Source organism: Mesorhizobium calcicola, from assembly GCF_042682105.1.
GTDB classification, from domain to species: domain Bacteria; phylum Pseudomonadota; class Alphaproteobacteria; order Rhizobiales; family Rhizobiaceae; genus Mesorhizobium; species Mesorhizobium calcicola.
This window is the reverse complement of record NZ_JBHUGY010000042.1, coordinates 1-49,422: the sequence shown is the minus strand read 5'-3', so window position 1 is coordinate 49,422 and position 49,422 is coordinate 1. Positions and strand designations below refer to the sequence as shown.

Annotated in this window: 49 protein-coding genes, 4 pseudogenes and 1 riboswitch; of the genes and pseudogenes, 26 read left to right on the top strand and 27 right to left on the bottom strand. The window is 63.8% G+C overall.

Features of this window, described 5'->3' with window-relative positions; all coding sequences use genetic code 11:
- Window positions 1-111: 111 nt before the first annotated feature.
- The 3 genes and pseudogenes from ACFSQT_RS27075 to ACFSQT_RS27065 form a co-directional block, all read left to right on the top strand.
- Window positions 112-441: pseudogene (locus tag ACFSQT_RS27075) on the top strand (DUF3320 domain-containing protein); the annotation flags it as partial.
- A 384-nt stretch (window positions 442-825) separates the two neighbouring features.
- Window positions 826-1,065, top strand: a pseudogene (locus tag ACFSQT_RS27070) (metallophosphoesterase family protein); the annotation flags it as partial.
- A 421-nt stretch (window positions 1,066-1,486) separates the two neighbouring features.
- Window positions 1,487-1,774 carry a DUF1330 domain-containing protein gene (locus tag ACFSQT_RS27065; RefSeq protein ID WP_379018468.1) on the top strand — a complete coding sequence of 96 codons (288 nt, stop codon included), beginning with the start codon at window positions 1,487-1,489 and terminating at the stop codon, window positions 1,772-1,774.
- 42 nt (window positions 1,775-1,816) lie between these two features.
- Here ACFSQT_RS27065 and metW read toward each other — a convergent pair whose 3' ends face one another.
- Together metW and metX are read right to left on the bottom strand one after the other, a co-directional pair.
- Window positions 1,817-2,431 carry a methionine biosynthesis protein MetW gene (metW, locus tag ACFSQT_RS27060; protein ID WP_379018470.1) on the bottom strand — a complete coding sequence of 205 codons (615 nt, stop codon included), beginning with the start codon at window positions 2,429-2,431 and terminating at the stop codon, window positions 1,817-1,819.
- A gap of 58 nt (window positions 2,432-2,489) precedes the next feature.
- The gene (metX, locus tag ACFSQT_RS27055; protein WP_379018472.1) at window positions 2,490-3,659 is read right to left on the bottom strand and encodes a homoserine O-acetyltransferase MetX; all 1,170 of its coding nucleotides are present in this window, start codon (window positions 3,657-3,659) and stop codon (window positions 2,490-2,492) included.
- A gap of 113 nt (window positions 3,660-3,772) precedes the next feature.
- Window positions 3,773-3,850, bottom strand: a riboswitch (SAM riboswitch).
- A gap of 137 nt (window positions 3,851-3,987) precedes the next feature.
- Here metX and hisC point away from each other — a divergent pair.
- Both hisC and ACFSQT_RS27045 read left to right on the top strand, forming a co-directional pair.
- The gene (gene hisC / locus ACFSQT_RS27050) at window positions 3,988-5,097 is read left to right on the top strand and encodes a histidinol-phosphate transaminase (RefSeq protein ID WP_379018474.1); all 1,110 of its coding nucleotides are present in this window, start codon (window positions 3,988-3,990) and stop codon (window positions 5,095-5,097) included.
- Between the two features lie 6 nt (window positions 5,098-5,103).
- Complete coding sequence (locus ACFSQT_RS27045; RefSeq protein WP_379023902.1) at window positions 5,104-6,039, top strand: prephenate/arogenate dehydrogenase family protein; 936 nt, start codon at window positions 5,104-5,106, stop codon at window positions 6,037-6,039.
- Window positions 6,040-6,134: 95 nt separating this feature from the next.
- Here the strand turns inward: ACFSQT_RS27045 and ACFSQT_RS27040 are convergent, their stop codons facing one another.
- Window positions 6,135-7,133, bottom strand: coding sequence for a DUF2125 domain-containing protein (locus tag ACFSQT_RS27040; RefSeq protein WP_379023900.1), 999 nt, complete (start codon window positions 7,131-7,133; stop codon window positions 6,135-6,137).
- A gap of 133 nt (window positions 7,134-7,266) precedes the next feature.
- On the opposite strand from ACFSQT_RS27040, the gene ACFSQT_RS27035 reads away from it, so the two are divergent.
- From ACFSQT_RS27035 to ACFSQT_RS27020, 4 genes are all read left to right on the top strand, one after another.
- Window positions 7,267-7,788, top strand: coding sequence for a gamma-glutamylcyclotransferase (locus ACFSQT_RS27035; protein ID WP_379023898.1), 522 nt, complete (start codon window positions 7,267-7,269; stop codon window positions 7,786-7,788).
- A gap of 143 nt (window positions 7,789-7,931) precedes the next feature.
- A protein-coding gene (locus tag ACFSQT_RS27030; protein WP_379018015.1) for an IS630 family transposase occupies window positions 7,932-8,875 on the top strand; the annotation gives its coding sequence in 2 pieces (ribosomal slippage) (window positions 7,932-8,268 and window positions 8,268-8,875; 945 coding nt in all).
- Between the two features lie 80 nt (window positions 8,876-8,955).
- Window positions 8,956-9,903: an aldo/keto reductase gene (locus ACFSQT_RS27025; RefSeq protein ID WP_379023896.1), complete on the top strand. Its 948-nt coding sequence runs from the start codon at window positions 8,956-8,958 to the stop codon at window positions 9,901-9,903.
- 91 nt (window positions 9,904-9,994) lie between these two features.
- Window positions 9,995-10,621: a LysE family translocator gene (locus ACFSQT_RS27020; RefSeq protein ID WP_379023894.1), complete on the top strand. Its 627-nt coding sequence runs from the start codon at window positions 9,995-9,997 to the stop codon at window positions 10,619-10,621.
- 19 nt (window positions 10,622-10,640) lie between these two features.
- On the opposite strand, the gene ACFSQT_RS27015 is transcribed toward ACFSQT_RS27020, so the two are convergent.
- Both ACFSQT_RS27015 and ACFSQT_RS27010 read right to left on the bottom strand, forming a co-directional pair.
- Complete coding sequence (locus tag ACFSQT_RS27015) at window positions 10,641-11,429, bottom strand: lysophospholipid acyltransferase family protein (RefSeq protein ID WP_379023892.1); 789 nt, start codon at window positions 11,427-11,429, stop codon at window positions 10,641-10,643.
- Between the two features lie 121 nt (window positions 11,430-11,550).
- Entirely contained in the window at window positions 11,551-12,453 is a 903-nt protein-coding gene (locus tag ACFSQT_RS27010; protein WP_379023890.1) for a LysR family transcriptional regulator, read from the bottom strand.
- 121 nt (window positions 12,454-12,574) lie between these two features.
- Here ACFSQT_RS27010 and ACFSQT_RS27005 point away from each other — a divergent pair, with 121 nt between their 5' ends.
- Window positions 12,575-13,045 carry a nuclear transport factor 2 family protein gene (locus tag ACFSQT_RS27005; RefSeq protein ID WP_379023888.1) on the top strand — a complete coding sequence of 157 codons (471 nt, stop codon included), beginning with the start codon at window positions 12,575-12,577 and terminating at the stop codon, window positions 13,043-13,045.
- 25 nt (window positions 13,046-13,070) lie between these two features.
- A complete protein-coding gene (locus tag ACFSQT_RS27000; protein WP_379023886.1) occupies window positions 13,071-13,694 on the top strand; it encodes a pyridoxamine 5'-phosphate oxidase family protein in 624 nt (207 codons plus the stop codon).
- 4 nt (window positions 13,695-13,698) lie between these two features.
- Here ACFSQT_RS27000 and ACFSQT_RS26995 read toward each other — a convergent pair whose 3' ends face one another.
- The 3 genes from ACFSQT_RS26995 to ftsE all read right to left on the bottom strand — a co-directional run bounded on the left by ACFSQT_RS26995 (window position 13,699) and on the right by ftsE (window position 16,204).
- Window positions 13,699-14,424, bottom strand: coding sequence for a YdcF family protein (locus tag ACFSQT_RS26995; RefSeq protein ID WP_379023884.1), 726 nt, complete (start codon window positions 14,422-14,424; stop codon window positions 13,699-13,701).
- Window positions 14,425-14,556: 132 nt separating this feature from the next.
- Entirely contained in the window at window positions 14,557-15,552 is a 996-nt protein-coding gene (locus ACFSQT_RS26990; protein WP_379023882.1) for a cell division protein FtsX, read from the bottom strand.
- A complete protein-coding gene (ftsE, locus tag ACFSQT_RS26985) occupies window positions 15,545-16,204 on the bottom strand; it encodes a cell division ATP-binding protein FtsE (protein WP_010911739.1) in 660 nt (219 codons plus the stop codon). Before ftsE ends, ACFSQT_RS26990 begins: the two co-directional genes overlap by 8 nt.
- Before the next feature lie 192 nt (window positions 16,205-16,396).
- On the opposite strand from ftsE, the gene ACFSQT_RS26980 reads away from it, so the two are divergent.
- The 3 genes from ACFSQT_RS26980 (at window position 16,397) to ACFSQT_RS26970 (ending at window position 18,055) form a co-directional block, all read left to right on the top strand.
- Window positions 16,397-17,041, top strand: coding sequence for a hypothetical protein (locus ACFSQT_RS26980; RefSeq protein WP_379023880.1), 645 nt, complete (start codon window positions 16,397-16,399; stop codon window positions 17,039-17,041).
- 24 nt (window positions 17,042-17,065) lie between these two features.
- Window positions 17,066-17,608 carry a hypoxanthine phosphoribosyltransferase gene (gene hpt / locus ACFSQT_RS26975; protein ID WP_111544273.1) on the top strand — a complete coding sequence of 181 codons (543 nt, stop codon included), beginning with the start codon at window positions 17,066-17,068 and terminating at the stop codon, window positions 17,606-17,608.
- 75 nt (window positions 17,609-17,683) lie between these two features.
- Window positions 17,684-18,055 carry a response regulator gene (locus ACFSQT_RS26970; RefSeq protein WP_379023878.1) on the top strand — a complete coding sequence of 124 codons (372 nt, stop codon included), beginning with the start codon at window positions 17,684-17,686 and terminating at the stop codon, window positions 18,053-18,055.
- Here the strand turns inward: ACFSQT_RS26970 and ACFSQT_RS26965 are convergent, their stop codons facing one another.
- Window positions 18,056-19,003 (bottom strand): DMT family transporter, encoded by a 948-nt coding sequence (locus ACFSQT_RS26965; protein ID WP_379023876.1) that lies wholly within the window; start codon window positions 19,001-19,003, stop codon window positions 18,056-18,058.
- Window positions 19,004-19,202: 199 nt separating this feature from the next.
- Between ACFSQT_RS26965 and ACFSQT_RS26960 the strand changes: the two genes are divergently transcribed.
- On the top strand, window positions 19,203-20,066 hold the full coding sequence (locus tag ACFSQT_RS26960; protein ID WP_379023874.1) for a LysR family transcriptional regulator: 864 nt from the start codon (window positions 19,203-19,205) through the stop codon (window positions 20,064-20,066).
- 59 nt (window positions 20,067-20,125) lie between these two features.
- Here ACFSQT_RS26960 and ACFSQT_RS26955 read toward each other — a convergent pair whose 3' ends face one another.
- The 3 genes from ACFSQT_RS26955 to ACFSQT_RS26945 all read right to left on the bottom strand — a co-directional run bounded on the left by ACFSQT_RS26955 (window position 20,126) and on the right by ACFSQT_RS26945 (window position 24,197).
- Window positions 20,126-20,497, bottom strand: coding sequence for a glyoxalase superfamily protein (locus tag ACFSQT_RS26955; protein WP_379023872.1), 372 nt, complete (start codon window positions 20,495-20,497; stop codon window positions 20,126-20,128).
- Between the two features lie 56 nt (window positions 20,498-20,553).
- Entirely contained in the window at window positions 20,554-23,139 is a 2,586-nt protein-coding gene (locus ACFSQT_RS26950; RefSeq protein WP_379023870.1) for a TIGR02302 family protein, read from the bottom strand.
- A 116-nt stretch (window positions 23,140-23,255) separates the two neighbouring features.
- Window positions 23,256-24,197: a threonine/serine dehydratase gene (locus ACFSQT_RS26945; protein ID WP_379023868.1), complete on the bottom strand. Its 942-nt coding sequence runs from the start codon at window positions 24,195-24,197 to the stop codon at window positions 23,256-23,258.
- A 51-nt stretch (window positions 24,198-24,248) separates the two neighbouring features.
- Between ACFSQT_RS26945 and ACFSQT_RS26940 the strand changes: the two genes are divergently transcribed.
- Window positions 24,249-24,551, top strand: coding sequence for an ArsR/SmtB family transcription factor (locus ACFSQT_RS26940; RefSeq protein ID WP_379023866.1), 303 nt, complete (start codon window positions 24,249-24,251; stop codon window positions 24,549-24,551).
- A gap of 34 nt (window positions 24,552-24,585) precedes the next feature.
- On the opposite strand, the gene lysA is transcribed toward ACFSQT_RS26940, so the two are convergent.
- The 3 genes from lysA to argH form a co-directional block, all read right to left on the bottom strand.
- Entirely contained in the window at window positions 24,586-25,854 is a 1,269-nt protein-coding gene (gene lysA / locus ACFSQT_RS26935) for a diaminopimelate decarboxylase (protein WP_379023864.1), read from the bottom strand.
- 61 nt (window positions 25,855-25,915) lie between these two features.
- Window positions 25,916-26,122, bottom strand: a complete 207-nt coding sequence (locus ACFSQT_RS26930) for a lipoprotein (protein WP_379023862.1) — start codon at window positions 26,120-26,122, stop codon at window positions 25,916-25,918.
- Between the two features lie 116 nt (window positions 26,123-26,238).
- The gene (argH, locus tag ACFSQT_RS26925) at window positions 26,239-27,639 is read right to left on the bottom strand and encodes an argininosuccinate lyase (protein ID WP_379023860.1); all 1,401 of its coding nucleotides are present in this window, start codon (window positions 27,637-27,639) and stop codon (window positions 26,239-26,241) included.
- A 35-nt stretch (window positions 27,640-27,674) separates the two neighbouring features.
- On the opposite strand from argH, the gene tlpA reads away from it, so the two are divergent.
- The 6 genes from tlpA to ACFSQT_RS26895 all read left to right on the top strand — a co-directional run bounded on the left by tlpA (window position 27,675) and on the right by ACFSQT_RS26895 (window position 33,984).
- Complete coding sequence (gene tlpA, locus ACFSQT_RS26920; RefSeq protein ID WP_379023858.1) at window positions 27,675-28,361, top strand: thiol:disulfide interchange protein TlpA; 687 nt, start codon at window positions 27,675-27,677, stop codon at window positions 28,359-28,361.
- A 310-nt stretch (window positions 28,362-28,671) separates the two neighbouring features.
- Window positions 28,672-30,024, top strand: coding sequence for an extracellular solute-binding protein (locus ACFSQT_RS26915; RefSeq protein WP_379023856.1), 1,353 nt, complete (start codon window positions 28,672-28,674; stop codon window positions 30,022-30,024).
- A gap of 158 nt (window positions 30,025-30,182) precedes the next feature.
- Window positions 30,183-31,067, top strand: a complete 885-nt coding sequence (locus tag ACFSQT_RS26910; protein WP_379023854.1) for a carbohydrate ABC transporter permease — start codon at window positions 30,183-30,185, stop codon at window positions 31,065-31,067.
- Window positions 31,068-31,074: 7 nt separating this feature from the next.
- On the top strand, window positions 31,075-31,989 hold the full coding sequence (locus tag ACFSQT_RS26905; RefSeq protein ID WP_379023852.1) for an ABC transporter permease subunit: 915 nt from the start codon (window positions 31,075-31,077) through the stop codon (window positions 31,987-31,989).
- Window positions 31,990-32,003: 14 nt separating this feature from the next.
- Window positions 32,004-33,104 carry a sn-glycerol-3-phosphate import ATP-binding protein UgpC gene (locus tag ACFSQT_RS26900; RefSeq protein ID WP_379023850.1) on the top strand — a complete coding sequence of 367 codons (1,101 nt, stop codon included), beginning with the start codon at window positions 32,004-32,006 and terminating at the stop codon, window positions 33,102-33,104.
- A gap of 70 nt (window positions 33,105-33,174) precedes the next feature.
- Window positions 33,175-33,984: a phosphodiesterase gene (locus tag ACFSQT_RS26895; protein WP_379023848.1), complete on the top strand. Its 810-nt coding sequence runs from the start codon at window positions 33,175-33,177 to the stop codon at window positions 33,982-33,984.
- 149 nt (window positions 33,985-34,133) lie between these two features.
- On the opposite strand, the gene ACFSQT_RS26890 is transcribed toward ACFSQT_RS26895, so the two are convergent.
- The 3 genes from ACFSQT_RS26890 to ACFSQT_RS26880 form a co-directional block, all read right to left on the bottom strand.
- Window positions 34,134-35,216, bottom strand: coding sequence for an ABC transporter ATP-binding protein (locus ACFSQT_RS26890; RefSeq protein ID WP_379023846.1), 1,083 nt, complete (start codon window positions 35,214-35,216; stop codon window positions 34,134-34,136).
- A complete protein-coding gene (locus tag ACFSQT_RS26885) occupies window positions 35,213-36,793 on the bottom strand; it encodes an ABC transporter permease (RefSeq protein WP_379023844.1) in 1,581 nt (526 codons plus the stop codon). The genes ACFSQT_RS26890 and ACFSQT_RS26885 overlap by 4 nt, the downstream gene beginning before the upstream one ends.
- A gap of 175 nt (window positions 36,794-36,968) precedes the next feature.
- Window positions 36,969-37,976 carry an iron ABC transporter substrate-binding protein gene (locus ACFSQT_RS26880; protein WP_379023842.1) on the bottom strand — a complete coding sequence of 336 codons (1,008 nt, stop codon included), beginning with the start codon at window positions 37,974-37,976 and terminating at the stop codon, window positions 36,969-36,971.
- A 206-nt stretch (window positions 37,977-38,182) separates the two neighbouring features.
- On the opposite strand from ACFSQT_RS26880, the gene ACFSQT_RS26875 reads away from it, so the two are divergent.
- The 3 genes from ACFSQT_RS26875 to ACFSQT_RS26865 all read left to right on the top strand — a co-directional run bounded on the left by ACFSQT_RS26875 (window position 38,183) and on the right by ACFSQT_RS26865 (window position 41,527).
- Window positions 38,183-38,734 carry a sigma-70 family RNA polymerase sigma factor gene (locus ACFSQT_RS26875; protein WP_379023840.1) on the top strand — a complete coding sequence of 184 codons (552 nt, stop codon included), beginning with the start codon at window positions 38,183-38,185 and terminating at the stop codon, window positions 38,732-38,734.
- 1 nt (window position 38,735) lies between these two features.
- A complete protein-coding gene (locus ACFSQT_RS26870) occupies window positions 38,736-39,374 on the top strand; it encodes an NrsF family protein (protein ID WP_379023838.1) in 639 nt (212 codons plus the stop codon).
- Window positions 39,375-39,589: 215 nt separating this feature from the next.
- Entirely contained in the window at window positions 39,590-41,527 is a 1,938-nt protein-coding gene (locus ACFSQT_RS26865; RefSeq protein ID WP_379023836.1) for a PAS domain S-box protein, read from the top strand.
- A 56-nt stretch (window positions 41,528-41,583) separates the two neighbouring features.
- Here the strand turns inward: ACFSQT_RS26865 and ACFSQT_RS26860 are convergent, their stop codons facing one another.
- From ACFSQT_RS26860 to ACFSQT_RS26830, 7 genes are all read right to left on the bottom strand, one after another.
- Window positions 41,584-42,462, bottom strand: coding sequence for a 3-hydroxybutyryl-CoA dehydrogenase (locus ACFSQT_RS26860; RefSeq protein ID WP_379023834.1), 879 nt, complete (start codon window positions 42,460-42,462; stop codon window positions 41,584-41,586).
- A gap of 117 nt (window positions 42,463-42,579) precedes the next feature.
- A complete protein-coding gene (locus ACFSQT_RS26855; RefSeq protein ID WP_379023832.1) occupies window positions 42,580-43,509 on the bottom strand; it encodes an electron transfer flavoprotein subunit alpha/FixB family protein in 930 nt (309 codons plus the stop codon).
- 158 nt (window positions 43,510-43,667) lie between these two features.
- Window positions 43,668-44,417: an electron transfer flavoprotein subunit beta/FixA family protein gene (locus ACFSQT_RS26850; protein WP_379023830.1), complete on the bottom strand. Its 750-nt coding sequence runs from the start codon at window positions 44,415-44,417 to the stop codon at window positions 43,668-43,670.
- A gap of 182 nt (window positions 44,418-44,599) precedes the next feature.
- On the bottom strand, window positions 44,600-45,391 hold the full coding sequence (locus ACFSQT_RS26845) for a rhomboid family intramembrane serine protease (protein ID WP_379023828.1): 792 nt from the start codon (window positions 45,389-45,391) through the stop codon (window positions 44,600-44,602).
- Between the two features lie 32 nt (window positions 45,392-45,423).
- A complete protein-coding gene (locus tag ACFSQT_RS26840; RefSeq protein ID WP_379023826.1) occupies window positions 45,424-46,005 on the bottom strand; it encodes a cob(I)yrinic acid a,c-diamide adenosyltransferase in 582 nt (193 codons plus the stop codon).
- A gap of 25 nt (window positions 46,006-46,030) precedes the next feature.
- Complete coding sequence (locus tag ACFSQT_RS26835) at window positions 46,031-46,222, bottom strand: twin transmembrane helix small protein (protein WP_095084854.1); 192 nt, start codon at window positions 46,220-46,222, stop codon at window positions 46,031-46,033.
- A 23-nt stretch (window positions 46,223-46,245) separates the two neighbouring features.
- The gene (locus ACFSQT_RS26830) at window positions 46,246-47,112 is read right to left on the bottom strand and encodes an SDR family oxidoreductase (RefSeq protein WP_379023824.1); all 867 of its coding nucleotides are present in this window, start codon (window positions 47,110-47,112) and stop codon (window positions 46,246-46,248) included.
- A 58-nt stretch (window positions 47,113-47,170) separates the two neighbouring features.
- On the opposite strand from ACFSQT_RS26830, the gene ACFSQT_RS26825 reads away from it, so the two are divergent.
- Window positions 47,171-48,022, top strand: a complete 852-nt coding sequence (locus ACFSQT_RS26825) for a YihY/virulence factor BrkB family protein (protein WP_379023822.1) — start codon at window positions 47,171-47,173, stop codon at window positions 48,020-48,022.
- Here the strand turns inward: ACFSQT_RS26825 and ACFSQT_RS26820 are convergent.
- A pseudogene (locus tag ACFSQT_RS26820) lies at window positions 47,992-48,903 on the bottom strand (DMT family transporter). The gene ACFSQT_RS26825 and the pseudogene ACFSQT_RS26820 overlap by 31 nt on opposite strands.
- A gap of 148 nt (window positions 48,904-49,051) precedes the next feature.
- Window positions 49,052-49,422, bottom strand: a pseudogene (locus ACFSQT_RS26815) (tRNA glutamyl-Q(34) synthetase GluQRS); the annotation flags it as partial.

Genomic DNA, 49,422 nt, shown 5'->3' with positions numbered 1-49,422 from the left:
GATCTCGAAGGTTGCACCGAGAGGCTTCATGCCAGCCTGGCCGCGCTGCTCGAGGAAAGCCGTCGCAAGCAAGCTGAACAACAGGAAGGTGAAGCGGTGATCCAATGGGACATGGGACATAAGGTCGACCCCATAGACCCATTGCCAGCCGAAGAGTTTGCATCGATCGGCGAACCTGCAAGCTTGTCGATAAAATCAGAGCCAGAGCTTGTCGCCGCTCCCGTCGCGACGGTAGAGCACCCATCAGCATCTGGAGCAATTTTGCCTGCTGCCGCGAATTCGACGCATGATTCCATACCGACGGACGACCGTTATCGCCTCACAGACCTATCAGCATTCGCTACCAGCCCGGATCATTTTTACGACTTCGCCTACCGAGGCACTTTGCGGACCATGGTCGACGCAGTGATCGAACAGGAAGGCCCGCTGCGAGAAGACGTCCTTGCGCAGCGCATCGCACGGGCGCATGGCTGGCTCAGAACGGGCAACAAGATTCGGGAGCGGATCGACCTGCATCTGCGCGATTTTGATAGAACTGAAGAATCCAGCGGCAGCTTCCTATGGAAGAAGGGGACGGTGGTCGATCTGTTTGATTATCGCATGCCGTTTGACGCCTATGCCCGCCGGTCCATTGCCGACATTCCAATGGCCGAGCTAGCCGCTGTCGTCGTCGCGAACAAGACATTCTGGAACAGTCGGATCCCGCTCTCGACCTTGCACGTATGCTCGGCGTCGAGCGACTTGCGGCGATATCACGCTCCCGGCTGGATGAGGCCATCGATCGCGCCCGGCACTACCTGGCACAGACATAGTCTCGGAGACTCCATGTTTCGTTTCATCCACAGCTCCGATCTTCATATCGGCAAGCGGTTCGGCAACATGCCGGAGGATCTGCGCGGGCGGCTCCGTGAAGCGCGCCATAGCGCGATCAGCCGGCTGGCAGAACAGGCACGGGTCCATGGTGCATCCACCATATTGCTGGCCGGCGATACGTTCGACACCGAAACGCCTACACCAGCGATGTTGCGGCAGGCCCTTGCCGAGATGAGCCGGAGCGCGCCCTTGCCTTCCCGGTCATATAGCGTCAGCCATTCCCAGCGCAAAAAACACGCCTTCTGCAAGGTCTTTCGATCTTTCAGGACGGTCAAAATGGATCGGACTCCCCCTTCCATATCCCCCTGTATTGGCCATGACGCTACAGAAAACAGGCGTCCGTGTCACCAATCGGGATGCTGCTCAAAGCGGGTGAAATGACGAATTCCAGAAACTAGCGCTTCAACTGCAACACTATTGCCGCGCGCTATGCTTGCAAATCGCCTTTGCGACGACGCGTCTACAATCCGGATGCATGCCATTACGTCAGACGTAATCGCAACGTGGCCGGTGTTTGGGCAGATTGCCGTTGCGAGGCCGGCTGGTCGGCTTCGGTTCCGGAGGGAGTACAATCACGACCGCTTACGCCGTTGCCCATATGCGCCAAGTCCAGATGGGTCCGCAGATTGTCGAATATCTGCAGAAGATCGATGCCTCGCTGGAACCTTTCGGCGGCCGTTTTCTGGTCCATGGCGGCGATGTCGAGGTGATCGAAAACAAATGGCCGGGCCACCTGATCATCATCGAGTTTCCAGACAGACAGCAAGTGCGCGGATGGTACAACCCGGCCGGCTACCAGGCGATCCTGAGGTTGCGGACCGACAACTCGCAATCCGCTGTGATCTTCGTTGATGGCGTTGAGCATCCACATAGGGCCACAGATGTCCTTGGCCAGACGTGAAGTCGACAACGGCGCAGCGATTAAAGAGATACAGCAGCGAGATTATCGTCTCAGCAAGAATACTGCCTGCTGGCCGAAGAAATTCCAGAACCACCAGGGCATCGACAGGCCGATCTTCTGGCCATTGGCGTCGAGCGCCGTTGCCTTCTCAACGGTCGCACCGAGCTCGTCGCACAGGTTGACGAAGTCGCGGATGGTGCAGAAGTGGATGTTGGGCGTGTCGTACCAGGAATAGGGCAGGTCCTTGGTCACCGGCATGCGGCCGTTGAGGAACAGCGACATGCGCACCCGCCAATGGCCGAAATTGGGGAAGGACACGATAGCGCGGTTGCCGATCCTGAGAAGTTCGTCGAGCACCAGCTTCGGGTTGCGGGTAGCCTGCAAGGTCTGCGACAGGACGACGAAGTCAAAGCCCTTGTCGGGATAGAATTCGAGATCCTTGTCGGCATCGCCCTGGATGACCGAGAGGCCGCGTGCCACGCATTCATTGACGCCACGCTGCGACAGCTCAAGGCCGCGGCCGTCGACTTGTTTGGTGTCCTGCAGCAACTCGAGCAGCGAGCCGTCGCCCGAGCCGACGTCGAGCACGCGGGACTGGGGCGGGATGAGGTTGGCGACGACCTCGAGGTCGACGCGCTGGTCGCGGTTGACGCTCATGGCTTCGCCTCCTGCCTTGCGCATGATCCTGGACGGACAAGTCTGCAACTTTCCGGGCTCATGCGCTGAGCCCTCTCGCCCGTGCCGCGGAGCCGATAAAGCCATTGATGGCGGCAAACAGTTCCGGCTCGTCGAGCAGGAAGGCATCGTGGCCACGGTCGGTCTCGATCTCGACGAAGGATACGGATGCGCCGGCCGCGTTGAGCGCGTGCACGATCGAGCGGCTCTCTTCGGTCGGAAACAGCCAATCCGAGGTGAAGGACACCAGGCAGAAGCGGGTTTTGGTGCCGGCAAAGGCATCCGCCAGCCGCCCGCCATGATCGGCGGCGAGATCGAAATAGTCCATCGACCGCGTCATGTAGAGATAGGAGTTGGCGTCGAAGCGGTCGACGAAGGTCATGCCCTGGTGGCGCAGGTAGCTTTCGATCTGGAAGTCGGCGTCGAAGCCGAAGGTCAGCGCCTCGCGATCCTGCAGATTGCGGCCGAATTTCCGGTGCAGGGCGGCTTCCGACAGATAGGTGATGTGGGCCGCCATGCGCGCTACCGCCAACCCCTTTTCCGGGCGTTTGCCGTTTTCGAAATATTTGCCGCCGTGCCAGTCCGGATCGGCCATCACGGCTTGCCGGCCGACCTCATGGAAGGCGATGTTCTGCGAGGAATGGCGTGCGCCGGTGGCGATCGGCAGCGCCGAGAAGACGCGCTCCGGATAGCTCGACGCCCATTCCAGCACCTGCATGCCGCCCATCGAACCGCCGAGCACGCAGAACAGTTTTTCGATGCCGAAATGGTCGATCAGCATCTGCTGCGCGCGCACCATGTCGCGGATGGTGATGATCGGCAGGTCGAGCCCGTAGGGCTTGCCGGTGGCGGGATTGGTCGAGGCCGGGCCGGTGGAGCCCAGGCAGCCGCCGATCACGTTGGAGCAGATGACGAAGAAACGGTTGGTGTCGATGATCTTGCCGGGGCCGATCAGCACTTCCCACCAGCCCGGTTTGCCGGTCACCGGATTGGTGTTGGCGACGTGCTGGTCGCCGGTCAGCGCATGGCAGACGAGGATGGCGTTGGAGCGGGCGTCGTTCAACGTGCCATAGGTCTGATAAGCGATCTGGAATGGCGACAGCAGCGTGCCGGCATCAAGCTTGAGCGGCTTGTCGGGCCCAAAACGCAACACCGGGCTCGACGGCTTGTCAGCCTCGTTGTTGGTTCGTCCAGCGCGCAGAGCGGCCATTGCATCCATCTCACACTTTGAATCCGCGCACCGTGCCTGTCGAAAATCGATGCCGATGCGGTGTCCGGCCGGCGCGGACAACAAAAAACCGGCATTGCAGTCGCAAAGCCGGTTACAGGATGCAAACGGCCCTTTAGCAAGTTGTTTAACGTGGCTGCAAGCCGACCGGCCAAATCACCACGGAAGTTCGCACCTCTTCTAGGGCTGTGGCACGCTGGCGTCAACGGCCAGCCGCAGTCCAGAGGCTGCCACCTCTCGACATTGCGCGCCGTGGCTTGTATTTCCGCTGCGGCTTCCAGGCGGAAGCGTTCTCGACGGATTTTGCGACATGAGCCAGACACCGGACAAGGCACGTCCAACCCCGCGCGCGGGCATCATGGACATCGACGCCTATGTGCCGGGCAAGAGCACGGCGCCCGCCGGCGTCGCCAAGGTCTACAAGCTGTCGTCGAACGAGAATCCGCTCGGTCCGTCGCCGAAGGCGATCGAGGCCGCGCGGGAGATTGCCGGAAAGCTCGACGTCTATCCCGACGGCACCGCTAGGCGGCTGCGCGAAGCGATCGCCGAGGTGCATGGCCTCAACGCACAGAACATCATCTGCTCCAACGGCTCCGACGAAATTCTCGGCCTTTTGGCGCAGACCTATCTCGCGCCCGGCGACGAGGCGATTTTCACCGAACACGCCTTCATGGTCTACAAGATCTACATCCAGTCCGCCGGAGCCACCCCGGTCGCGGTCAAGGAGACCGACGAGCGTGCCGACGTCGATGCGATGCTGGCCGCCGTCACGCCGCGCACCAAGATCGTGTTCCTTGCCAATCCTAACAACCCGACCGGCACCTATGTACCGTTCCAGGAGGTGCGCCGCCTGCATGCCGGCCTGCCCAAAAATGTGCTTCTGGTGCTCGACGCGGCTTACGCCGAATATGTCCGCCGCAACGATTATGAAGCCGGCATCGAACTGGTTGGCGGTGCCGAGAACGTGGTGATGACCCGCACCTTCTCCAAGATCGGCCTGGGCGGGGCGCGGATCGGCTGGATGTACGCGCCGATGCATATCGTCGATGCCATCAACCGCGTGCGTGGTCCTTTCAACGTCAATGCCACGGCGATCGAGGCCGGCATCGCGGCGATCCGCGACCGCGATCACGTCCAACGCAGCGTGATGCATAACGAGACCTGGCTCACATGGCTGAGCGAGGAATTGAGCAAGCTTGGGCTGCGGGTGACGCCCAGCGTCGGCAATTTCATCCTGATCCATTTTCCCGACGACCAGAAACATTCGGCTGCTGCGGCGGACGATTATCTGACCGCGCGCGGCTATATCCTGCGGCGCGTTTCCGGCTACGGCTTTCCCAACGCGCTGCGCATGACCGTCGGCACCGAAGAGGCCAATCGCGGCGTTGTCGCCGCTCTCACGACATTCCTGAAAAGCTAGAACACCATGACATCACCGATGTTCGAAAAGATCGCGCTGGTCGGCATCGGCCTGATCGGCTCGTCGCTGGCCCGCGTCATCCGCCGCGAGGGCCTCGCCCGTCACGTCGCCATCTCGACCCGCAGTGCGGCGACGCTGGCACGGGCGGAAGAGCTTGGGCTCGGCTCCTCCTACACCACAGATGCGAAGGAAGCGGTCCGCGATGCCGATCTGGTCATCGTCTCGGTGCCGGTCGGCTCGTCCGGCGCGGTGGCCGAGGAAATCGCGCCGGCGCTGAAGCAGGGTGCGATCCTCACCGATGTCGGCTCGACCAAGGCATCTGTCATCGCGCAGATGCAGCCCTATGTGCCGGCCGGTGTCCATTTCATTCCCGGCCACCCACTGGCGGGTACGGAAAAATCGGGTCCCGATGCCGGTTTTGCCGATCTGTTCGACAATCGCTGGTGCATATTCACCCCGCTGCCGGAGACGGACCCCGAGGCGCTGGAGAGGCTTTCGGAATTCTGGCGCCGCTGCGGCGCCAACATCGACACAATGGACCCGCAGCATCACGACATGACGCTGGCCATCGTCTCGCACCTGCCGCACATCATCGCCTACAATATCGTCGGCACCGCCGACGACCTGCAGTCGGTGACCAAGTCCGAAGTGATCAAATATTCGGCCTCGGGTTTTCGCGATTTCACGCGTCTCGCCGCCTCGGATCCGACCATGTGGCGTGACGTCTGCCTGCACAACAAGGACGCCATCCTCGAAATGCTGGCGCGGTTCTCGGAAGATCTGGCGTCGCTGCAGCGGGCGATCCGCTGGGGCGACGGCGAAAAGCTCTTCGACCTGTTCACCCGCACCCGCGCGGTGCGCCGCTCGATCATCGAAGCCGGCCAGGACATCGACGTACCCGATTTCGGCCGTCAGGCGGTCGAGCATCCGGCGAAGAGCTAGCTGCCGCGATCCAGGCTAGGCTGGCTCGCCCTCATCGGCAGCGTCTCGGCGCGGTCCGTCGTCCCAAACCACTGCGCACTTTTGGGCGACATGCACTATTCAACCGGCTTGATCTTGCCCAGCGGGATGAAGCCGAGCGAGGCCTTGCCCTTGACCACCTTCAGCGGCATCGACGGTTCGTTGCCGAGCAGCGCCAAGCCGGCAAAGCCCTGTTCGATCTTGCTCTTTTGCTCGGGGATGGCGGCGCCGAGGATGGCCGCCACGGCTTTCGGGTCCTTCAGCCTGATCATCAGGTCGGCGTCGATCAGGCCTTCGGCATCGACCGACAGCGGCCCGGAAACGGTGATGCGCGCCGTCCCCGACGACAGGTCGAGGTTGTGGATCTCGATCGCCTGGCCGCGCAGGCTCTTCACCTGCGTGCCGATCAGTGCGACGCCGTTCTTCAGCGTCACGTCGCCGCTGGCATCGAGCGCCGGCAGCATGCGCCCGCCGATCGCGTCGGCATCGATCTCGAGATCGCTGAAGTTGCCGAGATAGTCGATATCCCCATCGTTCGGCTGCAATTGGCCATCCGCCTTGCCGGCGCTGAACAGTTCGACCGGATCGGTGTCGTCAGCCGGATCGGTCTGGCCGGACAGGCCCTCTGCCCGCAGTGAAATACGTCGTGGCAGCGGCCATGACAGGTTGACGTCGGCCTGCAGTTTGTCCCAGTCGATCCACAGCGGCACCATGCCCGGAACGGAGGTCCTGAGCGGACCGCGCAGATCGGCAACCGGCGACAGGGGCTGGGTGACCTGGGCGACGGCATTGAAGCTGCCGGCCGAGGCGGCGATGTTCTTGGCGTCGTCCTGGTAGGCGAGGTTGTCGCAGGAGACAGCAAAGCTCAGGGGATAGCCGCTGACCTGGAGATTGGCGCAGCCGGCCTCGACGCCATTCTTGTTGAGCGTGGCAACCGCCTTGTCCGCTTCGCTCTTGACCCGGTCAGCCAGATAGAACCAGCCGCCGCTATAGACGGCGAACAGCACGACGACGAACGCCACAAGCCACAACAGGCCGCGTCGGCGTTTCGGTTGGCGTTCGTCACTTGACGTCATGCTTTGGCTCTCGTTAACGCGTGGGAGTTGTAGGCGGACTGGCGATTCCGACAACAATAGGTAGACAGAGGCGGACGGAAAAACACCGATTCCGGTGCGGTGTTGCCACTCTTTTGCGATCAGGCACGGCGATATGGGCGATTTTTGGGTGTTTGGCTACGGTTCGCTGATCTGGCGGCCGGGTTTCGCGCATGTCGAAACGCAACGTGCCCACCTGCACGGCTACCGGCGCTCGCTGTGCGTCTATTCCTTCGTGCATCGCGGCACGCGTGAACGACCGGGGCTGGTGCTCGGCCTCGATCGTGGCGGCTCCTGCGTCGGTCTGGCGTTCCGCGTCCCCGGCGAATTGCGCGACGAGGTCATTGCCTATCTGCGTGAGCGTGAGCTGGTCACCAACGTCTATCTCGAACGCACGCTCAAGGTACGCCTCGACGGCGGCGGCACGGTCGAAGCGGTGGCCTACATCGTCGACCGCCAGCATGAGCAATATGCCGGCGCGCTCGCCGCCGCGGATGCGGCGGCCGTGGTGCGCGGCGCGGTCGGCCAGTCCGGCAACAATGAGGACTATGTGGTCAGCACGCTGCAGCACCTCGAGGCGCTGGGGATAAGCGATCATTGGCTGGAGGATGTCGCCAGGCGGATCGCGCCTTTGTGAAGCGCTGGCTCTGCGGAAAAGGGCGGCGAGGCCTTTGACCTCGACAGGGCGAGACCTAGAGCACGTCCCGCGATCAATGAATCGATTGTGATGTGACGTCGGGCTTCGCGGGTGATTCAACATCCACTTTGATGAGGTGGATGATGGGAAGAGCACTGAGCGACGATCTTCGATCGCGGGTCTTGAAGGCTTCGGACGCGGGCATGTCTGCCCGGCAGGCGGCGGCGCGGTTCGGCGTCGGCATATCGAGTGCAATCCGGTGGATCGCACGGGCGAAGATCGGCGAGCGGACGCCGCGGCCGCAAGGCCGTCGACGCGCGTCCAGCCTCGATGCGCATAAAGCCTTCATCGTGGGGTTGATCGATGAGCGCAAGGACATCACGCTGAACGAGATGGTAGAGCGGCTGGCGGTCGAGCGATCGGCTCGGATCAGTCGCAGCGCCTTAAGCGCCTGGCTTGGCCGGCACGGCTGGACGTTCAAAAAAAGTCCGCACATGCACTGGAGCAGGATCGTCCCGACATCCTGAAGCGCCGTCGTGCGTGGTTCGACGGCCAACTCGACCTCGATCCGGCAAAGCTGGTGTTCATCGATGAAACTGGACTATCGACCAAGATGGCCCGGCTGCGGGGCCGTGCGCCATGCGGTGAGCGTTGCCGGGCGGGCGTGCCGCACGGCCATTGGAAAACCACCACCTTCACCGGCGCACTGCGGCTGACGGGCATGACCGCCCCGTTCGTCTATGACGGCGCCATGAACGGCAACGTATTCCTGGCCTATGTCGAGCAGGTGCTGGTCCCGACCCTGTCGGAGGGCGACATCGTCGTGATGGACAACCTTCCCGCCCACAAGGCCGCCGGCGTTCGCGATGCAATCGAGACGACCGGCGCGAGGCTCATGTTCCTGCCGCCCTACAGCCCCGACTTCAATCCGATCGAAAACGCCTTCTCAAAACTCAAGGCTCTTATGCGGGCCAAAGCCGAGAGGACAATCACAGCCCTGTGGACCGCCGTCGGATCGCTCGTCGACCTCTTCACCCCAGCCGAATGCCAGAACTACTTCAAGGCCGCAGGTTATGACCCAGATTAAACCGGACGTGCTCTAGGTTAGGCTTCGCAGCTCAGCCAGCGGGTGGTATTCGCCCGTCCCAATGATCCCGGAGATACGCCTTGCAGAAACGCCGTCTCGGTCGTACCGACCTTTCCATCGCGCCGCTGGTTCTGGGCGGCAATGTCTTCGGCTGGACCGCCGACGAAAAAACTTCGTTCGATCTGCTCGACCGCTTCGTCGGGGCCGGCCTCAACGCTGTCGATACAGCGGACGTTTATTCGCGCTGGGTGCCCGGCCACAAGGGCGGCGAATCGGAAACCATCATCGGCAAATGGATGAAGGACCGTGGCAATCGCGATCATGTCGTGGTGGTCACCAAGGTCGGTTCGGATATGGGGCAAGGCCACAAGGACCTGTCGGCCGCGCATATCGAAAAGGCTGTCGACGCGTCGTTGCGGCGGCTGCAAACCGATGTCATCGACCTCTATCTGTCGCACTGGCCGGATCCGACCACGCCCTATGAGGAAACCCTTGGCGCTTACGAGAAGCTGCTCGCCAAGGGCAAGATCCGCTATGCCGGCTGCTCGAACCTCGACGCCGGCCAGTTGCGCGCGGCCCTCGATGTGGCGAGCCTGCGCAGCCTGCCGCGCTACGAGGTGCTGCAGCCGGAATACAATCTCTACGATCGCTCGTCCTTCGACGGGCCGTTGCGCGATCTGTGCGTGGCCGAGGATATCGGCGTCATCACCTATTTCAGCCTGGCCAAGGGCTTCCTTAGCGGCAAGTACCGCAGTGAGGCCGATCTTGGTCAAAGCCCGCGTGGCGGCGGGGTGAAAGACTACCTCAATGCGCGCGGCATGCGCATCCTTGCGGCACTCGACGCGGTGTCGGCCAGGCATTCGGCCAAGCAGGCGGAAGTGGCGCTTGCCTGGGCGATCGCGCGGCCAGGCGTCACCGCACCGATCGCCAGCGCCACCAAGCCGAGCCAGATGGACAGCCTGATCAAGGCGGTGTCGCTGAAACTGACCGCCGACGACATGGCCGAGCTCGACAAAGCGAGCGGCTGAAACCTCCGGCGGCCGCTCTACGCACGAACGTCCAAGACCGCCCCCTTGCCTCGCCCTACCGTTTTTCGCACGGGACAAGGCAGAGGATGAGATGACTGAGCCGCTTCTTTCGCAGCCGGACCTGTGGCGCCAGATGCTCGCGCTGGTGCTTGCCGCCACCGTCGTCATGGGCAGCCCCGGGCCGGCAACGATAAGCGTCACCGCCGTCGGAGCTGCCTTCGGCCTGCGTGGTTCATTGCGGTACGCCTGGGGGATCGTTCTGGGCACGATCGCCGTGCTGCTGGTGGTGGCCACCGGGATCACGGCGGCGCTCACTTCGATGCCGAAGCTGGCGCCGTTGCTGGCCGCCGCCTCCGCCGCCTACATCCTCTATCTCGCGTTCAAGATCGCCACGGCACCGCCATTGGCGGCACGCGCAGCCGAGGCTTCGCGCCCAACATGGCTGGCCGGGTTTCTGCTGGCTGTCGCCAACCCAAAGGCCTATGTGGCGATCGCCGCGGTGTTCGCCGGCGTTTCATCGAACCAAGGCGCCGGCGACATCGGCATATGGCTCAAGCTGACCGTTCTCGCGCTGATGATCGTCGCCATCCATGCTCTGTGGCTGGTCGCGGGGGCGGCGTTCGCGCGCTTCCTGCGCCTGCCTGCGGCCTCGCGGATCATCAATCTGGTCTTTGCCGCGACACTGGTGTTGACCACGGCAGTGGCCGTGTTCGGCTGAATGTCGACTCGGGAGCCTTTCAGGCTTTCGCGCCCAGTTCCCGCAACCGCTTGATTGCCGTTGGCGGCAAGGCCGGGGGGTTGGGCGCGCGCGATGCCTCAATGAGAAGCTGGTCACAGGCAGCCTCGGTATCCCCGATCAGTCGGGCCATGAATTCGTCCTTGCCCAAGCCCGGCGGGATCGGCGGCAGGAACCGCGCCTTGATCGTGCCGGGGTAGCGCAGGAATTTGCGGCGCGGCCAGTAGAGACCGGCGACATGGGCGACCGGCACCACCGGAACGCCAAGCTGCGAATAGATCTCGACGATGCCGTATTTGTAGGCCGGCTCGTCGCCCGGCGCGCGGCGCGTACCCTCGGGATAGATGATCAGCTGGCGTGGGTTGCGCGCCATTTCCTGCCTGGTCGCGGCGACCACCGCCTTCAACGCCTTCGAGCGGCTGCCGCGGTCGACCGGGATCATGCGCATCTTCATGATGTACCAGCCGAAGAACGGGATCCAGGTCAGCTCCCGCTTGAGGATGTAGAGCGGGTCCTGGAGGTAGGGGAAGAAGGCGATGGCGTCCCAGAAAGACTGGTGCTTGGGCGCCAGGATGAAGGAACCTTCGGGCAGGTTCTCCTGGCCGGTGATGTCGTTCCTGGTCCCGGCAATCTTCTCATAGAGCCACATGCAGCTGCGCGACCAGAATTTCGGCACGAACCAGGCGCGGTGCCGGGGCGACAGGAAATAGTAGGGGGTCCAGAGGATCATCTGGATGATCAGATTGACGTAGAAGACGAAATTGAACGCCAGCGATCGGATATAGAGCATGCGGGAGGCCCGGTGAGGAGGTGTGCGTTGGTTACACCAAGCGCGGGGAAAAAGGAAATGGCCGCAAGGCACTCTGATCGGCGAAGACGTATGGTCTGTCGATCGGTGGGGGCCAGTTCAGCTACGTCAATCGGGCCAGCCGCTCCTTCAGACGCGGGGCGGCGAAATCGAGAAACGCGCGCAGCTTGACCGGCAGCAGGCCGTGGCCGGCATGCACCAGGCTTACCGGCCATGGCTCGGGCTCGAACTCCTGCAGCAGGACGCGCAGCGTACCTGACCGCTGCGCGGCCTCGATCTGGTAGGAAAGCACTTTTGTCAGCCCGACGCCGGCAATCGCCGCATCGATGGCCGCCTCGGCGGTGTTGACCTGAAGCCGCGAGCGGACCTGAACCGGAACTTCAGTCCTGCCTCTGGTGAAGCTCCACGCGGCGGCGGAAGCAAGTCCCTCAAAGGTGATGCAACTGTGTGTTTCCAGATCCTCTGGGGTCGTCGGCGTGCCGTGTTCGGCCAGATAGGCCGGGCTCGCGCAGACGACGCGGCGGATCGAGCCGACGCCAATGGCGACCAGGCTCGAATCGGGCAACCGGCCGATGCGAATGGCGAGGTCGAAATGGTCTTCGACCAGCTGGGTTATGCGATCTGCCAGCGTCAGGCGGATGTCCACGTCGGGATAGGCCGCGAGAAAGCCGGTGACGACCGGCAGAACGTGCAGGCGGCCAAAGACGACCGGGGCGGTGATGGCCAGTTCGCCGGTCGGCGCGCTGTATTCGCCGGCCGCCGTGCGTTCGGCCTCGCCGACCTCATCGAGGATGCGACGGCAGGCGGCAAGATAGGCCTGGCCGGCATCGGTCGGCGTCAGCCGGCGCGTCGAGCGGTTCAACAGGCGTGTGTTCAGATGCCGTTCCAGATCGGAAACCTTGCGGCTGACCGTCGCCAGCGGAATGCCGAAACGGCGAGCCGCAGCGGAAAGGCTGCCGGCCTCCACCGCGGCGACAAAGAGCGACATGGCCTCGAGACGATCCATAGCTTCTTCCGAAAAATGGAAGGACGGATTGCGAATATGCCATCTGCATTTGAAGGATGGAAGGCTTTATATCGGGTCCTTGGCCTGCCTGCGGCATGGCCTCGACAAGCAAGGAGCCACCATGTCTGAAAGCCGGCCGCCGCTGCCGCCGTTCACAGCCGAGACCGCCGCGCAGAAGGCGCGCATGGCGGAGGATGCCTGGAATTCACGCGATCCGGCCCGGGTCGCGCTTGCCTACACAATTGATAGCCGCTGGCGCAACCGCGCCGAATTCCTGCAAGGCCGCGATGCCATCCAGGGTTTCCTGACGCGCAAATGGAGCCGCGAACTCGACTACCGGCTGATCAAGGAGGTCTGGGCCTTCCACGGCAACCGCATAGCCGTGCGCTTCGCCTATGAATGGCACGACGACAGTGGCTCATGGTTCCGCAGCTATGGCAACGAGAACTGGGAATTCGACGAACACGGGCTGATGCGCCTGCGCATCGCCAGCATCAACGACCTGCCGATCGGCGCGGCGGATCGCAAATATCACTGGCCGCTCGGCCGGCGCCCGGACGACCACCCGTCATTGTCGGAACTCGGGCTCTAGGATCGTTGCGGGCAAGGAGGATTTCATGAACGCCCATGCTTTCACCAGCGACGTCGCCTTCACGCCGACGGTCAAGGCGATCCAGGCCCGCAAGGGTTCACGCCAGTCCTATGCCCGCGTCGAGGAGCGTGGCGGCTGGCAAGCCGCCATCACGCCCGATCTTGCCGCCTTCATCGAGGTGCAGACCAGCGTCTTCCTGTCGACGGCCAATGGCGATGGCCAGCCCTACATCCAGCATCGCGGTGGCCCTGCAGGCTTTCTCAAGGTGCTGGATGAACACACGATCGGCTTTGCGGATTTCTCCGGCAACAGGCAGTTCATCACGCAGGGCAATCTGGCCGACAACCCGCGGGCCTTCCTGTTCCTGATCGACTATGCCCACCGGCAGCGCATCAAGCTCTGGGGCTCCGCGCGGGTCGTGGAAGGCGACGCCGAACTGATGGCGAGACTGATGCCGCAGGACTACAAGGCGCGTCCCGAGCAGGTCATCCTGTTCACGGTTTCGGCCTGGGACGCCAATTGCCCGCAGCATATCCCGCAGCGGTTCGAGGCGGCCGACGTGGCGGCGGCGCTCGGCGAACGGGACAAACGTATCGAGCGCCTTGAACAGGAGGTCGCACGCCTCAAGGGGATTTCCGCCAAGGAATGATGGTTCAGCCGCCGGCCGCGGTTTCGGCCAGCGCGATGCCGTCGGGCGTCGGCTTCATCGGCATGATGCCGCGCGCCAGCGCGAGCAGATATTTGTTGTATTCGGTGAACAGCACGCGCAGCGCCCGCGGCTTGGTCAGCCAGCTGCCATTGTCGAGGTTGGAGTTGACCACCGGATATGGCTCAAGCTTGGCGCCATGCAGCAGTCGGCCCATCTCGAGCAGGCTGCGCGGCATGTGATAGTTGTTGGTGACGAGGATCACCGTGCCATAGGCGTGGCTCTCGACCCATTTGGCGCTTTCCTTGGCATTGCCGATCGTGTCCAGCGCGGCGCGGTCGATATCGACGCAACAGGAGAACAATCGCTTGTCGCCGCCGATCGCCGCCTGCAGCTGGCGGCGGCTGGCAGAGGGATGCACGCCGCTGATCAACAGCCGCTCGCCCTTGCCGGACGCCAGCAGATCCATCGCGGCGTCAAGGCGGGACTGGCCGCCGGTCAAAACGATGATCGCGTCGGCCTTGGCCGGATTGGCGGGCGTCGTCAGATGGCTGACCTTGTTGGCGAACCAGCCAAAGCCGCCGGCAAACAATGTTGCGAGTATGAGCAGGGAAAGCGCGGACAGGCGCAGAGCAGTTTTTAGGCGGCCGAACTTGCCATGGTCGCGCGAACGGGCAGCCACCACTGGCATCTGCCCAGCCGTCCCGGTCGACTCCTGCGCGTCCATCGCCATATGGTTAACCCTGAAATGCGGCCTTGGGTAGTTGAAAGACGCACTTTGCGTTACGCCAATTCTCCATCCGTGATCACCCTGCTTTTATCGATCTGATTGTTCCGACCTCGTCCTGCTTTTGAACGACGTGGATTAGCCGGCATCCGGCTGGCGGACATCGATATCGCTGAGATAGGCGACGACGGTGGCATGGGACGTCGCGGCTGTCAGTCCGCCGATCACCAGCACCATGAGAACGACGCCGAGATAGCCAGCCGAACCGATGGCGAAATTGCCGAACAGGGCGGTCGCCTGGTCTGCCTGCGGTGTCGCCATGTTGCGCGACGACCACCAGGAAAAGACGATGAACACGAGCACTGCCGCGGCTCCGCCGGCAGCGGCACCCTTCATGCCGGTGACCAGGAAATGCCGGCGGAACTCGCGCGCGATGAAGCGCGCCTCGGCGCCGACGAAATGCAGCACCTCGATGATGTGGCCATTGCCGGCCATGGCGCCGCGTGTCGCGAACACCACGGTCAGCACCGTCGCCGACAGCATCAACGCCAGCACGGCGATGCCGATGGTCACCGTCGTGCGGGCCATGGCCACCAGCCGGTCGACCCAGGTGCGGTGATCGTCTAGCGACGCGCTCGGCAATTTCGGGGTGATCGCGGCGCGCATGGCGGCGAAATCGGGCGGGCTGTTTTCATCGATGGTGACGATGATCAGGCGCGGCACCGGCAGCTCGTCGATGTTGAGGCCAGAGCCCAGCCACGGCTCCAAGAGCCTCGCGGTCGCCTCGCGATCGATGATCCGGGTTGCCTTCACACCGGGAAATTCGCCGGCCATCTGCGAGGCCTGGGCCAGGGCGGCCTCCATGTCGAGGTCGTCGACCGGCTTGATCTGGATCGTCGCCTCGCGCGAGATCTGGTTCTCCCAGACCGAGGCGGTGTCGCGCACCAGCGTCACCGCGCCAAAGGTCAGGCAGGACAGGAAGGTCATGATGGCGATGACCAGCACCAGCGCCCGGCCGGCGATGTTCTGCGCCGGCACGATCGGCGCCATCCTGCGCTGAACACGCGGTCTTGCCTCGGCCGCCTCGGCGTCCTGCCCCCGCACTTCGAGATGTTCGGCGGACAGCTCAGTCATAGATGTCCAGCCTTCCGCCGGCCAGGATCATGCGGCGCGCGTCGACCTGTTCCATCAGGCCAAGGTCGTGGGTCGCGATCACCACGGCGGTGCCCAGTCGATTGAGCTCGATGAACAGCCGCAGCAGGCGTCGCGCCAGCGGCGGATCGACATTGCCGGTCGGCTCGTCGGCCAGCAGGATCTCCGGCTGCTCGATCAGCGCACGCGCGATCGCGGCACGCTGCTTCTCGCCGCCGGACAGAACCGGCGGCAGCACATGCATGCGCTCGCCCAGCCCAACCCACTTCAACAGCTCGGTGACATCGGTGCGGTAGCTCGCCTCCTCGCGCCCGCGCACGCGCAACGGCAAGGCCACGTTCTCGTAGGTGGTCATGTGGTCGAGCAAGCGAAAGTCCTGGAACACCACGCCGATGCGTCGCCTGAGATGCGGCAGTTCGGTGCGCGAGATGCGCGAGCGGTCCTTGCCGAAGATGGTGATCAGCCCGCGCGTCGGCTTCAGCGACATGAACAGCAGGCGCAGCAAGGTCGTCTTGCCGGCGCCTGAAGGCCCGCTCAGGAACTGGAATGAGCGCTCCGGGATGTGCAAGGAAATGTCGCGGAGGATTTCCGGACCCATGCCATAGCGGAGGCCGACATTTTCGAAGCGAATCAATTTCGACGACCTGAAATTCGTGGCGGCAGCGAGCCAGCCTGTTCTGGGAAAAGACCATCGGCCGGCATGGTTAACCGGCGGTTAATTCCTGGGCTTTTTCGGCTCGTCACGAGGGCTCCGGTGGGGAAGCGTTAACCATTTATGTTTACGCAAAAGAAACGAAAAGCGAACACGTGCCGCAATGCTGGGGCCATGATGGCTGAAGATAGAACCGCGCGCCCGGTTTCCGGCGAAATCATGACCGATCCAGCGGCAATTGCCGCAACGGACCGGTTCATACGTGGTCCAGCGGTCGACATCGTCGACGCCGACTACGTGGTGATGCCGCGTCTTGTGCCTGCCGTGGAAAGCGCTTCGCCGCCGCCGCGTGCAATCGTCACGCCGTCCATCGAGGGCATGGACATGCTGCGCAAGCCCGACGCCCCGGCGGAGCGGCCGCCGGCCTCGCGCGGCGGGCCGATTTTCTGGATCGCCGGGATTGGCGCCGCTTTGGCCGCCTTCTGGGTCTCCGGCGGGCATGCGCTGCTGCGCCAGGCGCCGTTCCTGCCCGGTGCGCAGGCGTCGGCACTGAGCATTTCAGGCGTCACGTCACGCGTCGACGCCTCCGGGCCGAACCCCGTGCTGTTCGTCGATGGCGAGGCCACCAATGACGGAGCGAAACCAGCACCGCTGCCGCCGCTCGAAATCCGGGTGACCGGCAATGACGGGCGCACGGCCCGCTATAGGTTGGGGACATCCGGTCGTTCGTTGCTGTCGGGTGAAAGATTCGGCTTTGCCAGCCGGCTCGACGTGCCTAGAAACGGCGTAAGGACCGTATCGGTCACTTTCGCGCAGTAGGCGATCACCGGGGAAGAACCACCAATGCCCATCGTACGCGGCAAGGACATCGAGGTCCTGTTTTCGGCATCGGCGATCGCACGGCGCAATCTTGAGCTGGCCAAGGAGATTGCCGGCCACGACTACCACGATCTTCTGGTGATCTCGGTGCTGAAGGGCTCTTTCATTTTCGCTGCCGACCTGATTCGCGCTATGCATGATGTCGGCCTGTCGCCCGAGGTCGAATTCATCTTCATTTCCAGCTACGGCGCCGGCACCACCAGCGGCGAGGTGAGGGTGCTGCGCGACATCGACAATGAGGTGGCCGGGCGCGACGTGCTGTTGATCGACGACATTCTCGAATCGGGCAAGACGCTGAGCTTCACCCGTGACCTGATGCTGTCGCGTGGCGCCAAGAGCTGCGCCATCGCCGTGCTGCTCGACAAGCGCATGCGCCGCCAGACCGCACTCAACGCCGACTATGTCGGCTTCGACTGCCCCGACTATTTCGTCGTCGGCTACGGTATGGACGTTGCGCACGCCTTTCGCGAACTGCCGTTTGTCGGCGTCGTCAAAGGCGATGTGTGAGCGACTTCCAAAAAGGCATACCGACCCTCCGCGCCTTCAGGAAAAGTCAACTTTTCGCCGCCAAATATGCTGGCCATGGCAAAGCTTCTGATCGTCGAGGACGATGAGTCCGTCCGCACCCTGGCCGCCCGCGCACTTGAACGCGCCGGGCATGCGATCGATATCGCGGCAGACGGCGCGCAGGGGCTTTCGCTGATCCAGGCCGCAAAAGGCGGCTATGATCTCGTCGTCTCCGACATCCGCATGCCGGAGATGGACGGTATCGAGATGGCGATTGCGGCGGCAGCACTCTTCCCGTCGATGAAGATCATGCTGATGACTGGCTATGCCGATCAGCGCGAGCGCGCCGAGGAGTTGAACGGCATTATCCTCGATGTCGTGCAGAAGCCGTTTACGCTGGCCGAAATCCGCGCGCGCGTCGAACGGGCGCTGATCTGCTTCGCCTGATCAGGCCGGATCGGGGGCGGCGAGCACGGGCGAAGCGCTCTTGCGCCGTTCTGAGTTGAGGGCGAGCAGGCCAGCGCCGATGATGAGCGCCGCGCCGATCACGGTCGTCGACCGCGGCACCTCGGCGAAGAACAGGAAACCCCACAGCGGCGACCACAGGATGCCGGTGTATTCGAAAGTGGCGACGCGGTTGGCCGGTGCCATCCGGTAGGCCTGCGACAGCAGGATCATGCCGGCGGAGGCAACGAAACCGCAGGCCGCCATCTTGAGAAAATCGGGCAGCGTCGGCGACAGCCATGGCCGCACCAGGAATTCCAGGCTCGGGTGGACCGCGTGGGTGATGCCGGCCAGGTGAAACGCGCCGGCAACCACGGCAGCGCCAACTAGGTAGGCGCCGTTCTGATAGAAGGCCATGACGGTGGACGATTCCGTATCGCCGATCTTGCGGGCCATCAGCTGCGAAAAACCGTAGAGCGCCGCCGAGCCCAATGACAGCAGCGCCGCCCAGTCGAACAGCCCGGCACCGGGGCGCAGCATCACGAGGACGCCGAACAGTCCGATCAGCACGGTCGCCAGCGTCTGCCAGGAGACGCGCTCGCCAAGATACGGCCCGGCCAGCACCATGATGAACAGCGGCGCCATGAAATAGAGCGCCACCGCGTCGGCCAGCGGCAGCGCGGCGATGGCCAGATAATACACCGTATAGGAGGTGAACTGGATAAAGGCGCGCATCGTCAGCATGCCGAATCGCTTCGACAGGATCGCTGGCAAGCCGACATCGGCGTGGACGAGAACAATCAGGATCGGCAAGGCGACGATCGAGCGGATCGCCATCACCTCGGTTACCGGATAGCCGCTCGACACGGCTTTGACGAGCGGATCCTGCAGCGAGAAAACGAGCACGCCAAGGCACAGGCTCAGGATGCCAAGCACCATCCGGTTCTGCATGTGCCTTCCGGGCTCCCCGCAAGCTAAAAAGAACCCGCCACCGTTTCGGGCAGCGGGCATGAGTGAGGACTCTTCGAATTGGTCCGCGGCCGATTTCGCAGCCGCATATCCATGGGTGAGGCAACTATCGTCCGGCGTTTGACATGTTGCAAACGAATTGGAATGATATCAGCGATCAAATTCCCTTATGGCGGATTTCATGCGACCGAACCTCGACAGTGACCTCCTGCGCACCTTCGTGGCTGTTGCCGAGGCCGGCAATTTCACCAGGGCGGCCGAGCAGGCAGGCCGCACCCAGTCGGCGGTGTCGATGCAGATGAAGAAGCTGGAGGACCTGATCGGCGACAGCCTGTTCGAGCGCGGTTCGCGCGGCGTCGCGCTGACACGGCGCGGCGGCGAACTGATCGTCAACGCTCGCCGCATCGTTTCGCTGCTCGACGAGACGGCGGCGTCGATGGCGGCGGCGCCGCTGGGCGGGCCGGTGCGCATCGGCATTCCGGAGGAATATGGCCACGCCATCCTGTCGCGCGCGCTCGGCGCTTTTTCGAAACGCCACACACAGGTCGAGGTCACCGTGCGCTATGCGCATTCGGGAGCGCAGATAGCGGCGCTCGCCGCCGGCGAACTCGATCTGTGCGTGGTGTTCGAATGGCAGGATCCGTCCGGCGGCGAGGTGCTTATGCACGATCCGACCGTGTGGGTGACATCGACCCTGCATCACATGCATGAGGAGCGGCCCGTCCCGATCGCGCTCTACAACCGGGCCGGCTGGTGCAAGGATTTTGCCGTCAAATCGCTGGAGCAGCGCGGTCTTGCCTACCGTGTCGCCTATACGAGCGACACCACCGGCGGCCTCAAGCTCGCCGTCACCTCCGGGCTGGCTATCGCGCCTATCTCACGCAGCAACATCCCGGCCGGCTGTCGCGAACTGACGTCCGCGGACGGGTTCGGCGACATCGATGCTTCGAATGTGGTGATGCATCGCAACCCGAATGCCTCCGGCGAGGCGATCGACGGCATGCAGGAGGCAATCCGCGAGGCGTTCGTCAACAGGCAGATTTAGTGGATGTCCCCCAAAAGTGCGCAGCGGTGCTGGGATAACGACATGCACAAAACGAAGACTCAGCCGGTCGCATCCTCGTAGAAATGCAGCCGATTGCCGAACGGATCGGCAACCGACACCTCTCGGCTCTTCCATGGCGTCTCTTCCAGGCCCGGCCTGGCGAAGCGGAAGTTCTTGCCGATCAGTTCGCGATGAAGTGCCGCGATGTCCTCGACCTTGATGCGCACGGCAATGCCAGGCGCGCCATCGCCGTGGTGCTCGCTGAGATGCAGCACGCAACCGTCACGGCCGACCGCTATGTAAAGCGGCGCGTTGTCGTCGAAGCGATGCTCCCATTGCACCTCGAAGCCGAGGAAGCCGACATAGAATTCACGCGCCTTGGCAATGTCGAAGATGCGCAGGATGGGCGTGACAGTGCCAAGTTTCGGCATGGTGCTGCAACCGTTCGAGAGGGTTTTCGGGCAGGTTGGAGGCGGGGTTGCAATCCCTATTTCAGCTCGAGCAGCCGTTCCAGATAGCTGCGTTCGATGTCGGGGCTGAGCGCATTGCCGAGCCGCTTGCGGATCGCTTCCAGAATCTGGCGCGCGCGCTGCACGTCGATCTCGTCCGGCACCTTCACCGAATCGCCGAAGTCGGGGCCCTGGCTGGCGCGTGGCCGGCCGAGCGGGTCACGGTCGGCGTTCTGCTGGCGGCCGCCTTCCTCGCTGCCGCCCTGGTCGCCCTGCATGGCCTGCATCTGCTTCATCATGTCCTTGGCTCCCCTGCGCAGCGCTTCCAGCGCCCGGCCCTGGTGGCCGACCGCCTGGTCGCCGTCGCCTTCGCCGAGCGCCTGTTCGGCATTGCCCATGGACTTGCCGGCCTCGCCGAATCCCTCATTGGGCTCCATGCCCATGCCTTCGAGCCCCTTCTTCAGTTGTTCGAGGTCGCTTTTCAGCTGGCCCTGGCCCTGCTGCAGCTGCTTCAGCGCATCGGCGAATTCCTGTGGTGTCATCGGCTTCGGCTGGCCATCCTCGCCGGGCTTGCCGTTTTCGCCCGATTGACCTTGCTCACTGTCCTGGCCGAGCTGCTCGTCGCGGTTCTGTCCGCGCTGGCGCTCGCCGCGCTGCATCTGGTCCATGCGGAAGGTGTCGTTCATCATCTCCTGCTGGCGCCGCAGGATCTCGCCGAGCTTGTCCATCTGCTGGCGCATCTCGCTATCCTGCTGGCCGCCTTGCTGCTGTCGGCCGGCCTGGAGATTGTTCATCATGTCCTGCAGTTGCGACAGCAATTGCTGCGCCTTGTCGCGATCGCCCGACTTCGCCAGGTTCTCGATCTGGTCCATCATGCGGTCGATATCGCTCTGGCGCAGTTCCTGGCCATTCTGCTGCATCTGCGGTGCGTTGGGATTCTGCTTGGCGCGTTCGGCGAATTCCTGCAGGAACTGGTTCATCGCCTCGCGCAGTTCCTTCATCGCCTTTTCGATTTCCGCGTCGCTGGCGCCGTTCTTGATGGCGTCCTGCAGTGCCTGCTGCGCCTGGCGCAGCCGCTTTTCGGCGGCCGAGAGATTGCCTTCCTCGATGCCGAGCGCGATTTCCCAGAGATAGGACACCTCATTGCGCAACTGGTCGTCATTGACGGCCATCTTCAGCCGGCTGCGGGCACTCATGATGGCGAGGTAGTGGGACATGTTGTCGAACGTGTCCTCGGGCCGCAGCGTGATCGCGTCCATCAGGTCGAGCACGCGCGGCTTGGCATTGGCGTCGAGCGCCAGGAGGCGACGCTGCTCCATCACCGCCCGCGCCAGCGGATTGGCGAACGGCCGCTGCGGCATCAGCAGCGTCTTGGTCACGCTCGATGCGGTGTGCCCGGCATCGTCGGTGGCGACGAGCGTCAGCTTGATGCTGCCGCCGGCCCAGACATGCTCGGTCAGGTCCTTCGTCGTCCTGGCGGCGTTCGACTTGCCGCCGCGGCGCGGCAGCGACAGCGGCATTTCAGGTGGACCATAGAGCGGATGCGCATTGGGCGCCTGCGGATCGGCGAGCGCAAAAACCGCCTTGGCGTTGGCTGCGCCATAGTCGTCGTCGATCTGGTAGTTGAGTTCGAAGGCTCCGTTGGCGGCGCGCTTCGGCTCGCCGACGAAGCCGATTTGCGGCGGCTTGTCCGGCATGACCGCGAAGGCCCAACGGCCGAGCGAGTTCTCGCCTGACGTCAGCGTCAGCGTGCCGTCGCCGGTCAGCTTGCCGGTGAACTGGCGCACCTTGGACGGCGTCGCCGGGCTTGCCGCCGGCTTGGCGGTGGCCAGCGGGCCGGCCGGATCGATGGCGCGGGAATTGCCATTCTTGTCGGCATAGGCGAGCGTTTCCTCGCCCGAGCCGCCGGTCACGCGCAGCGACACGTCACTGCCTTCGGGAACGGTGAAGGTCGGCGTCGTCTGGTTGGCGTCGGCCGTCAGGAAGATCGGCGGCTTGCCGGTGTAGGCCGGCGGCGTCACCCAGGCGTCGATGCGCGGCGGCACGGCATCGTGCGTGCCATGGGCATTGAACCCGTCAGATATCCTGCCGCCCGTCGGACCGAAGGAGAAGGCAAAGGCGGTGACGAGCAGAAGTGCGGCCACCGCGCGCAGCGCCCAAGGGTCGCGCTCGGGCACACGTGTACGCGGCAGGTCGGCGCCAAGGCTGTCGAGCTTGCCGGCCATGCGCTTCTGGTGCTCGCGCCACAGCGCTTGCGAGAAGCTGCTTTCCCTGCCGCTTGGCCGGTCGGTCTGCACCAGCACCGGGCTGTGCAGCAAGTTGTTGGCCGCCTCGATCCGGCGGTCGACCTCGGCTGCGCCCGGCATGCGGAAGAAGCGCAGCGGATAGAGCGCGGCCAATGCCGCCACGCCGAACGCGGCGACCAGGCCGATACGCACCATGTCCGGCAGCCGCGAGAAGATGCCGAGCCAGGAGACGCTGAGGAACAGGCTGGCGATGATGACGAGCGGAAGCAGCAACGGCCAGCCACGCTCGACCATCATCGAGACCCGCGTCGCCAGCCGGCTCAAGGCAAGGCGCCCGGCCAGGCCGCGATCGCTGCTGAAGGTGGGTCTTTGCGTCATCGGCCTTCCATGGGGCGGGCAGGATAGCCCAAGCCTCACGAGTCAGAAGAATACCAGCAAACACGGCAAAGGCGAGGCAGTTTGAAAAAACGTGAAGCCGGCCGTGATGGTTGCAGTCAGAAGGTTGCCGGGTTCGCATTCGCCCCGCAGACCAGCACGGCGACGCGTTCGCCGGGCGCCGGCGCATAGCGCCCGGACAGGACCGCCGCGAAGGCGGCCGCACCACCCGGCTCGGATATGATACGCACCCGGTTCCACAGCGCCTTCTGCGCGGCGATGATGTCGTCGTCGCTGACCAGGATCGAACGTTCGACGAAGGCCTCGGCGATCGGGAACATCATTTCGCCGACGCGCTTTGGCGCCAGCGAATCGGCGGCGATGCCCTCAGCCGGCGCGTCGACGGGGTGGCCGGCCTCGAAGGCGCGGTAAAGCGTGGGCGCGCCCTCCGGCTCGACGGCGATGATGCGGATGCGGCCGGCAAACCAGGCGGCGATGCCGCCGATCAGGCCGCCGCCGCCAACGGCGACCAGCAGCGTGTCGATCCGAGGCAGGTCGCTCTCGATTTCCAGCCCGAGCGTGCCCTGGCCGACCAGTGTCTCCTCCTGGTTGAAGGCATGGATCTGCAAGGCGCCGGTTTCCTCGGCGAAGCGTTCGCTGGCGGCCAGCGCCTCGGCGTAGCGGGCGCCGCCGACAATCAGCTCGGCGCCGTAGTTGCGGATCCGTTCCAGCTTGGCCGGCGGGCTCACTTCGGGAACGAAGATGGTCGCCTTGTGGCCAAGCCGCATGGCCGCATAGGCGACCGCGGCGCCATGGTTGCCGCCCGATGCGGCGACGACACCGGCCTTGGGCACCGCGCGCTCCAGCAGGTTGGTGAAGGCGCCGCGCGCCTTGAACGAGCCGGAATGCTGCAGGCATTCGAGCTTCAGGTCGACCGCCAGCGGTGCGCGGTCGAAGTCGGCCATGTCGACGCGCAACACCGGCGTATGGCGCACATAGGGCCGAATGCGCGGTTCCATCGCGGCGATGCGTTCGCGTGTGACGGTGTTGCCGTTCGTCATGGGCGATCTCCCTGGGATTGACAGCAATTAGTAACTTGGCAAAATGGCTAAATGCAAGAGGTTGATGTCTTCAAGGCGATCGCCAGCGAGCGCAGGCTGCAGATCCTCGACTGGCTGAAGGATCCCCGCGCACATTTCCCACGCCAGGCCGACGGCGATCTGGTCGAGGACGGCGTCTGCGCGCTGTTGATCGCCGAAAAGCTCGGTATCACGCAAGCGACGCTCAGCGAGCATATGCGCGTGCTCACCCAGGCCGGCCTGCTGCGCGCCAAGCGCATCAAGCAATGGACGTTCTACCGCCGCGACGAGGACAGGATCGCCGACACCAGGGCGCTCATCCAGAACCGGCTGTAGCGCCGCCGTCCGGGAGTTTCGGACCGGGCAGCGGCTATGCGAGCCAGTCGGGTACCGAATCCAACCCGATCAGATCGTCATAGGTCAGGCGGGGGCGCACGATGTGGAACCGGTCGCCGTCGACCAGCACCTCCGGCACCAGCAGGCGGGTGTTGTAGGTGCCGGCCTGCACCGCGCCATAGGCGCCGGCGGTGGAAACGGCAATCAGGTCGCCGGCCTTCAGCCTGGGCAGGTCGCGGTCGAGGCCGAGATAGTCACCGGTCTCGCAGACCGGGCCGACCACATCGACCATCATGCGCGGCGTGTCGGCCGGCGACTGCACCACCGGCCGAATGTCGTGGAAGGCATCGTAGAGCGTCGGCCGGATCAGATCGTTCATGGCGGCGTCGACGACCAGGAAGTTCTTGGCGTCGCCCTCTTTCACGAAGATCACTTCGGAGACGAGGATGCCGGCATTGCCGACGATCAGCCGGCCGGGCTCGAACATCACCTTCAGCCCGAGCTTGGTGACATGCTTCCTGACGATCTGCGCATAGGCGTCGGGCAGGGGAGGCGGGTTGTTGTCGACGCGGTAGGGAATGCCGAGGCCGCCGCCGAGATCGACATGCTCGATGGCATGGCCATCGGCGCGCAGCGCGCCGACCAGATCGACAAGCAGGGCGAAGGCGTCGTCAAAAGGCTGCAACTCGGTGATCTGGCTGCCGATATGGGTGTCGATGCCGGTGACCTTGAGGCCGGGAAGCTGTGCCGCGCGGGCGTAGACCTGACGCGCCCGCTGCCACGGGATGCCGAACTTGTTCTCGGCCTTGCCGGTGGAGATCTTCTTATGGGTCTTGGCGTCGACATCGGGATTGATGCGCAGCGAGATAGGCGCCACCTTGCCAAGTGCCGCGGCACGCGCCGACAGCAGCTCAAGTTCAGGCTCGGATTCGACATTGAAGCAAAGGATGCCTGCGGCAAGGGCAAAGTCCAATTCGCGCGCGGTCTTGCCGACACCCGAGAACAGGATCTTGCTTGCCGGGATGCCGGCGGCCAGCGCCCTGCGCAATTCGCCTTCCGACACCACGTCGGCGCCGGCGCCGAGCCTGGCCAGCGTCCGCAGGACAGCTTGGTTGGAATTCGCCTTCATGGCGTAGCACACCAAGGCGTCGAGCCCGGCAAAGGCCTGGGCAAAGACCCGGTAGTGCCTGGTCAGGGTGGCCGTCGAATAGCAGTAGAACGGTGTGCCGACCTGTGCGGCGATGTCAGGGATCGCCACGTCCTCGGCATGCAGCACGCCGTCGCGGTAGTCGAAATGGTTCACGAGAGTGGTTCCGGAAAGTTGGAGCACGATGAGACCGGGACTAACCCGGGTGCCATCGGCTCTAGATCAGCGGGTCGAGGAAGAACTTCTTGTCCACGACCGGTTTTTCCGGCTCCGGCGGCACGGGCTGGTGCGCTTTCGAGGCATCCTTGCGTGCCTGGACGGCTGCCTCATAGGGCGTATCGAGGCCGCCCCTCCTGCCGCAGGCCGAGACGGCCGCAATCGCCACCAGCAGCGTCAGCGTCACCAAAATCCTGCTTCCGGTCATCGATCCATCCGTCCGAAACTTTTGCCAGCCGCCGCTTTTAGCCGAGTTCTCAGCGTATTGCACCCCGGATATTGCTGTCGCAATATCCGGGGTATTGCTGGTCGCAATATCCGGCATCACGCCTTTGCGATGCGCTTTTTCCAGCCGCGGATCTGCTTGCGGACTTCCGACGGCGCGGTGCCGCCGAAACTGGTGCGGCTCTTGACCGAGTTCTGCACCGCGAGCACCGAAAATATGTCCGCCGTGATGCCGGCATCGATCGACTGCAGGTCTTCCAGCGAAAGCTTTTCCAGCCCCACCTTCTTCTCTTCGGCCAGCGCCACCGCCCGGCCGGTGACATGATGCGCCTCGCGGAACGGCAGGCCGAGCGTGCGCACCAGCCAGTCGGCAAGGTCGGTCGCAGTCGCGTGGCCGGAGCCGGCGGCCTTTTTCATCGCCGCTGCGTTGACCGTCATGTCCGAGACCATGCCGGTCATCGCCGCCAGCATCAGGTCGAGCGTCTCAGCGGCATCGAACACCGACTCCTTGTCTTCCTGCATATCCTTGCCATAGGTCAGCGGCATGCCCTTCATCACTGTCAGCAGGCCGACAAGATGACCGTTGACGCGGCCGGTCTTGCCGCGCACCAGTTCGGCGGCATCGGGGTTCTTCTTCTGCGGCATGATCGACGAGCCGGTGGAAAAGCTGTCCGACAGCCTGACGAAGCCGAATTGCGGCGTCGACCAGATGATGATCTCCTCGGCCAGTCGCGACAAATGCGTGGCGCAGATCGCCGCCATGCCGAGGAACTCCAGCGCGAAATCGCGGTCCGAAACGCTGTCCAGCGAATTGCGCATCGGCTCGCGGAAGCCGAGCGCCTTTGCGGTTCCATGACGGTCGATCGGGAAGCTGGTGCCGGCAAGTGCCGCGGCCCCGAGCGGGCTTTCGTCCATCCGTTCGATGGCGTCGCGGACCCGCGACAGGTCTCGCGAAAACATCTCGACATAGGCCATGCAGTGATGGCCGAAGGTCACCGGCTGCGCCGCCTGCATATGGGTAAAGCCCGGCATCACGGTCGCCGCGTGCTCCTCGGCCCGCTCCAGCAGCGCCCTGATCAGCCCTTTCAACGCCTCGGCGACGCGAAAGCACTCGTCCTTGACCCACAGCCTCAGGTCGACCGCGACCTGGTCATTGCGCGAGCGGGCGGTGTGCAGCCGGCCCGCCGCCGGCCCGATCAGGTCGGCAAGGCGAGCCTCGATATTCATGTGGATGTCTTCCAGTCGGGTCGAGAACTCGAATGTGCCGGCCTCGATCTCTTTCAGGATCGTGTTCAGCCCGTGAGCGATTTTTTCTTGATCGCCCGCCGAAATAATGCCCGTTTGCGCCAGCATCTCGCTATGGGCGATCGAGCCTCGAATGTCTTGCGCATACAGTTTGCGGTCGAACGAGATCGACGCGTTGATCGCTTCCATGATCGCGGCCGGACCCGAGGCAAAACGTCCGCCCCACATCTGGTTGCTGGTCTTCTTATCGCTCATGGCTATAACCCGTGCTTCGGAGCAGTTTTGAGAAAATGGCAGACGGTAATAGATTCTTCCCGGCCCCGCGCCTGATCCTCGCTGCCTTGGTGGCGGGCGCGCTGGCCGGCGCGGTCGCGGTATATGTCAGCGAGAGCCGGTCTGGCAATAACGCCGAGCGCCAGGTGGCTGTCGGCGACAGCAAGGACGATGTCGCCTGCGCCGCCAAGAGCGACCGCGCCAGGAAGATCGCGGCCGCGGCCACCGGCGAGGTCGCCGCGCTGTTGCCGGCCGATCCGCCGCAATCGTTGAAGAACCTTGCCTTTAACGGGCCGGACGGCAGGCCGATGACGATGGCCGACCATGTCGGCAAGACGGTGCTGCTCAATCTGTGGGCGACATGGTGCGCGCCCTGCCGCGCCGAAATGCCGGCGCTCGACGCGCTGCAGAAGGAAAAGGGCAGCGACGTCTTTCAGGTGGTCGCCGTCAATGTCGATGCCGGCGACGATGTGAAGCCGAAGAAGTTCCTCAGCGAGATCGGCGTCAAGACGCTCGGCTACTACCGGGATTCGACGATGGCGCTGTTCAACGATCTCAAGTCGCGCGGCCTGGCGCTCGGCCTTCCCGTCACCATGCTGATCGACGGCGAAGGCTGCCTGATCGCCCATATGAACGGCCCGGCCGAATGGTCGGGGCCGGACGCCAAGCGGCTGGTCGAGACAGCGCTCAAGCCCGAAAGCTAGGCTCTGTTCATACCCAGTGCGGGCGCGGGTGCGAACCGTCACACCATGCGACAACGGCGAGACAAGCATTTGGCTTATCTTAGCCGGTTAACTACAGCGGCCTTGCCGCCAGTCTTCGGCGCCCTAGGTACCTGGGGCGCCGATATGACGGTTTCATTTCATGTCGGCGCAAGCCGTCGAGGGAGGAGAGACGGGCTGTCCACAGGCCTGAAAAGGCACAACAGAACTGTCACATACTTTCTCTAAGAGACGGCCCCGGGGACCTGCGCAACGATCCTTGAAACGAGCCACTCAACAGGGAATGAGATTCATGTCGATGATCAAAAATGGCCTGGCGGCTCTTGCCGCCGGCGCAATCAGCGTTTCCATGGCGCTGCCAGCGGCTGCCGCGCCCACCAAGTTCGATTTCTGGTTCGGCCTGTCGGGCGACCTCGCGCGTGTCGTCGACACGCTTTGCAAGAACTTCAACGCCTCGCAGTCCGACTATGAAGTCGTCTGCACCAGCCAGGGCAATTACGACGCCACGCTGCAGAACACCATCGCCGCCTTCCGCGCCGGCAAGCAGCCCGCCGTGGTCCAGGTCTATGATGTCGGCACCGCCACGATGATGCTGTCGGGCGCCTACAAGCCGGCAGACAAGCTGATGGAAGAAAACGGCTACAAGATCGACTACGCCGACTATTTCCCCGGTATCGCGCGCTACTACGCGACCTCGAAGGGCGAGATGCTGTCGTTCCCGTTCAATTCCTCGACGGCGCTGATGTACTGGAACAAGGACGCCTTCGCCAAGATCGGCAAGACCGAAGCGCCGAAGACCTGGGAAGATGTCGGCGCCGACCTCCAGGCGATGAAGGAAGCCGGCTACGAATGCCCGATGGCGATCAACATCTCGGCCAACGAAAGCTGGCAGCTGATGGAACAGTTCTCGGCCATCCACAACCAGCCGATCGCCACCAAGAACAACGGCTATGATGGCCTCGACGCGCGTCTGGAAGTCAACAAGACCAAGTTCGTCCAGTACGTCACCGACCTCAAGAAGTGGTATGACGCCGGCCTCATCAAGATCAAGTCGAAGGATCTCGGCCAGGACATGGTCCAGGCTTTCGCCTCTGGCACCTGCCAGGTCATCATGACCTCGGTCGGCGATCACGGCACCGTCGGCAAGACCCAGAAGGAAGGCATGAACTGGGGTGTCGCCGAACTGCCGGCCTATGCCGGCACCGAGCGCAAGAATTCGCTGGTCGGCGGCGCTTCGCTGTGGGTTCTCTCCGGCAAGTCGGATGCGGAATACAAGGGCGCGGCCGCGTTCCTCAACTTCATCCATGACCCCAAGACCGCGTTGTTCTGGTCGACCAACACCGGCTACATCCCGGTGACCAAGTCGGGCTTCGACTACATGAAGTCCAGCGGCTTCTATGACAAGGCGCCCTTCAAGGGCCGTGAAACCGCGATCGCCAGCCTGACCGCTTCCGAGCCGACCGAAATCACCCGCGGCATCCGGCTGGGCAACTTCACCCAGATCCGCGCCGAGTTCGGCACGCAGATGCAGGCGATCTTCGCCAACAAGGTCAGCGTCCAGGAAGGCCTCGATACGCTGGTCAAGAATGGCGATGCCATTCTCGACCGCTTCCAGCAGACCTATCCGGGTAAGACCCTGCCCTGATAGCCGAACTTCCCTGGCCGCCCGCCGGTCTTGTCCGAGCATGATCTTTTCCGAAACCGGCTCCACTTCTTCGGGATCTTGCTTGGGTCGACGGGCGGCCATTTCGTTACTAGTCTCACCTTTGCTCTAAGAGGCCGCTGAGCGGCGTCGGCGGACCGATGGAAAAACGCGTTACCTTCAGCAAGTGGACGATCGGCATCCTTTTCGCGGTGCCGCAGCTCCTCCTGATCTTCACGTTCTTCTACTGGCCGGCCGGCCAGGCCGTGTACTGGTCGTTGACGCTGCAGCAGCCCTGGGGCGGCGGCAACATCTGGGTCGGGCTCGACAATTTCCGCTCGATCCTGTCCAACGCCGATTATTGGAATTCGATCTCCGCCAGTCTTGTTTTTGCCGGGATCAGCACCGGGCTTGCAATGTTCATCGCCCTCGTGCTCGCTGCCTTGACCGACCGCCAGCTTGCCGGTTCGCGCTTCTATCGCGTGGTGCTGATCTGGCCTTACGGCATCGCCGCTCCGGCGCTGGCAATGGCGTTCCGCTTCATCCTAGCGCCGGAAGCCGGCTTCATGGCCGTCGTCAACCAGGTCTGGCCCGGCTTCTGGGACCCTGGCCTTGATGGCGCCGATGCCATGGCCTCGATCATCATCGCCTTCTCATGGAAATATGTCGGCTATAACTTCATCTTCTTCCTCGCGGCGTTCCAGGCCATCCCGCGTTCGCTGATCGAGGCGGCGGCGATGGACGGCTCCGGCGTCGTCAGGCGTTTCTGGGACATCCAGTTCCCGCTGATCACGCCGACGATCTTCTTCCTGCTGGTCATCAACATCACCGAAAGCTTCCAGGATTCCTTCGGCATCGTCGACATCATGACGTCGGGCGGCCCGGCCAACGCCACCAACCTGATGGTCTACAAGATCTATTCCGACGGCTTCAAAGGGCTCGACTACTCGGGCGCCGCCGCGCAGAGCATCATCCTGATGCTGCTCATCGTCGTGCTGACCATTTTCCAGTTCCGCTTCATCGAGCGACGCGTGCACTACAGGTGAGGCCGACATGGTAGAGCGCACGCCTTTCCTCAATTTCTTCACGCATGTGATCCTATTCGTCGGCTTCGTGCTTTGCATCGCGCCGTTCGTGGTTGTCACCATCGCCGCGTCGCACAATCTCAAGGATGTCAACGATGTGCCGATGTCGCTGCTGCCGGGCAGCGACTTCTGGCTCAACATCAAGACGGCGTGGACGACCGCCGACCTCGGCCCCAAGCTTCTGAACAGTTTCATCATGGCCGCCGGCGTCGCGGCGGGCAAAGTGATGATCTCGGCGCTCACCGCCTTCTCGATCGTCTATTTCCGCTACCCCGGCCGCACCTTCATCTTCTGGCTGATCTTCGTGACGCTGATGCTGCCGCTGGAAGTGCGCATCGTGCCGACCTATGCAGTGGTCGCCAACGTGCTGTCACCCTATCAGACCATCCTCGACCTGACCGGCCTGACCTGGCTGATCGAGAGGGTCTCGGGCGTGCAGGTTTCGCTCAGCCTCGGGCTGCTCAACTCCTATTCCGGACTTATCCTGCCGCTGATCGCGACGGCAACCGGCACCTTCCTCTACCGGCAGTTCTTCCTGACGGTTCCGGATGAACTGACCGAGGCCGCGCGCATGGACGGTGCAGGCGCCCTGCGCTTTTTCATCGACATCCTGCTGCCGCTGTCGCGCAACAACATGGCGGCGCTTGGAACCATCATGTTCCTGTGGGCATGGAACCAGTATCTGTGGCCGCTGCTCATCACCACCGACCAGTCGCATGCGACAGCGGTCACCGAACTCAAGCAGCTCATCCCCAATGTCGGCGGTATTCCCGAGTGGAACATCGCCATGGCCGGCACGCTTATCGTCATGCTGCCGCCGCTGATTGTCGTGGTCGCCATGCAGCGCTGGTTCGTGCGCGGCCTGATCGCCACCGAAAAATAACAAGGAGACGGCCGATGGCCTCCATCACCATTCGCGACGTCAAGAAGAGCTATGCCAAGTCCCAGGTCGTGCACGGCGTCGACCTCGACATCGCGTCAGGCGAATTCGTCGTCATCCTCGGGCCGTCCGGCTGCGGCAAGTCCACGCTGCTTCGGATGATCGCCGGACTTGAGGACATCTCCGGTGGCGAGATCGCGATCGATGGTACCGTCGTCAACAAGCTGGAGCCACGCGAGCGCGGCTGCGCCATGGTGTTCCAGAACTACGCACTCTATCCGCATATGAGCGTGGCGCAGAACATCGGCTATTCGCTCAAGGTGGCGGGTGTTGCCGCCGCCGAGCGCACGCAGCGCATCCAGGCGGTCGCCCGCACGCTGGAGCTCGAACATCTGCTCGACCGCAAGCCTATGGCGCTCTCCGGCGGCCAGAGGCAGCGTGTCGCCATGGGCCGCGCGATGATCCGCGAGCCCAAGGTGTTCCTGTTCGACGAACCACTGTCCAACCTCGACGCCAAGCTGCGTGTCCAGATGCGCTCGGAGATACGCAAGCTGCATCGCCGCTTGAACGCGACCTCGGTGTTCGTCACGCATGACCAGGTCGAGGCGATGACGCTGGCCGACCGGCTGGTGGTGATGAATGGCGGACGTGTCGAACAGGTCGGTACGCCTGGTGAAATCTACAACCGTCCGGCCAGTCGCTTCGTCGCCACTTTCGTCGGCGCGCCGGCAATGAACATCCTCGAAGGAACAGTCGAACTCGACGGGGTTTCGTTGCTGGGCGGCAGCCGGCGCCTTGCCGTTCAACGTGCCGGTCTGGCGGTCGGCACGCAAGTGGCTGTCGGCATCCGGCCGGAAGCCGTCCGCCTGGTGGCGCCCGGCACGGCGGGTGCGCTCGATGCGACCGTCGACCTCGTCGAGGAACTGGGCGCTGGACGGGTCATCTATGTCGATCTCGACGGCGCGTCGTTCTCCGTCATGACCTCGGAGGCCGTCCACCCCGAACCGGGCAGCACCGTCGGCCTGCGGTTTTCGCCCGATGACATGCACTTCTTCTCGTCGCAGACGGGAACCCGTATCGAGGTCTTCAAGACTTCCGTGCCGGAGCCGGCACTCTGATTTCTGAAGGCAGTCCCTATCGCCGATGACAGGGCAGGCGCCACCGGCAACCCGAAGGAACGGTCGTGCGATGAAAATTGTCCAGGTCACCGACGTCCATCTTGGCCAGCAAGGCGAGCGCCGCTATGGCGTCGACCTGCATCAGCGCTTGGCTTCATGCGTCGCGCATATCAATGCGCATCACGCCGATGCCGCACTTTGCGTCTTCACCGGCGACCTGACCGACACCGGAGCGCCCGAGAGCTATGCCGATCTCAGGACAGCCCTGAACGCGCTGTCGGTGCCCTGGCGGCTGCTGCCGGGGAATCACGACCGGCGAGCCAATCTTGCCGCGGCGTTTCCCGAAATTCCGGTTGATGAGAACGGCTTCGTGCAGTCCAGCTATCAGACGGCGGACGAGGTGCTGCTGTTCCTCGACAGCCTGGCGGAAGGGCGCGTCGAAGGCGAATTGTGCGAAAGGCGGCTTGCCTGGCTCGACGCCCGGCTCGAAGAGACAGCCGGCCGGGCTGCCTATGTCTTCCTGCACCATCCGCCGGTGGCGCTCGGCCTGCCGCAGCTCGATCCGCTGGCGCTTGAGCAGCCCGAACGGTTCCTCGGCCTGCTGCGGCGCCATGGCAACGTCCGCCACATCTTCTTCGGCCACGTCCATCGCGACATCGCCGGCACGGTCGCCGGCATTCCGTTCTCGGCGCAGCGCGGCCTGCATGCAAGGTTCGAGCTTGCCCTCGACAGATCGAGCCAGATCGTCGAGCAGGCGCCGCCCTCCTACGCGGTCATCCTCGTCGACAGCGCCAACGGACGGGTGGTCGTGCATGGCTGCGATTTTCTCGAACAATGGCCGATCTATTCCGGTGAAACCGGCGAACGCATCACTGCGTGAGCCGGCTAGAGCGGTCCACCGTTTCACGGAAACGCCGAACCGCTCTATCTGTTTGTTTTGACGCAATTCCGGACGGAAAACCGTTTCACACATTTCCTGGAATTGCTCTAAGCCGCCTCGAGGCGCGGCGCTGCAGGGCCTTCGACCGTTCAGGCGAACACATGCGCCTTTCCCGACACGGTCAGCCGGACGATCTCGCCGACCGTCGGCGCGTCCATGCCGGATTTGCGCAGGACCAATGGCGTGTTGCCGATCGCGGCGGCGTCTGGCGGATCGGCGCTGTTCAGAAGCCGCACCGCGATCGTGCACATCGAGCCGGCGAACTCGGACTCCGTCACCTCGCCGAATAGCATGTCCGGTGTGCCCGACATGCCTTCGCGCGAGGTTCTCTTCAAGGCAATCTGCTCCGGCCGCAGCATGATGCGGACGACATCGCGCCGCTCGTTTGTGTCGACGGCGATGCGGCCAAGCGGCGAGATTGCGAACCCATCCGATATCTTTGCCGGCAGGATGATGGCGTCGCCGAGGAACTCGGCGATCATCCTGTCCTTGGGCTTGAGATAGAGCTCGCGCGGGGTGCCGACCTGCGAGAACTTGCCGTCGCGCATCACCGCGACCTGGCTGGCGAAGGACAGCGCTTCGGCCTGGTCGTGCGTTACCAGGATGGTGGTGATGCCGGCCGCCTCCAGAAGCTCGGCCACGGCTTTGCGCATCGAGGCGCGCAGGCCGGTATCCAGGGCCGAGAACGGCTCGTCGAGAAGCATCAGCCGCGGCTTCATCGCCATGGCGCGGGCCAGCGCCACGCGCTGCTGCTGGCCGCCGGAGAGTTCGTGCGGGCGGCGTTTGAGGATCGCCTTGTCGAGCCCGACGATATAGGCGAGTTCGACGATGCGCTCGGAGCGCTTGTCTTCGCCGCGACTCATACCGAAACCGATATTGTCGGCGATGGTCAGATGCGGGAACAGCGCGCCGTCCTGCGCCACCACGCCGATGCCGCGACGATGTGCCGGCACCGCACTGCCGTCCTTGGCCAGCAGCTTGCCGTCGAGCGTGATGCTGCCCTGGTCCGGCGTCTCGAAGCCGGCGATCAGCCGCAGCAAGGTCGTCTTGCCGCAGCCGGACGGGCCGACGATCGCCGTGCGGCTGCCGCTGGCGACGCTCAGATCGACGCCGGCAAGGGCTGCAACCGGGCCGTAATGCTTGTACAGGCCGCTGATTTCGAGAAAGCTCATCGTCCGGCCATCCGTTTCGACTGGACATAGAGCAGCCAGGTCAAGGGCAATGACATCGCCACCATGATGAAGGCGTAAGGTGCCGCCGAGGCATAATCAATCTCGCCGCTGTACGACCAGAACGCCATCGCCAGCGTGCGGGTGCCGTTCGGCGCCAGCATCTGGGTGGCGGTCAGTTCGTTCATGATGCCGAGCGCCACCAGCGCCATGCCGGCCGCGGCACCTGGCGCCGACAGTCGGATCGTCGTCGACCACAGCGCCTGCAGCGGCGGCCGGCCGAGGCTGGAGGCAGCGCGTTCGAGCTCGACCGGTGCCTGCGCGATCGATGCGCGCAGGCTGACCAGCGCGCGCGGCAGGAACATCAGCGCATAGGCCACCAGGATGGTGAACAGGGTCTGGTAGAGCGGCAGGGCGACGCGCACGGTGATGGTGACCAGCGCCAACGCTATGACGACCCCGGGCAGCGAGCCGACGATGTAGTTGCAGCCCTCCAGCAGGCGCTGCAATGGCCCGGGCGCGCGGATCGAGATCCAGGCCATCGGCATGGCGGCAACGGTGGCGAGCAATGCGCCGGCGAGCGCCAGGAACAGCGTTTGGCCGAGCGCCAGGCCGATCTCGTCGAACCGCCAGACATCGGCGCCGCCGGCGGCAAGCCAGCCGCCGATGGTGACGAAAGGCACGCCAAGCGCCATTAGCGTGGTGGCGACCAGCAGGAGCAGGCTCGGAATGGTGGTGCGGCCGAGGCTCGCACGCTGCTGATAGCGTGCCGCGCCGGAGCCGACGCGGGCATAGCGCTCCTCGCCGCGCACCAGCACTTCGAGGCCCAGAAGCACGAAGCAGCAGCTCACCAGCACGCCGGCCAGCATGTTGGCGGCCGGTCCGTTGAAGGTCGACTGGAACTGGTCGACGATCGCCGTGGTGAAGGTGTCGAAGCGGATGAAGACATAGAGGCCGTACTCGGCCAGCAGATGCAGCCCGACCAGCAGCGAGCCGCCGCAGATGGCGAGCCTGAGTTGCGGCAGCACGACGCGCCAGAATACGCGCCACGGTCCAAGGCCGAGTGCTGCGGCGGCGTCCTCAAGGGCAGGATCGAGACGGCGCAATGCCGCCGACACCGGCAAATAGAGGAACGGAAAATAGGCGATGACGGAAACCAGCACGCCGGCCCACAGGCCGTGCAATCTGGGCACCATGGTGATCCAGGCATAGCTATGCACGAAAGCCGGGATGGCGAGCGGCGCCACGCACAGCCAGGCCCAGAGCCGGGCACCAGGCAGGTCGCTGCGCTCGGTCAGCCAGGCCAGCGTCACCGACAATACGATGGCGATCGGCACGGTCAGCAGCACCAGCAGGGCAGTGTTGACCAGAAGCTCGCCGACACGCGGCCGGAAGACCAGCGCCGAGACGGTTTCCCAGCCGGTCTGCACCGCGATCCAGATGATGAAGGCAAGCGGCAGCAGCGCCAGCAGCGAAACGAAGATGGCGGCGATGACCAGCCACGGTGCAGCGCGGCGCCGAACCCTTCGGCCTGTGCCCGCAGGCAGGCCCGAGCGCGCGAGATCGACCGCAGACTGCATCAGGTCAGACGCCGTGCCGTTGCCGTTCAGCGGCAGCGATTGAAGGACCGCGATTGCGGTCGGGAACGCAGCGTGTCGTCATCGACGAATGCCATCTCGAAAAAACAAAATCACTCCCGCGGAAGGCCAATTCCCGCGGGAGCGTGGTTGGTTGTCCTTTTAGGAGGAATGGCAACTAAAGCAAGCCGGCTGCCGTCATCAGGTCGGTGACCTTCTTGGAGTTCAGCGTCGTGGCATCGACCTTGGGTGCCTGCAGATCGGCCAGCGGCACCAGCTTCGGATTGGACTCCGCACCCTTGCCGACCGCGTATTCGAAAGAATCGCCGGTCTTCAAGATCTCCTGGCCGCCATTGCCGGTGACCCATTTCAGGAAAGCCTGGGCTTCCTTCGGATGCTTGCTCGAGGCCAGCACGCCGCCGCCGGAGATCGAGACGAAGGCGCCCGGATCCTGGTTCCTGAAGTAGTGCAATTCGACATTCTTGCTGTTTTCGCCGGTCTTGGCCTGATCGCCGAAATAGTAATAGTGGTAGATCACGCCACCATCGATCTCGCCGGCGTTGACCGCCTTCATCACCGTGCTGTTGCCCTTGTAGGCGGTGAAATTGGTCTTCATCGCCTTCAGCCAGTCCGCCGTGGCGGCCTCGCCCTTGAGCTGCAGCAGCGCGCTGACGATGGCCTGGAAATCGGCGCCAGACGGCGAGGCGGCCCAGCGGCCTTTCCAGCTGGGATCGGCGAGATCGAGCATCGACTTCGGCAGCTGGTCGGCATTGAGCTTGGTCTTGTTGTAGGCAAAGACGGTGCTGCGCGCGGCGATGCCGACCCATTTGCCGCTGGCCGGCTGGAAGTCCTGCGGGACCTGCGCCAGCGTGTCGGCGTCGACCGGAGCGAACAGGCCGGCACTTTCGACCAGCACCATGGCCGGCGAGTTTTCGGTCAGGAACACGTCGGCCGGCGAGGCGGCCCCTTCGGCGACGATCTGGTTGGAAAAGTCGCTGTCGCCGCCATTGCGCACGGTGACCTTGATGCCGGTTTCCTTGGTGAAGCCTTCGGCCCAAGCCTTGGTCAGGTTTTCGTGCTGGGCGTTGTAGACAATGATGCCATCATCTTCCGCCATTGCCGGGCCGGCGATCAGGCTGAGTGCCAGCGCGGTGGCGCCGGCGAGGGTGGAAAGAGCATATTTCATGGCATTGTCCTCGGTCTCGGGGGGCTTGCGTTCGTCACGGCTGCACCTATCGATACCTGACAGGGATAGTCAACATTGTCTTGCGGATTTTGATCAAGCGCCGAGCCGCAAACTTTCGTGATTTGCCGGTAATTTGGCTTGGACATTATTTCGCCGGCCACGTAACAAATCAGCGCCGAGACGCGAAAATCGGGGAGTGAACTCTTGTGACCGGCAAGGATGAGGCCGAGCTTTCCCGGCTGATGCGAGCCGCGATCGCGGGAGACGAAAAGGCCTACGCCGACTTTCTGCATCGGATTGCCGCTTTGGTTCGCGGTTTTGTCAGGCGCAAGATCGTGCAGGGCGGGGTCGATCCCGAGGATGTCGTGCAGGAAACCTTGCTGGCCATTCATGTGAAACGACATACCTGGCGCCAGGATGCGCCGGTATTGCCGTGGGTCTATGCGATCGCCCGCTTCAAGCTGATCGATGCGTTCCGGCGGCGCGGACGGCGCATCGAGATCGATGTCGACGATATCGCCGAGACTTTCGCCGAGCCGGAAACGGAGACCATTAGCGAGCGCGATATCAACAGGGCATTGGACGGCCTGTCGCCGGCACAGCGTTCCGTGGTCTCGGCCGTGTCGGTGGAGGGGCGGTCCATCGGCGAAACGGCGGCCAAGTTCGGCATCAGCGAGACGGCGGTGCGTGTGTCGCTGCATCGGGGGCTTGCCGCGATAGCCAAGCGATTCGGGCAGGGGCGCTTCGGGCGGGAATGACATGAGGACGGACGATCTCATCAAGGCGCTGGACGCCGATGCCCACAGCAAGGCAATGCCGCTGCAATCGGCCTGGTGGATGGCCGCCGGCGCGGCGGCGGTCATCGCGGCCATCGTTTTCCTGCTGACGATCGGTCCGCGCCCCGACTTCATGGCCGCCGCGCACACGATGCGCTTTGTCTCCAAATTCGTCTTCACCATCGCGCTTGCCGTCAGTGCCTTTGCCCTGATCCGCGCCCTGTCGACACCCGGTGCCCCGACAGGCGGGGCGATGGCGGGAATGATTGTCGCTCCATTGCTGGTCGCTGTGGCGGTGGTTCTGGAACTGTTCGCCGTGCCCGAGGCCGACTGGGGTACAAGGATGGTCGGCTCCAACATGATGATCTGCATGGGGGTCATTCCGCTGATCGGCATTGGCCCGCTTGCCATTTTCCTGTGGATGCTGCGCTACGGCGCACCGACACGGCCGGTGCTAGCCGGGGCGGTCGCGGGTCTGCTCGCCGGCGGGTTGGCGGCGACCTTCTATGCCGCGCACTGCTTTGACGATTCGCCGCTTTTCGTCGCCACCTGGTACTCGATAGCGATCGCGATCCTCGCGCTGCTTGGCGCGCTTGGCGGGCGGTTTTTCGTGCGCTGGTAGCGCCACGCCGCAATCACGACCCCGCCGTGCACACCGATCCTTAATCATGCCGGCAATTGTTTGTCGGTTAGCGATGGCGCCGGCATGCCGGGCGCAACCTTTCCTTAAAATCGATCCGTCACGATTGCCGCGAGAACATGCGTTTGCGCACGGGGGTGGCACGTATCGTGATGTGGCGAGGAATAACCGGCCGAGGATCGTTTGGGCACGCAGGGTTGGCGCTGCTCGTGGCCGGCCTCAGCGTCGTGGCGGCTTCGATGGTGCTGTCGCGCCTGGATCTCGGTACCGAGGCACTGAAATTCTGCCTGCAGATCTCGGTGGCGGTAGCGGTGGGCGCGCTTTTCCTTGCCGCCCTGTTCATCCGTCGGATCAGCGAGGATCGCCGGCAGATCGCGGAGAGCGAACAGCGCTTCCGCCGCGCCATGGAGGATTCGGCGATCGGTATCGCCGTCGTCGGCCTCGACGGGCGCATTCTTCAGACCAATCCCGCCTTCGCCGCCATGCTTGGTTACAGCCGCGAGGAGATCGAGGCGCTGACCTTCTTCCAGATCACGCATCCCGACGATCTGCAGATCGGCCGGGAAACGATGGAGGGTCTCAAAGCGGGCACGGTCAATTCCTTCCACTTCGAGAAGCGCTACCTCAGGAAGGACGGCACACCCGTCTGGGCGCAGCTTGCCGGCTCCGTCATCCGCGACGAAAGCAGCGGCCGTCCGCTCTATCTCGTCTCGCAGATCGAGGATATCGACGCGCGCAAGCAGGCCGAGGAGCGCATCGCAGAAGCGGAAACGCGCTGGAATTTCGCGCTTGCCGGCGCCGGACAAGGCGTCTGGGACCTCGATATGCGCAAGGGCGGCACGACATATTCCTCAACCTGGATCAAGATGCTGGGCTATTCAGATGGCGAGCTCGACGGCGATCCCGACCACTGGTTGACAATGATACATCCCGATCATCGCGAGACCGTCGCCGAGGCGGATCGCGCCCATCTCGACGGCAAGACGCCCTACTTCGAAGCCGAATTCAGGATGCGCCACAAGGATGGCCACTGGATGTGGATCCTCGACCGCGGCAAGGCAATCGAGCGTGACGAGGAGGGGCGGCTGGTCAGGGCCATCGGCAGCCTGACCGACATCACCCTGCGCAAGGAGGCCGAAGCACGGCTCACCGTATCAGCGGCAATGCTGGCCGATGAAAAGGAGCGGCTGAGGGTGACGCTGCAGTCGATCGGCGATGCCGTCATCTGCACCGATGCCGCAAACCGCGTCACCTTCATGAACCCGGTCGCCGAAAAGCTGACCGGAATTGCCGGCGGCGAGGCCCTCGGCAAGACGCTTGGCCATGTCTACTGGGCGGTCGACGAGGAGACCGGGCACAGGATCGGCATGAACCGCCCGACGATCGGCGGCCATGCACCCACCGACCAGAACAGCCGCGCCGTCCTCATCCGGCGCGACGATACGCGCTGCAGCATCCGTCAGGTCGTGTCGCCGATCATCAACGAGCGGAACGAATTCTGCGGACTGGTGATCGTTTTCCAGGACTTCACCGATGCGCGCGCGCTGCAGCGCCAGCTCGCCCATGCCGCCGCGCATGACGCGCTGACCGGCCTTGCCAATCGCTCGAGCTTCATCCGCGCCATGGAGGCACTGGTCGATCAGGCGCGCAAGGACGGCAGCTCGGGCAAAGGCAGCGGACATCAGTTCATGTTCATCGACCTCGACCACTTCAAACTGGTCAACGACACCGGCGGCCACGCGGCGGGGGATGCCTTGCTCAAGCGGGTTGCCGACGCGGTTCGCGGCGTCCTTGGTCCCGAAGACATTGTCGCGCGTCTGGGTGGCGACGAATTCGCGGTCATTCTGAAATCGGGTTCGGCAGCCGGCGCCAAGATTGCGGCGCGATCCATCATCGATGCGATAGGCGGCCTGGACTTCACCTGGGATGGCCGTCCTCACGTGATCGGCGCCAGCATCGGGCTGGCCGCGATCAGCGCCAATTGCGGCGAAGTCGACGAGATCATCGCCAGGGCCGACGCCGCTTGCTACGCGGCCAAGGCGGCCGGCCGGGGCTGCGTTTGCGTTGCGCCGGGCGGCGAGATCATGGACGACAGGATGATGGGCGCGCCCGAGCCGCTGGCCGCGGCTTCCTGATCAGGGCCGATCAACCACCGATCCGGAAGCCCCGGTTTCCGCCGACTCGAATCCGATCAGCGCGTCGGGACGGGATGCTCGCCGCGATAGTCGTAGAAACCACGCCCGGTCTTGCGGCCGAGCCAGCCGGCCTCGACATATTTGACCAGCAGCGGGCAGGGGCGGTATTTCGAATCCGACAGGCCTTCATGCAGCACCTGCATGATCGACAGGCAGGTGTCGAGGCCGATGAAGTCGGCCAGCTGCAGCGGCCCCATCGGATGGTTGGCGCCGAGCCGCATGGCGGTGTCGATGGCGTCGACCGAGCCGACACCTTCATAAAGCGTGTAGATCGCCTCGTTGATCATCGGCAGCAGGATGCGGTTGACGATGAAGGCCGGAAAATCCTCCGAAACCGTGATCGTCTTGTCGAGCTGCTTCACATAGGTTTTGGCCGCCTCGAAGGTCTGGTCCTCGGTGGCGATGCCGCGCACCAGTTCGACCAGCTTCATCAGCGGCACCGGGTTCATGAAATGGATGCCGATGAAGCGCTCGGGCCGGTCGGTCTGCGCGGCAAGCCGCGTGATCGAGATCGATGAGGTGTTCGTCGCCAGGATGGCTTCCGGATTGAGCTGCGGACAGAGCTGGGCATAGATCTTGCGCTTGACCGTCTCGTCCTCGGTTGCTGCCTCGATCACCAGATCGGCGCCGGCAAGATCGGCCATCGCCGGCGCGGAAGCGATGCGCGCCATCGCCTCGTTGCGCACCTTCTCGTCGAGCTTGCCGGATCCCACCTGACGGGCCATGTTGCCGCTGATGGTGGCGATGCCCTTCTCGATGCGGTCGGGCGATATATCGTAGATCAGCACCTTGTAGCCCGAAAGCGCTGAGACATGCGCTATGCCGCCGCCCATCTGGCCCGCGCCGATGATGCCGATCGTTTCGATCTTGCTCATTACACCGATCCCGTCAAAAGGCCTTTGCGGCCTGCTTTTTGTGCGGTGCAAACTAAAAGGGCGGGGCGACTTCGTCTACCCCGCCCCTCACTATTTAATACGCTTTGGCAGAAAGCGTCAAAGCGCCTTCTGCAGTTCCGGCAAAATGACGAAGAGATCGCCGACAAGGCCGTAGTCGGCGACCTGGAAAATCGGTGCCTCCTCGTCCTTGTTGATGGCGACGATGACCTTCGAATCCTTCATGCCGGCAAGGTGCTGGATGGCGCCGGAGATGCCGACCGCGATGTAGAGATCTGGAGCCACCACCTTGCCGGTCTGGCCGACCTGCCAGTCGTTCGGCGCGTAGCCGGCATCGACGGCGGCGCGCGAAGCACCGACCGCGGCACCGAGCTTGTCTGCGACGGGCAGGATGACCTCCTGGAATTTTTCCGCCGAACCCAGCGCGCGACCACCCGAGATGATGATCTTGGCAGAGGTCAGTTCCGGACGATCGGTCTCCGAGAGCTTGTTCTCGACGAAGGTCGACAGGCCGGGATTGGTCGCCGCCTTGACGGTCTCGACCGCGGCCGATCCGCCCTCGGGTGCCGCCTGGAAGGAGGCGGTGCGCACGGTGATCACCTTCTTGGCGTCGGTCGACTGCACCGTCTGGATGGCGTTGCCGGCATAGATCGGCCGCTTGAAGGTGTCGGGCGAGACGACTTCGATGATCTCGGACACCTGAGCGACATCCAGCAGTGCCGCCACGCGTGGCGCGACATTCTTGCCCGACGAGGTCGCCGGCGCGATGATGGTGTCGTAGGCGCCCGCCAGCGACACAATGAGCGCCGCGGTCGGTTCGGCGAGGCGCTCGGCAAGTTCGTCGGCCTCGGCCAGCAGCACCTTGCTCACGCCCTTGAGCTTGGCGGCGGCATCGGCTGCACCCTTGGCGCCGTTGCCGGCAACCAGCACATGCACGTCCGAACCGATCTGCAGGGCCGCCGACAGCGCCTTGGCGGTCTGGTCGGAAAGGGTGGCGTTGTCGTGTTCAGCAATCAGAAGAATAGCCATTGATGATATTCCTGACTTTCGTTTTCGAGGCTCCCTGAAATCCGGTCAGGCCGAGTCGAAAACGGTTGGTTTCGAGAACCGGAGCGGAGCGTACTTTTGTACGTGAGCACCGGAAGCGGAGAAACCGGCCGTTTGCAGGCCGGCCTCATCGGATTTCCTTACAAAACGCCGGCTTCGTTCTTCAGCTTGTCGACCAGTTCGGCGACGCTCTTGACCTTGACGCCTGCCTTGCGGCCGCTCGGCTCCTCGGTCTTGATGACCTTCAGCCGCGGCTTGACGTCGGCGCCGTAGTCGGCCGGGCTCTTTTCGTCGAGCGGCTTCTTCTTGGCCTTCATGATGTTGGGCAAAGAGGCATAGCGCGGCTGGTTGAGGCGCAGGTCGGCGGTCACGATCGCCGGCATCTTCAGCTCCACCGTCTGCAGGCCGCCGTCGACTTCACGCGTCACCTTGGCCTTGTCGCCTTCGAGCACGACCTTGGACGCGAAAGTGCCCTGCGCCCAGCCAAGCAGCGCCGCCAGCATCTGGCCGGTCTGGTTGGAATCGTCGTCGATCGCCTGCTTGCCGAGGATGACGAGGCCAGGCTGTTCGGCGTCGACGACGCCCTTCAGCACCTTGGCGACGCCGAGCGGCTCGGTCTGCTCATCGGTCTTGACCAGGATGGCGCGGTCGGCGCCCATGGCGAGCGCGGTGCGCAGGGTTTCCTGCGCCTGCTGCGGGCCGATCGAAACGACGATGATCTCTTCGGCCTTGCCGGCTTCCTTCAGACGGATCGCCTCTTCAACCGCGATCTCGTCGAACGGGTTCATCGCCATCTTGACGTTGGTGAGTTCCACCGCCGAACCATCAGCCTTCACGCGAACCTTGACGTTCGCATCCACAACCCGCTTCACGGGCACAAGGATCTTCATTTGCCTGTCACCTCTCTTGAGATAGTTGGGCGCGCTATAACAGCCTGCACCCTTTCTGAGTTGTCGAAAGCCGACATTCCGGATGGAAATTCTGGTCTTTGACCGTCTTGGGCCGCGACGGAGACGTTTCCGTAGTTGCGACGACCTTGCACGTCAATATGCCGCAAGCCGCTCAAATCGGTTCAGTCCGAACTGGAGGCGTTTCCTCGCCCCCAGCGCGGCGGCGGATCGGGGGTCACCGGTTCGGCGGCGACCTGCGGCTGTTCGGGAGCGGCAATTGCGGCATCCTCGTCGGGGCCGGCGAACAGCGGCACGCCGCGGCTGCGCAAGACAAGCACCAGCACGGCGCCGGCGATGATGCCGCCGATGTGACAGGCCCAGGAGATCTGGTCCTCGCCGCCGGCGGCAAACATCACCACCTGGAACAGCACCCACAGGATGAGCGGGATGAAGGCCGGAATGCGCAGCGGGATACGGGCAAAGGCCAGCACCCAGACCTTCACGCGCGGGTAAAGGATCAGATAGGCGACGACCACGCCGGCGATGGCGCCGGACGCGCCGATCAGCGGCACCTGCGAATCCCAGGCGACGAGGCCCTGGAAGGCGGCTCCGGCGACGGCGCACAACAGATAGAAGATGAGGTAGCGGATGTGGCCGAGCGCGTCCTCGACATTGTCCCCGAACACCCACAAAAACAGCATGTTGCCGCCGAGATGGAAGATGTCGGCATGCAGGAAGGAATAGGTGAGGTAGCTCAGGCTTTCGGGGACGACGATAAAGCGAGGGTCGAGCTCGGCGGTGTCATGGACGACGGCCGGGATGAAGCCGAGGCCGAGCACGGCGGCATTGGAAAAATTCTCGCCGCCGAGCGCGGTGGCGCAGTAGACCAGGGCGTTGACCACGATCAGCCCGATGGTCACATATTGCAGGCGGATGTGCCGCAGCCTGTTGGTGTCGTAAAGCGGGATGAACATCGGTCTCTGGGCCCCTCGCGCTTTCGGACAGTTCAGCGGTTCTTGCCGGGAACCCATAGCACGTCGGCATTTCCGTTGTCATTGACCGCCCGGGCGGCGACAAACAGGAAATCCGAAACGCGATTGATGTATTTCAGCCCGTCGCTGTTGACGTGCTCGCGCGGGTCCTGGGCCAGGGCCACCATCAGCCGTTCGGCCCGCCGCGCCACTGTGCGGGCAAGATGCAGCGCGGCCGCCGCTGGCGTGCCGCCGTTCAGCACGAAGGATTTGAGCGGCTGGAGGTCCTTGTTGAGCAGGTCGATATCCTTTTCGACCCGGTCGGTCTGCGTGGCGACGATGCGCAGCGGCTCATAGCCGAGCGGCTTGCCGTCATCGGGCACGGCGAGGTCGGCGCCGAGGTCGAAGAGATCGTTCTGGATGCGCGAAAGCATGGCGTCGATCGCCGGGTGGCTGGCTGCCGTGTGGACCCGGGCCATGCCGATGCAGGCATTGGCTTCGTCGACGGTGCCATATGCGTCCACCCGCAGATCGGATTTCAGCCGCCGTTCGCCGGTGCCGAGACCAGTGGTGCCATCATCGCCGGTGCGGGTGTAGATCTTGTTGAGCTTGACCACGTCGCCTCCCCAGCTGCCGATATCCTCATTTGCGGGTGAAATACACCGCCAGCAGGATCAGCGCCAGCGCCACGGCCTGCAGCAAGACACGCGCCTGCATCAGCTTGTTCGAGGTGACGCCGGACCCGCCACGCATCATGTTGATGAGACCGCGAACGAGCACGATCACCACGGCGACCATGACCAGAATGGCGAGGATGTTGAAGACGGTTGCCATGGTGTATTCCCGGTTCGGTTGGTTCAGGCGCGTTTGGCAAGGAAGCGGTAGAGCGTCGATGCGGGCAGGATGCGTTTGAGCATCGCACCGATCTTGGCCGACGCTGTTACCACATAGTGCGGGCGCGGGCGCCGCGACAGAAGTGCATGGCGTAGCGCCGTATGGACCACTTCCGGCCCTGGTTTCAGCCGCGATTGGCTGCCGCCAGCCCGCAGCCTTGCCAGTTGCGCCTGATAGTCGAGGCGGTGGACCGAATTCTCGTGGTCGATGTTCTCCAGGAACCATGGCAGCGCATTGCTGGCGATCTTCGACGTTACCGGACCGGGTTCGATCAGCGAGACATGGATGCCGCTACCCCTGAGTTCCTGGTGCAGGCACAGCATCAGACCTTCGAGCGCGTGTTTCGATGCCGAATAGGCGCCGCGAAAGCGCACCGGCGCGAGACCGAGGATCGACGAGCAATGGACGATGCGGCCATGGCCCTGGCGGCGCATCACCGGCACCAGACGGCGGGTCAGGTCATGCCAGCCAAAGAAATTCGCTTCGAATTGCTGCTTGAGCGCCGCCACCGGCAGGTCTTCGACGGCGCCGGCTTGCGCGTAGGCGCCATTGTTGAACAGGGCATCGAGCCGGCCACCCGTGCGGTCGAGTACGGCCGTCACCAGCCTGGCGATGGAGTCCGGTTCGCTATAGTCGAGGTAGAAAGCCTCGATGCCGTCCGCCTCGAGCCCGGCGATGTCCTCCGGCTTGCGCGCCGTCGCGAACACCCGCCAGCCTTCGGCTTTCAACGCGCGGGCGCAGTGGGCGCCTATGCCCGAAGAGGCGCCGGTGACGATGATCGAGCGCAATTGTTGCGCCTGACTGTTCGTGGTTTCGCCATGGGTTGCCATTTGCCACAATCCCTTCCCATATTCGCGGCGTCGAGACAATCGAAGGGAGCGCGGGTTCTTGCTGCGGAATATTGTCGCCCTGCGCCGCGTGCTCTACGACGCGCTCGGCCATTTCAACACCGATGACGGCTGGGCGATGGCCAGCCATCTGGCGATCACTTCGCTGATGGCGCTGTTTCCATTCCTGATCTTTGCCACGACGCTGGCGAGCTTCCTCGGCGCGCAGGCGTTCTCCGACACGGCCGTGCATCTGGTCTTCGACACCTGGCCCGAACAGATCGCCAAACCCATCGCGCGCGAGGTGCTCAATGTGCTGACCGTCAGGCGCACCGACCTGTTGACCTACGGCGTGGTGCTTGCCGCCTACTTTGCCTCGAACGGCATCGAGGCGCTGCGCACTTCGCTCAACCGCGCCTATCGCGTCTCGGAAACGCGCGGCATCATCTATCGCCGGGTGCAGAGCATCATCTTCGTGCTGATCGCGACGGCCGGTTTCCTGGCGATCAGCGTGCTCCTGGTGTTCGCGCCGCTGCTGGCGCGGCTCGCCGAAGCCCATATCGAAGGGATCAAGCCCTATATGGGCACGATCACGCTGTGGCGGTACGTCATCGCCTCGGCGGTCATTGTCGGCGGATTGTTTGCCGTGCATTTCTGGCTGCCGGCGGGCAAGCGCCGCTTGGTCTCGATCGTACCGGGCATCATCTTCACGCTGGCGGCATGGCTTATCGGTTCGACCATCTTCGCCACCTATCTCGATCATTTCTCGTCTTATGTGACGACCTATGCGGGCCTCGCCTCGATCATGATCGCGGTGGTCTTCCTCTACATGCTCTCGGCGATATTCATCCTTGGCGGCGAGCTCAATGCCGCGATCAGCCGCTATCTGGAGGCGCGCGCCCGAGTCGGTTGATTGACAGGCTGAGGCTTGGTCTGTCGAGCCGTCGCAAGGCCGACGCCGAATGTCGTGATCGCCATGCCGACGATCTGCAGCGCATTGAGCTGCTCGTCGAACAGGGCCCAGGCGATGATGGCCGTCACCGCCGGCACCAGATAGAACAGCGAGGCCACTTTCGACATCTCGCCGTCGCGGATCATCACCATCAGCAGGAATATGGCGCCGAGCGACAGCACCAGCACCAGCCAGGCCATGGCGAAAATCAATTCGCCGTTGATGACGACGTGCGCGTCTCGAAGGCAAGCGAGGCGAGGATCATCAAAGGGCGCCGCCGACATATTGCCACACTGGTCGCGGCGACGAGGTCGCCGCCGAAGCGAAGCGCTTTCTGCCAGATGGTGCCGGCGCTCATGCCGAGCACCGAGACCAGCGAGGCGGTCAGCGTCGCCGCCGTCACGCCGCCGCCGAGCGCGCCGAGGCTTCGGCCACCGCACGATGACGATGCCGACGAGGCCGATGCCAAGGCCGGCCCAGTGCGCGGCAGGATCGCCTCGCCGAGAACTTGCCGGCAAGCACTGCCGTGATCAGCGCTGCAGGCCGACGATGAGGGCCGAAAAGCCGGCCGGCATGCCCCGATGAATGGCCCAGAAGACGGCGCCGAGATAGACGCCATGCATCAGGATGCCGTGCGCCGGTGGCTGTGCAGCGCCTCGGTGGCGGGTGGCTCTTTTCGAACCCAGCACGAGCATCAGGACGGCAAGCAGGATGGCGGCCAGCACAAAACGCGCGCAAGAAAGGTGAACGCTCGGCCCATGGCATGGCATAGCGCGCGCCGATGAAGCCGGTTGCCCACAGGACAACGAAGTGGGCGGGATGAACCGCTTGATGCTGTGCATTTCGGGAGACCGCCGCACGAGGAGAGTTGATCGTGGCGCTGCTCTAATGCGGTTCAAGCCGGCGCTGCAAAACGAAACGATTGATCCATGCATCACTGGAATTCACCGACGGCGAATTCGCCACGCGGTTTCCCTGGCCTCGCCAGGCTCAGAGCCCGACCATGCGCCTGACGTCGTCCGGCGATGCGCCGGCATGGCGCAAGCGGCAAGGCCGGTATCGCCGAGCTCTTGGACAGCTTTTCGTCCGTCCGGCCGAGGATGAGGCGATGATGGAAATAGTCGGCGCGGCAGCCCGAGGAGTTCCTGGAGCAGGGCGCTGGACGCCGGATGGCGGAAAAACAGATCCTGGCCGCGCACGACCATGGCTGACGCCTTGCAGCGCATCGTCCATGACGACGGCGAGGTTGTAGCTGGTCGGGATGTCGCGGCGCGCCACGATCACGTCCGCCCCAGTCCTGTGGCCGGGCTTCGACGGGGCGCGTCGCAAGGCGCCCCATCGACGATCGGCCCATGACAGGT

Excerpts from the sequence above, each read along its gene's own strand:
- ACFSQT_RS26970 (WP_379023878.1), top strand. The coding sequence starts at position 17,684 with ATGGCAAAGCTTCTGATCGTCGAGGACGATGAGTCCGTCCGCACCCTG.
- ACFSQT_RS26880 (WP_379023842.1), bottom strand. The coding sequence starts at position 37,976 with ATGAAATATGCTCTTTCCACCCTCGCCGGCGCCACCGCGCTGGCACTC.
- ACFSQT_RS26850 (WP_379023830.1), bottom strand. The coding sequence starts at position 44,417 with ATGAAGATCCTTGTGCCCGTGAAGCGGGTTGTGGATGCGAACGTCAAG.
- tlpA (WP_379023858.1), top strand. The coding sequence starts at position 27,675 with ATGGCAGACGGTAATAGATTCTTCCCGGCCCCGCGCCTGATCCTCGCT.
- ACFSQT_RS26900 (WP_379023850.1), top strand. The coding sequence starts at position 32,004 with ATGGCCTCCATCACCATTCGCGACGTCAAGAAGAGCTATGCCAAGTCC.
- ACFSQT_RS26965 (WP_379023876.1), bottom strand. The coding sequence starts at position 19,003 with ATGCAGAACCGGATGGTGCTTGGCATCCTGAGCCTGTGCCTTGGCGTG.
- ACFSQT_RS26960 (WP_379023874.1), top strand. The coding sequence starts at position 19,203 with ATGCGACCGAACCTCGACAGTGACCTCCTGCGCACCTTCGTGGCTGTT.
- argH (WP_379023860.1), bottom strand. The coding sequence starts at position 27,639 with ATGAGCGATAAGAAGACCAGCAACCAGATGTGGGGCGGACGTTTTGCC.
- hpt (WP_111544273.1), top strand. The coding sequence starts at position 17,066 with ATGCCCATCGTACGCGGCAAGGACATCGAGGTCCTGTTTTCGGCATCG.
- ACFSQT_RS27000 (WP_379023886.1), top strand. The coding sequence starts at position 13,071 with ATGAACGCCCATGCTTTCACCAGCGACGTCGCCTTCACGCCGACGGTC.
- ACFSQT_RS26955 (WP_379023872.1), bottom strand. The coding sequence starts at position 20,497 with ATGCCGAAACTTGGCACTGTCACGCCCATCCTGCGCATCTTCGACATT.
- ACFSQT_RS27045 (WP_379023902.1), top strand. The coding sequence starts at position 5,104 with ATGACATCACCGATGTTCGAAAAGATCGCGCTGGTCGGCATCGGCCTG.
- metX (WP_379018472.1), bottom strand. The coding sequence starts at position 3,659 with ATGGCCGCTCTGCGCGCTGGACGAACCAACAACGAGGCTGACAAGCCG.
- ACFSQT_RS27010 (WP_379023890.1), bottom strand. The coding sequence starts at position 12,453 with ATGGATCGTCTCGAGGCCATGTCGCTCTTTGTCGCCGCGGTGGAGGCC.
- ACFSQT_RS27065 (WP_379018468.1), top strand. The coding sequence starts at position 1,487 with ATGGGTCCGCAGATTGTCGAATATCTGCAGAAGATCGATGCCTCGCTG.
- ACFSQT_RS26995 (WP_379023884.1), bottom strand. The coding sequence starts at position 14,424 with ATGGCGATGGACGCGCAGGAGTCGACCGGGACGGCTGGGCAGATGCCA.
- ACFSQT_RS26835 (WP_095084854.1), bottom strand. The coding sequence starts at position 46,222 with ATGGCAACCGTCTTCAACATCCTCGCCATTCTGGTCATGGTCGCCGTG.
- ACFSQT_RS26830 (WP_379023824.1), bottom strand. The coding sequence starts at position 47,112 with ATGGCAACCCATGGCGAAACCACGAACAGTCAGGCGCAACAATTGCGC.
- ACFSQT_RS26905 (WP_379023852.1), top strand. The coding sequence starts at position 31,075 with ATGGTAGAGCGCACGCCTTTCCTCAATTTCTTCACGCATGTGATCCTA.
- ACFSQT_RS26895 (WP_379023848.1), top strand. The coding sequence starts at position 33,175 with ATGAAAATTGTCCAGGTCACCGACGTCCATCTTGGCCAGCAAGGCGAG.
- ACFSQT_RS26885 (WP_379023844.1), bottom strand. The coding sequence starts at position 36,793 with ATGCAGTCTGCGGTCGATCTCGCGCGCTCGGGCCTGCCTGCGGGCACA.
- ACFSQT_RS26860 (WP_379023834.1), bottom strand. The coding sequence starts at position 42,462 with ATGAGCAAGATCGAAACGATCGGCATCATCGGCGCGGGCCAGATGGGC.
- ACFSQT_RS27020 (WP_379023894.1), top strand. The coding sequence starts at position 9,995 with ATGACTGAGCCGCTTCTTTCGCAGCCGGACCTGTGGCGCCAGATGCTC.
- ACFSQT_RS26915 (WP_379023856.1), top strand. The coding sequence starts at position 28,672 with ATGTCGATGATCAAAAATGGCCTGGCGGCTCTTGCCGCCGGCGCAATC.
- ACFSQT_RS26890 (WP_379023846.1), bottom strand. The coding sequence starts at position 35,216 with ATGAGCTTTCTCGAAATCAGCGGCCTGTACAAGCATTACGGCCCGGTT.
- ACFSQT_RS26945 (WP_379023868.1), bottom strand. The coding sequence starts at position 24,197 with ATGACGAACGGCAACACCGTCACACGCGAACGCATCGCCGCGATGGAA.
- metW (WP_379018470.1), bottom strand. The coding sequence starts at position 2,431 with ATGAGCGTCAACCGCGACCAGCGCGTCGACCTCGAGGTCGTCGCCAAC.
- ACFSQT_RS26910 (WP_379023854.1), top strand. The coding sequence starts at position 30,183 with ATGGAAAAACGCGTTACCTTCAGCAAGTGGACGATCGGCATCCTTTTC.
- ACFSQT_RS26845 (WP_379023828.1), bottom strand. The coding sequence starts at position 45,391 with ATGTTCATCCCGCTTTACGACACCAACAGGCTGCGGCACATCCGCCTG.
- ACFSQT_RS26990 (WP_379023882.1), bottom strand. The coding sequence starts at position 15,552 with ATGACTGAGCTGTCCGCCGAACATCTCGAAGTGCGGGGGCAGGACGCC.
- ACFSQT_RS26950 (WP_379023870.1), bottom strand. The coding sequence starts at position 23,139 with ATGACGCAAAGACCCACCTTCAGCAGCGATCGCGGCCTGGCCGGGCGC.
- ACFSQT_RS26930 (WP_379023862.1), bottom strand. The coding sequence starts at position 26,122 with ATGACCGGAAGCAGGATTTTGGTGACGCTGACGCTGCTGGTGGCGATT.
- ACFSQT_RS26870 (WP_379023838.1), top strand. The coding sequence starts at position 38,736 with ATGAGGACGGACGATCTCATCAAGGCGCTGGACGCCGATGCCCACAGC.
- hisC (WP_379018474.1), top strand. The coding sequence starts at position 3,988 with ATGAGCCAGACACCGGACAAGGCACGTCCAACCCCGCGCGCGGGCATC.
- ACFSQT_RS26940 (WP_379023866.1), top strand. The coding sequence starts at position 24,249 with ATGCAAGAGGTTGATGTCTTCAAGGCGATCGCCAGCGAGCGCAGGCTG.
- ACFSQT_RS27035 (WP_379023898.1), top strand. The coding sequence starts at position 7,267 with ATGGGCGATTTTTGGGTGTTTGGCTACGGTTCGCTGATCTGGCGGCCG.
- ACFSQT_RS26980 (WP_379023880.1), top strand. The coding sequence starts at position 16,397 with ATGATGGCTGAAGATAGAACCGCGCGCCCGGTTTCCGGCGAAATCATG.
- ACFSQT_RS27015 (WP_379023892.1), bottom strand. The coding sequence starts at position 11,429 with ATGCTCTATATCCGATCGCTGGCGTTCAATTTCGTCTTCTACGTCAAT.
- ACFSQT_RS27040 (WP_379023900.1), bottom strand. The coding sequence starts at position 7,133 with ATGACGTCAAGTGACGAACGCCAACCGAAACGCCGACGCGGCCTGTTG.
- ACFSQT_RS26855 (WP_379023832.1), bottom strand. The coding sequence starts at position 43,509 with ATGGCTATTCTTCTGATTGCTGAACACGACAACGCCACCCTTTCCGAC.
- ACFSQT_RS27005 (WP_379023888.1), top strand. The coding sequence starts at position 12,575 with ATGTCTGAAAGCCGGCCGCCGCTGCCGCCGTTCACAGCCGAGACCGCC.